Here is a 56,464-nt window from a genome sequence, read left to right as displayed (position 1 = left end):
CCGCCGGCGAGCGCGGCGTAGTCATCCGCATTCGCGAGTTCGTTCGCGCAACTGTCACCAAGACATAGACTGCGCGCCACGCGGTGGCGCACATCAATGCGCGATCGTTTCAATCTCCGTTGCCCGGATGGAGCGAGGCGCAATCCGGGGAAATCTCGCAACTGGCGCGAATCCCGGATTTCGCTGCGCTTCATCCGGGCTACGAAGCTCCATCCGTACGGGTCCGTCTTCTCCTTCCCCCTGAAAGGGGGAAGGTCGGGATGGGGGTCAGCCGCAGGCGACGCTGTATGTGGAGAGTGCGAATCCCCACCCGCTTTGCTCTGGCGAGCAAAGCGACCTCCCCTTTTCAAGGGGAGGTTGGAGCCGAATCGTTCGCGATTCTCTCAGCAGATCGTCGGCAGCAGACGGCGGACTTCGTCGAGCAGATCGGGCACGGCCTTCTCGTCATCGGCGAGATGCCGGAGCAGCGCGCTCTGGAACAGGCCGTCGAACAGCGCATAAAGCGCCGCCGGCGACGATGCCGGCCGCTTGTTGCCGAGCTCGGCGTAGCGCGTGGCGATGCGCCAGATCATCGCTTCCAGGCTCTTGTCGATCTCGAGGACGTCCTTGCGGAACGCTGGCTCGAACATCGCCTGCGAGCGCAGATCGTACCAGAGCCGATGCATGCGCGCTTCGTTCTCGAGCGTGGCCGCGAGCTTGGCGAGGAAACCTTCGGTCAATTCGTCGCGGCTGCGTGCTGTCGTCACCACCTCGTCATAGCGCGTCACGCATTTCGCCTTGTAGTGACGGACGCAGCAGCAGATCAGGTCGAGCTTGTCGCTGAAGTAGTAGTGAAACACGCCGTGCGTGAATGCGGAGTTCTGCGCGATCTCGCGCAGGCTGGTGCGCGCGAAGCCGAGTTCGCCAAGCGTTTCCAGTGCGGCCTCTGCGAGCTCGACGCGCCGCGCGTTGAACTTCTCGTCGCGCAGCGCCTCGGCCGCCACAGCCACGCGTTGGGCCGCCCCTGTCGCTTGCCGCGCCATTCCGTGCCTTCCCTCTGCTTCTTCCCTCGAGCAACTATACCGCGGCGACCGCGGCGCGCTCCATCTCTTCACAATCATCCTCTTTGACACTTGTCAAATTCAGACTTGACAAGTGTCAAGTTTCTGGACGAGGGTTGGCGCAATAATTTGGACAACCGTCAAGACGGCTGACCAATCGAGACATAGGAGGAGATGCACCGCCGGGCGCGCCAACGCTGCGCCCCGCTGACGCCGGCCGCCACCACCAGTGCACCCAGAATGCGCAGACCGCCGTCCCATGCTGCCGCGGCCAACGGCACGCCGACCAAATCACCAAGCAAAGGGAGGACTAAGTGATGAGTGGGAAGAGCCTTGAAGGCAGGAAAGCCCTGGTCACCGGCGGCGCCCGGGGGATTGGCGCGGCGATCGCGCAGGCATTGGCGCGGTCCGGCGCCGCGGTCATGATCGGCGATATTCTCGACGACACCGGCAAGGCCAGCGCCGCCGAGATCGCCAAGGCCGGGGTGAAGACCGGCTTCGTCAAGCTCGACGTCACTGACGATGGGCAATGGGAACGGGCCGCCGCAGCGACGGTCGAAACCCTCGGCGGCTTCGACATCCTGATCAACAATGCCGGCATCGAGATCACCTCGCTGGTCGCCGACATCAAGGCCGAGGACGCGCGCCGCATGTGCGACGTCAACATCGTCGGCACCGTGCTCGGCATGAAGCACGCCTTCCGCGCGATGCGGCCGGGCGGCGCCGCGGGCAAGGGCGGCGCGGTCGTCAACATCGCTTCGGTGGCGGCGACGATCGCGTTTCCGAGCATCGCGGTCTATTCCGGCACCAAATCCGCGGTCGACCGCATGACGCGCGTCGGCGCGATGGAAGCCGGCAAGCTCGGCTACGGCGTGCGCGTCAACTGCATCTATCCCGGCCTGATCCCGACCGACATGGGTCTGCAGCTCGCCAATGACATCGTGAAGATCGGTCTCGCGCCCGACGTCAACGCCGCGGTCGGTTCGGTGGTGGAGCAGACGCCGCTCGGCAAGCTCGCGGAGGTCTCCGACATCGCCGACGCCGCTGTGTTCCTGTGCTCGAACGATGCGCGCTTCATCACCGGCATCGGCCTGCCGGTCGATGGCGGCATGGGCATGTAGCAACAACGCCGACAACAAGCATTTCGGAGGATCGCAATGAGCGAGAAGAAGCCCGTCATCGTCTATGGCGCTTCCGGCTATACCGGCCGGCTGGTCTGCGAATATCTGCGCGAGTACAACATCCCCTTCATCGCCGCCGGCCGCAGCGCCGAGAAGCTCAACGCCGCGATGAAGTCGAACGTGGCCGGCATCGAGACCGCCGACTACGAGGTCGTGTCGGTGCCGCACACCGTGGCCGCGCTGACTGAATTGTTCAAGGGCGCCTCGGTGGTGCTCAACACCGTGGGCCCCTTCGCCAAGTTCGGCGGCGAGGTGGTGCAGGCCTGCCTGGCTTCCAGGTGCCACTACACCGACACGACCGGCGAGCAGGACTGGCTGATCACGCTCGAGCAGGAGTTTGGTACGAGGTTCGCCAATGCCGGCCTGTTGCTGGCGCCGGGCATCGCGCAGATGTACACCACCGGCGAGATTGCCGCGCAGCTGTGCCTTGAGACGCCCGGCCTCGACACGCTCGATATCGCCGTGTTCTGGGGCGGGAGCCCGACCATCGCCTCGACGCAGACCATCCTGGTCAACGCCGCGATGGCCAAGGCGTACTACCTGGAGCAGAACAAGTACGTCGAGCATCAGCCCGATGCCGGCCTCTACAACCTCGCCATCCCCGGCCAGCACGAGCTGGCGCTGGCGCTGCCGTGGGGCGGCACCTCGCACCCGGTGTGGTTCAAGCAAGATCCGCGCGTCGCCAATGTGAAGGTGCTGGGCGGCGTGTTCAATCGTGCGCTCATGCTGGGCGTGCCGCAGATCGTCGCCGCCGCGCTGGAGGCGACCAAGGACATGAAGCCCGACGAGCGCTACGCCGCGCTGGCGCAGACCGCTGCCGGCGTGATGAACACCATGCCGCCGCGCGAGAATCCGCGCGTCAACAAGTCGCTGGATTCGGTGTATGCTTCCGGCCCGCTGGGGCGCGCGCACTGCGTCATCTACGGCAACAGCAACTACAAGCAGACCGGCATGCTGCAGGCCTATGCTGCCGCGCACCTGCTGCAGCAGCCGCCCAAGCGCGTGGGTTTCGCCTCCGGCTGTCAGGCGTTCGGCCATCGCGAGCTGCTCGGGCAATTGCGCAGCTTCGGGCTGGTCGGCAAGCCGGTCCTGACCGTGCATGATTGAGCGCCGCGGCTGCGATCGGGATCGCCTTCACCTCTCCCCATTGGGGAGAGGTCGATTTGCGCAGCAAATCGGGTGGGGGCCGCGGCTCCGATGATAGGCCGTAACCCCTCACCCGGCGCTACGCGCCGACCTCTCCCAAGGGAGAGGTGGACCTCCGCCGCGGTTCGAGTCCAACCCAACCTCATGATGCTTGAGGGGCGACCATGCGCTTCATCGATTATCTCGACAAGGGTGCCTCGCTCGGCGCCGACGCGCCGTGTCTCACCATGGACGGGCGGGACCTCAGTTACGGCGACGTGCAGCGGCTGAGCTACCGGATCGCGCGCGGCCTCGAGCGGTCGGGCATCGCTCCCGGCGAGAAAGTCGCGATCCTGTCCGGCAACGATCCGCTCGCTTTCGCCTGCGTGTTCGGCATCTCGCGCGCGGCCGCCGTGTGGTGCCCGATCAATCCGCGCAACGAGGCGGCCGAGAACAAGTTCATTCTCGACCAGTTCGATTGCAGCCTGCTGCTGTTCCATTCGAGCTTTGCGCCGATGGTCGAGGCGGTCCGGCAGGACCTGCCCAAGCTGCGCGCACTGGTCTGTCTCGACGCCGAGTTGCCGTTCGCGCCGTCGTTCGACCGCTGGCTCGGCGGGCTCGCCGATGAAGTCTATCAGCGCGCCACGATCGACGATCTCGCGATGATCCCGGGCACCGGCGGCACCACCGGCAAGCCGAAGGGCGTGATGCTGTCGGGACGCAACATCGAGGCGATGACCGCGCTGACCCTGATGGGTTACCCGTTCAAGGGCCGCCCGATTTATCTCGCGCTGGCGCCGCTGACGCATGCCGCCGGCGTGCTTTGTTTTCCGATCATGACGCTGGGTGGTCGCGTCGTGATCATGCACCACCCTGACATCGGCGAGTTCCTGGCGCTGATCGAACGCTATCGCGTCACCCACACCTTCCTGCCGCCGACCGTGATCTACATGCTGCTCGATCATCCCGGGCTCGACGCGGTCGATCGCAGCTCGCTGCAATGTTTCTGGTACGGCGCGGCACCGATCTCGGCGACGCGGCTCGCCGAAGCCCTGAAGCGGATCGGGCCGATGGCGCAGCTGTTCGGCCAGACCGAGGCGCCGATGATGATCTCGATGATGCCGCCCGCCGATCACTACAATCCGGACGGCGCGATCGCGATGGAGCGACTCTCGTCGGCGGGGCGGATCGGCCCGCTGGTGCAGGCCGGCATCATGGATGGCGACGGCAAGCTGTTGCCGGCGGGATCGCGCGGCGAGATCGTGGTGCGCGGCTCGCTGGTCATGGAAGGCTACTACAAGAACCCCGAGGCCACGCGCGAGGCTTCGGCGCATGGTTGGCACCACACCGGCGATATCGGCTACATCGACGGCGACGGCTACCTGTACATCGTCGATCGCGCCAAGGACATGATCATCACCGGCGGCTTCAACGTGTACTCGATCGAGGTCGAGAACGCGTTGCGTGCCCATGAGGCGGTGCAGGATTGCGCCGTCATCGGATTGCCCGACGACAAATGGGGCGAGCGGATCGTCGCTGTAGTGCAGCCGCGCGCTGGCCACACCGTCGATGCGTCAGCGCTCGCCGCCTTCGTCAAGCAGCAGATCGGCAGCATCAAGACGCCGAAGCAGATCGAGGTCTGGGACGATCTTCCGCGTTCCAAGGTCGGCAAGGTGCTGAAGCCGGACATCCGCGCGCGGCTGGTGCAACGGTTCTGATCCACTTCGCTCGAAAGTGCTTTGTCCCGAACGTGTATTGACAACCAGCCGATGACGCCGGAAGACGGACGCGCGCAACATTGCGTGCGCGAACCAAGGGATGACTGATGTCCCGCGATTTTCGCCTTGATCGCGTTCCCGTCGACGTTCTCGCTTACGAGCTCGCCGAGGAGAGGGCGAGTGCGCTCGGCCGCATGGGCCGCGCGCTGGAACAGGCGCTCGCCAGGCTGCGCGAGTTCGATGCCGCCCATCCGCGCGATGAAGTATCGACGTCCACACAACAAGCACGGCGCCTCCTGGTGCGGGAGGCCGGCCATGCGCTCTGGATGTTCGTGGTGCAGCGGGAGGCCTGCGGGCTGCGCAACAACCGCATGCTGATGCGCGACTACAACGTGCCCGGCGAGGTGCAGCTCAGCATGGGCCCGCTGCTCGCCACGTCGACCACATCGCCATAAAAAATGCGCGGGCCGCCTCGGTGACGAGGCAGGCCCGCGCATTGAATTCGCGGATGCTGAATTCAGCCGTAGATTTGCGTCAGTGGACGCTGACGGCCTGCAACTCGTTGCTCCATGCGTTCGCGACTGCGGCTTCGCGGCTGTCGGTCAGCATGATCGGCGTGCCGTCGGCGGCGTGCAGTGCGAACAGTTTGAGGCCCGGCGCGATCTTCGGCGCCTGCGGAAAGAGATCTGGCACGTCCTCGGAGCGGACCTGCTTCACATAGGCGATATGACCTTCACCCAGATGGGCCAGCGCTTCCGGCGTGACGCTCTCGGATTCGATGGTGGTGGTACTCAGTTCACTCATGGTCTCGACTCCTCAGTCAGATAAGCGGTCGAGTCCGCTCGTTGTTTCTATTATTCGTGCTCACTGATAGCGATTGTCTTAATGACCCGTTCAAGTTCCGGCCTGGCCAGGTCAATCGACAACAACCCGTTCTTCAGATCCGCGCCCAGCACCTGCATCCCCTCCGCCAGCACGAAGGTGCGCTGGAAGTGGCGCGCGGCGATGCCGCGATGGATGTATTGCCGAGCCTTGTCGTCCTGCTGGCGGCCGCGGATGACGAGCTGATTTTCCTCAATAGTTACATCGAGTTGGTCACGGGTGAAGCCCGCCACCGCTAGCGTGATGCGCAGCCGTTCAGGCTGCCCGTTGGTACGGTCGCACCGCTCGATGTTGTACGGAGGATAGCCGTCGGCGCCCTTCACGACGCGATCGAGCGCACGCTCGATCTCGTCGAATCCCAGAAGGAACGGACTGGACAACGATGGAACACGAGACATTACAAAGTCCTCTCGAAGCGACTTTGAGGGGCCCTTGCGGCGCCCCATGCAACCGGTGGGCCGTCTGGCCTCCGGTCAGTGAGGGATATGGGGGCGATCTGGATAGCGTTCAAGCAGCCCCGAAACCAGCCTAAACGCCCGCAACATGGGGGTAAATTCTTCCCGATCGGTTACTCCCCGACGCGCTTGCGGCCGTCGGCGGTAAAAAGATGCAGCTTGTCGCGGGGGGCGACGGCCCGGATCCGCTCGCCGATGGCGGGACCCGAGACGCCGGGAACCCGGACGATCACCTCGCCCGGCGGCAGCTCGCCCGGATTGGCGGCAACGCCCTGCTCCTCGCGCTGGCGGCTGCCATAGACGAAGGTCTCGGCGCCGACATGCTCGATCGCCTCGACGGTGAGGCCAAGCGCGACGCCGCCGGATCCGGTCTCGCTCGAGATCACGAAATCCTCCGGCCGGATCCCGACAATGCCGGCGCCGTCGGCGCCCGTGATCTGGGACTTCAGCTCGTCCGCGCGCAGCGGCATCAGGTTCATCGGCGGGGCGCCGATGAAGGAGGCGACGAAGGTGGTCGCCGGCTTCTGGTAGATGTCCAGCGGATTACCGACCTGCTCGACCTGGCCGCCGTTCATGACGACGAGAATGTCGGCGAGCGTCATCGCCTCGAGCTGGTCGTGGGTGACGTAGATCGACGTGGTGTTGAGCCGGCGCTGCAGTTTGCGGATCTCGACCCGCATCGCGATGCGCAACTTGGCGTCGAGGTTCGACAGCGGTTCGTCGAACAGGAACACTTTCGGCTGGCGCACGATGGCGCGGCCCATCGCGACGCGTTGGCGCTGGCCGCCGGAAAGCTGGCGCGGCTTGCGCTCCAGCATCGGCGAGAGCTCGAGGACGCGCGCGGCTTCCTCGACGCGGGTCTTGATCTCGGCCTCGGCCATGCCGCGGTTGCGCAGGCCGTAGGCCATGTTGTTGTAGACGCTCATATGCGGATAGAGCGCGTAGTTCTGGAACACCATCGCGATGTCGCGATCGGCGGGCTCGACCTGGTTGACGACGCGGCCGCCGATGTCGATCTCGCCGCCGGTGATGGTCTCGAGCCCCGCGACCATGCGCAGCAGCGTGGACTTGCCGCAGCCGGATGGGCCGACCAGCACGCAGAACTGGCCGTCGCCGACATCGACATCGACGCCCTTGATGGCCTCGAAGCCGCCGGGATAGGTCTTGCGGACGCTGCGCAGCGTGACGTTAGCCATGGATTATTTTTCCGTCTCCACCAATCCGCGCACGAACAGTTTCTGCATCACGACGACGACGAACACCGGCGGCAGCATCGCGAGCAGCGCGGTCGCCATCACGATCGGCCATTCGGTCAGCGCATCGGTCGTCGTGATCATCTTGCGGATTCCGACCTGGATGGTCTGCATGTCGTCGCGCGTCGTGATCAGAAGCGGCCAAAGATACTGATTCCAGCCGAGGATGAAGAGGATCACGAACAGCGCGGCCATGTTGGTGCGCGACAGCGGCAACAGCGTATCCCAGAAGAAGCGGAACGGGCCCGCGCCATCGATCCGCGAAGCCTCCAGCAATTCATCCGGCACTGTCATGAAGAACTGGCGGAACAGCAGCGTCGCGGTGGCTGACGCAATCAGCGGCAGCGAGAGGCCGGCATAGCTGTCGAGCAGATGCAGATCGGCGACGATCTTGTAGGTCGGATAGATGCGCACCTCGACCGGCAGCATCAAGGTGATGAAGATGATCCAGAAGATCGCCATCCGGAACGGAAAGCGGAAATACACGATCGCATAGGCCGAGATGATCGAGATCGCGATTTTGCCGACCGCGATCAGCAGCGCCATGATCAGCGAGTTCAGCATCATGTTGAGCACCGGCTCGCGGGTCGAGCCGCTCGTGCCGACAAACAGCGTCTGGTAGTAGGTCTCGAGGAAATGGCCGCCGGGCAGCAGCGACATCTGGCCGTTGGCGATGACGGCGTTGTCCTGGGTCGAGGCGACCAGCGCGAGATAGACCGGGAAGGCGACGATCGCGATCCCGATCCACAGGATGGCGTGAGCCAGATAGCGCTGGAAGCCCTCCTCCTCGACCATCAGTAGGTCACCTTGCGTTCGACGAAGCGGAACTGGATCGCCGTCAGCATGACGACGATGACCATCAGGATGACCGACTGCGCCGCCGACGAGCCGAGATTGCCGCCGAGCAGACCGTCCGTATAGACCTTGTAGACCAGCGTCTCGGTCGCCTTGCCGGGACCGCCGCGGGTCATGGTGTCGATGATGCCGAAAGTGTCGAAGAAGGCGTAGACGATGTTGATGACCAAGAGGAAGAAGATAGTCGGCGACAGCAGCGGGAAGATCACGGTCCAGAACCGCCGCATCGGACGGGCGCCGTCGATCGCGGCGGCCTCGATCACGCTTTTCGGGATGCTCTGCAGCCCGGCGAGGAAGAACAGGAAATTGTAGGAGATCTGCTTCCAGGCCGCGGCGAGGATGATCAGGGCTGCCGCCTGGTTGCCGTCGAGCAGCGGATTCCAGTCGATGCCCATGGCGCGCAGATAGCGCGACAGCACGCCGAGCGAGGGGTGCAGCATGAACACCCAGAGCACGCCGACCACCGGCGGGGCCACCGCATAGGGCCAGATCAGCAGCGTGCGATACAGCGTCGAGCCGCGTAGCGGCCTGTCGGCCATGACCGCGAGCAGCAGCGCGAAGGACAGCGAGGAGACCGCGATCGCGAACGAGAACACGAAGGTTCGGACGATCGCCGCGAAATAGGCCGGCTCCTTGAACAGATCGAGATAGTTCTCGAACCAGACGAAGCTGGTGGAGAGACCGAAAGCGTCCTGCAGCAGAAAGGATTGGATCACCGCCTGAACGGCCGGCCAGTAGAAAAAGATCAGGACGATCGCGAGCTGCGGGGCAACCAGCGCGTAAGGCAACAGCTTTGACTGGAAAATCGCTTGCTTTTGCATGGGCTCGGAGGAAGGGCAGGCCGCGGATGCGGCCTGCCGGTTGATGGCCCTAAAGCGCGATGAGATGAGGTTGGATCGTCATCGCGCTTTAGCTTGTCGTCTGGGCATGATCTTTTCGGAAAGCCGCTTCGCGCTTTTCCCGATCATGCCCGAAGGCATCATGTCAGCGGACGGCGGTCTTTTCAAACTGCCGCAGCATCTGGTTGCCGCGTTCGACGGCGGCGTCCAGCGCTTGCTTGGCGGTCTTCTTGCCGGCCAGCGCCTGCTCGATCTCCTCCGACCACATGTCGCGCAGCTGCACCATGTTGCCGAGGCGCAGGCCGCGGGAATTCGCGGTCGGCTCCTTGTTGGTGAGCTCGAGCAGCGGGGTCTCGAGATAGGGCTGGTCCTTGTAGAAGCCCTCTTCCTTGGCCTTGGCGTAGGCTGCCTTGGTGATCGGCAGATAGCCCGAGGCCTTGTGGATCCAGATTTGGCGGTCGGTGTCCGAGAGGAAGGTCAGGAACTTGGCCACGCCCTTGTATTCCTCGGCCGACTTGCCGCCCATCACCCAGAGCGAGGCGCCGCCGATGATCGAGTTCTGCGGCGCGCCCTTGGCGTCGGGATAATACGGCATCGGCGCCGCGGTGAAGTTGAACTTGGCCTGCGCCTTGACGTTGCCGAAGAAGGCCGACGAGGTCAGGTAGATCGGGCATTCGCCCGAGGTGAAGCGGCCTTCGCCGGTATTGGTGCGGCCGGCATAGTCGTAGGTCTTGTCCTTCTGCAGCTCGACGAGGTTCTCGAGATGCTTGACCTGCAGCGGGCCGTTGAACTCGAGCACGGTGTCGAAGCCGTCGAGGCCGTTGGCCTTGCTGGCGAGCGGCACATTGTGCCACGCCGAGAGCTGTTCGAGATTGACCCAGGTGACCCACGAGCCGGAGAAGCCGCAGGTGGCGTAGCCGGCCGCCTTCAGCTTCTTGGCGTCGTCGAACACTTGCGGCCAGGTCTTCGGAATCTCTGCGATGTTGGCCTTTTTCAGCGCATCGAGATTGATCCACATCACCGTCGACGACGAGTTGAAGGGGAACGACAGCATCTCGCCCTTGGAGGTCGAGTAGTAGCCGGTGATCGCGGGCAGATAGACGCTCGGATCGAACTTCTCGCCGGCGTCGGCCATCAGCTTATAGACCGGTTTGACGGCGCCGGTGGCGGCCATCATCGTCGCGGTGCCGACCTCGAACACCTGCATGATATGCGGCGCGTTGCCGGCGCGGAACGCGGCGATGCCGGCGTTCATGGTGTCGGCGTAGCCGCCCTTGTAGGTCGGGATCACTTTGTAGTCGGATTGCGAGGCGTTGAAGTCGTTGGCCAGCTTGACGATGACGTCGTTGTTGGCGCCGGTCATCGCGTGCCACCATTGGATCTCGGTCACCGCAAACGCGGGCGACGCGAATGCAAGCGCGGCAGCGGCTGCCGCGGCAGCGCCTAGTCGTCGAAAGAACATCAAAACCCCTCCCAATTGGAACGTCATCTTTCGTTGCGCGCGTTATCAGCGCCGGATGACGTTCAAATGACCGTATAAACGAAAGTCATGGTAGGGGGGAAGCCGAAGCGAAGGGAAGCGGTAAAAAAGGCGAAGACCGCAGCCGGCGTGCGGTGCAGCGCCAAACGCGACGTTGCACCGCAGGGTCCGATAGTTTCTCGGCGCAACGGACTGCGCATCACCTCGCCCCGTAAGAACGGGGCGAGGGAGCTGACCACCGTTGTGGTCGCTATTCGACTGCTCTCATGACGCCTTCAGCGCTTGCGCTGGGGGCCGCAGACCACGCCCTTTTCAACCAGGCCGTTGATCTCGTCCTTCGAGTAGCCGAACTCGCCGAGCACTTCCGCGGCGTGCTGGCTGAACTTCGGCGGCGTGCGGCGCAGGTTCGGCTTGGTGCGTTCGAGGCGGATCGGCGAGGCGACGCCCTTGTACCAATCCTTCTCGATGACGTCGCCGCGATGAATGGTGTGCGGGTTGGTCAGCGCCTGGTCGATCTTCTGCACCGGGCCGGCCGGCAGGCCGGCGGCGAGCAGCCGGTTGCACAGCGGCTCGGCCTCGTGCTGGCTGAACACCGCGGCCAGCTCGACGCGGAGCGCATCGCGGTTGGCGATACGGTCCTTGTTGCGGGCAAAGCGCGGGTCGGTGCCGAGCTCCGGCTTGCCGATCTCCTTGGCGAGCTTGCGGAAGGTTCCGTCATTGCCGACGCCGATGAAGATGTTGTCGGTCTTGGTCGGGAAGATCGCGTAAGGAACGAGGTTGGGATGCTCGTTGCCGGTGAGCGATGGCGGCTTGCCATGCATGAAGTAGTTCGCGGTGTGCGGATGCATGATCGCGAGCCCGGTCTCGTACAGCGTGGTCTCGATGAACTGGCCGAGCCCCGAGCGCTGCCGCTCCGACAGCGCCATCAGGATGCCGATCGTGGCGTAGAGCCCGGTGGTGATGTCGACCAGCGGCACGCCGATCCGCATCGGGCCGCTCTCCGGCGAGCCGGTCGCCGCGATCATGCCGGTCATCGCCTGGATGATCGCGTCATAGCCGGGATTGCCGCCGCGCGGGCCGTCGGCGCCGAAGCCGGAGATCCGGCAATGCACGAGGCGCGGAAATCTCGCGCGCAGCACGTCGTTGCCGATGCCCCATTTGTCGAGCGTGCCCGGCTTGAAATTCTCGATCAGCACGTCGGCGGTCTCGAGCATCTTCATCAGCACCGCGCGTCCGCCCTCGGAAGCGAGGTCGAGGCCGATCGAGCGCTTGTTGCGGTTGATGCCGACGAAATAGGCCGCATCCTCGTCATGGAAGGGAGGACCCCAGTCGCGCACCTCGTCGCCGGCGGGCGGCTCGACCTTGATCACGTCGGCGCCGTGGTCGGCGAGAATCTGGGTGCAATACGGACCGCCGAGCACGCGCGTCAGATCGATCACGCGCAGGCCGGTCATCGCGCCCGTAGCCGCTGGGGTATTCATGGAAACAACCTTCGCTCAGTTGGGATTAAACGAGGGTCCCAGAGCTAACGGTCTTCAGCCGGGGCAGCAATGCTTCCGTCGGCGCAGGCCCATGCAGCAGGCGGCGCATGCGTTCGCCAAGCGAACTGGCATCTAAAAGAGCGATGGTCCGCCACGTGTCGCGGCGGACCATTGCGTGATGTGGAATTAGACGACGCTCAGCTTGACGTCGACATTGCCGCGGGTCGCGTTGGAATAGGGGCACACATGGTGGGCCTTCTCAACCAGCGCTTCGGCGTCGGTGCGGGAAAGGCCGGGCAGCGACACCGCGAGCTCGACGGCGAGGCCGAAGCCGCCTTCCGAGCGCGGGCCGATACCGACCGTCGAGGTCACCGAGGCGTCGGCGGGAACCTTGGGGCCACCCTGCGAGGCCACGAACTTCATCGCGCCGATGAAGCAGGCGGCATAGCCGGCCGCGAACAGCTGCTCCGGATTGTTGCCGGCACCGCCGCCGCCACCGAGCTCCTTCGGGGTCGTAAGCTTGACGTCGAGCGCGCCGTCGAGCGTTGCCGCATGGCCGTCGCGGCCGCCGGTTGCCTTGGCGCTGGTCTTGTAGAGCACGTTCACAGACATCGTGGTCTCCCTTGGTGGGTGTGGACTTGAATTCGACGACGCATGTGTTGCACGCAAATAGATTGTGCACAATATAAAATATGCGGCCTCACATTTAATTGTTCGCAATTGAATCCGCGGTCCCGACAGCCCAGAATGACCCGGAAACGAGATGGATTCGATGGGAATCATGGCCAGGAAACCGACGGCGGCGGATCAGGCGCTGCGGCTCGATAACCAGATCTGCTTTGCGGTCTATTCGACGGCGCACGCCTTCAACCGCGTCTACAAGCCGCTGCTCGACCGGCTCGGGCTGACCTATCCGCAGTATCTCGTGATGCTGGCGCTGTGGGAGCGCGACGACGTGGCGGTGAAGGACCTCGGCGAGCGCCTGTTCCTGGATTCCGGCACGCTGACGCCGCTCTTGAAGCGGCTGGAGGCGGCGGAGTTGATCAAGCGGACCCGCAGCACCGCGGACGAGCGGGTGGTGCTGATCGCGCTGACGCCGCAGGGCCACGCGCTGCGCGAAAAGGCCAAGGCCGTGCCGCAGTCGATCCTCGCGGCCTCGGACTGCACCGTCGGCGAACTGATGGCGATGAAGGACGAGATCGTCGCGCTGCGCGACCGGCTGAATGCGGTGCTGGGGGAGTAGGGGCGGGCAGCGGCTTCGCCCTTCGGTCTACGCCGCGGCGGCCTTCGCTCACTTCGCTACGAGGGACTATCCGGGCTTGCCCAGCCGAAGCTCGCGAAGCGAGCGAAGGCTGGTGGAGCCAGGCGGGATCGAACCGCCGACCTCTTGCATGCCATGCAAGCGCTCTCCCAGCTGAGCTATGGCCCCTTATCCAGTAGGGATGATCCTGGGGGATCAATCCCGGCCCGCGCGGCCTACACGACTCGCGCGGCAGCACCGTTGATCATAGATCGGCGCCGATCTCAAGTCTCTTCGTCGCCGCCGACGTCACCAATAATGTCGGTGACGTCCTCATCACCCTCTTCCTCGTCGGCGATGAAGGTCGAATCGTCGTCGTCATCGTCGTCGATGGTCTCATCGACTTCGATATCGTCCTCGGATTCGGGAACCTGGGCCTTGACTTTCCCGGTGTTCTCCTCGGCATCGGCCTCCTCGAGCGAGACCATCTCTTCGGCCTCGGCGGGCTCCGGCATGTCGGCTGCGGTCGCGGGCGAAGTGACGGTCGCGCCACGGCCCCGCGGCGGGGCGACCGGCGCGATCGGCACGACTTCGCCGGTATAGGGCGAGATCACCGGATTCTTGTTGAGGTCGTAGAACTTCTTGCCCGTGGTCGGGCAAATGCGCTTGGTTCCGAGCTCGGACTTGGCCACGTGGTAATCCCAGAATTTTCCTGAAAAACGGAGCTTCACTTGGCTAGTTGAGAGGCTGCTGTCAATAGCGGTTTGCGCGCAAGTGACGGGCGCGTGACGTGGTGTTGCCTATGTGATACCTGCCGCGGCGCGAGAGGACACAATCTTGGCCCAATCTGACACCCCGACCCCGCTGGAATCGCGCGCGTGCGGCCCCCTGGCCGGCACGGTCCGCGTTCCCGGCGACAAATCGATTTCCCACCGTGCGCTGATCCTGGGGGCGCTTTCGGTCGGCGAAACCCGCATTTCCGGCCTTCTGGAGGGCGAGGACGTCCTCAATACCGCCAAATCCATGCGCGCGCTGGGCGCGAAAGTGGAGCGGACGGCGCCGTTTACCTGGTCGGTCGCGGGCGTCGGCGTCGGCGGCTTCGCCCAGCCTGCCGCGCCGCTCGATTTCGGCAATTCCGGCACCGGCTGCCGGCTGGTGATGGGCGCGGTGGCCGGCTGCCCGATCGCCGCCATTTTCGACGGCGACGCCTCGCTCCGCTCGCGGCCGATGCGCCGCATCCTCGACCCGCTCGAGCTGATGGGCGCCCGAACCAGCGACATAAGGGAGGGCGGCCGGCTGCCGCTCACCCTGCACGGCGCCCGCTATCCGGTGCCGATCGTCTACAAGACGCCGGTCGCCTCGGCCCAGATCAAGTCCGCGGTGCTGCTGGCGGGGCTCTCCGCGCCCGGCATCACCACAGTGATCGAGCAGGAGGCGAGCCGCGACCACACCGAGCTGATGCTGAAGCATTTCGGTGCCGAGATCTCCTCCGAGAAGGAAGGCAGCCACGGCAGGCGAATCTCGCTGAACGGCGAGCCCGAGCTGCACGGCGCCAACGTCGTGGTGCCCGCCGATCCGTCCTCCGCGTCGTTCCCGATCGTGGCCGCACTGATCGTCGATGGGTCCGATGTCGTGTTCTCCGACGTGATGACCAATCCGCTGCGCACCGGCCTGTTCACCACGCTGCGCGAGATGGGCGCCTCGATCGAGGAGAGCGATGTGCGCGGCGATGCCGGCGAGCCGATGGCGCAGCTGCGGGTGCGGGCCTCGAAGCTGAAGGGCGTCGAGGTGCCGCCGGAGCGCGCGCCGTCGATGATCGACGAATATCTGGTGCTGGCGGTTGCAGCCGCCTTCGCCGAGGGCACCACGATCATGCGCGGCCTGCAGGAGCTGCGCGTCAAGGAATCCGACCGCCTTGAAGCCACCGCCGACATGCTGCGGGTCAACGGCGTCAAGGTGGAGGTGTCCGGCGACGATCTGATCGTCGAGGGCCGCGGCCATGTTCCCGGCGGCGGTCTTGTTGCCACCCATATGGATCACCGCATCGCGATGTCGGCGCTGGTGATGGGCTGCGCCTCCGATCGGCCGGTGAAGATCGACGACACCGGCTTCATCGCCACCAGTTTTCCGGATTTCATCCCGATGATGCGCGCGCTCGGAGCTGATTTCGCATGATCATCGCCATCGACGGACCCGCCGCCTCAGGCAAGGGCACGCTCGGCAAGCGGCTCGCCCACCACTACGGCTACCGCCATCTCGACACCGGCGTGATCTACCGCGCGGTGGCCTATGCGATGATGCAAGCCGGTGCCGAGCTCAACAACGAGGTGCTGGCGGTGGCCGCGGCGCTCGAGCTCGACCCCGAAAAGTTCGGCAATCCGATCCTGAAGACCCAGAAGGTCGGCGATGCCGCCTCGGTGGTGTCGGCCATTCCGCAGGTTCGCGAGGTGCTGGTGAACTTTCAGCGCCAGTTCGCCGCCGATCCGCCCGGTGCGGTGCTGGATGGACGCGACATCGGCACTGTGATCTGCCCCGATGCCGACGTGAAGATCTTCGTGGTCGCCGACCCCCGCGTGCGGGCACGGCGGCGCACGCTGGAGGCGCGCGCCCGCGGCGAGGACGCCGACGAACAGGCTGTGCTCGCCGACATCCTCAAACGCGACGAGCGGGACAAGAACCGGGCGATCGCACCCTTGCGGCCGGCTCCGGACGCCCACACGCTGGACAATTCCAATCTCGACATCGAGGCCGGCGTCCGCGCCGCCATCGCCATCGTCGAGGCGGCGCGCGCCAGGCGCTAGCACAGAAGGCATGGCGGGCGGTTTTGGCCCGAAAACCCAGCAAAATTGGGCATTTCCTGCTTGCCGAAAGCAGCCTGCGGGGCTATATCAGCGCCGTTCGGAGCAGCATCGACCATGTCGAGGCCGTGTCTGAGCGGGCCGGCGATGGGTTTGAGCCAATCTCAAACGAAACCAACGCCGCATCTGGAGGAACGCCCGCTCCCAGGTCTTGCAGTCGATATTTTCGTTTCAGGCTCCGGATCTATCAAACGTACCGAACGTGCAGTCTTGCTGCCGGCCCGCTGTTGCACCTCCTGCAATGAGCGGTCGTCAGGGTTTGCGGAGCCCTGACACTTCACGCACGGTGCGCCCATCAACCCGAACGGCCGGCGAGATCCCGCGTCTGGAGAACAAATGGTTTCGAATTCTGCGTCTTCCTATACTCCCACCCGCGACGACTTCGCGGCGATGCTTGATGAGTCCTTTGCCGGCGGCAATTTGCAGGAAAGCTCGGTCATCAAGGGCAAGGTGGTTGCAATTGAGAAGGACATGGCCGTCATCGACGTCGGCCTGAAGACCGAAGGTCGCGTTGCGCTGCGCGAATTCGCCGGCCCCGGCCGTGAAAGCGATCTGAAGGTCGGTGACGAAGTCGAGGTGTTCCTCGACCGTATCGAGAATGCGCTCGGCGAAGCCGTGCTGTCGCGCGACAAGGCGCGCCGCGAGGAAAGCTGGGGCAAGCTCGAGAAGGCGTTCCAGAACAACGAAAAGGTCAACGGCGTCATCTTCAACCAGGTCAAGGGCGGCTTCACGGTCGACCTCGACGGTGCGGTGGCCTTCCTGCCGCGCTCGCAGGTCGACATTCGTCCGATCCGCGACGTTGCGCCGCTGATGAACAATTCGCAGCCGTTCCAGATCCTCAAGATGGACCGCCGCCGCGGCAACATCGTGGTGTCGCGCCGCACGGTTCTCGAAGAGACCCGCGCCGAGCAGCGCCAGGAGCTGGTGCAGAACCTCGAAGAGGGTCAGGTGATCGACGGCGTGGTCAAGAACATCACCGATTACGGTGCGTTCGTTGATCTCGGCGGCATCGACGGCCTGCTGCACGTGACCGATATCGCCTGGCGCCGCGTCAACCACCCGACGGAGGTGCTGACCATCGGCCAGACGGTGAAGGTCAAGATCATCAAGATCAACCACGAGACGCACCGCATCTCGCTCGGCATGAAGCAGCTGTTGGATGATCCGTGGCAGGGCATCGAAGCCAAGTACCCGCTGGGTGCCCGCTTCACCGGCCGCGTCACCAACATCACCGACTACGGCGCGTTCGTCGAACTCGAGCCGGGCATCGAAGGCCTGATCCACGTCTCCGAGATGTCGTGGACCAAGAAGAACATGCACCCCGGCAAGATCGTTTCGACCTCGCAGGAAGTCGAAGTGCAGGTGCTGGAAGTGGATTCGGTCAAGCGCCGCATCTCGCTCGGCCTCAAGCAGACCATGCGCAATCCCTGGGAAGTCTTCGTCGAGAAGTTCCCGGTCGGTTCGGTGGTCGAGGGCGAGGTCAAGAACAAGACCGAGTTCGGTCTGTTCCTCGGTCTCGAGGGCGATGTCGACGGCATGGTCCACCTCTCCGACCTCGACTGGAAGCTTCCGGGCGAGCAGGTCATCGACAACTTCAAGAAGGGCGACATGGTCAAGGCCGTGGTGCTCGATGTCGATGTCGAGAAGGAGCGGATCTCGCTCGGCGTCAAGCAGCTCGAAGGCGACCCCTTCGCCGAGCCGGGCGACGTCAAGAAGGGCGCGGTCGTGACCTGCGAAGTGCTCGAAGTGAAGGAGAGCGGCATCGAGGTCCGGATTTCGGGCACCGAGTTCACCACCTTCATCAAGCGGTCCGAGCTGGCCCGCGACCGCAACGACCAGCGCGCCGAGCGCTTCGCCGTCGGCGAGAAGGTCGATGCCCGCGTCATCCAGTTCGACAAGAAGGCCCGCAAGGTGCAGGTCTCGATCAAGGCGCTCGAAGTCGCCGAAGAGAAGGAAGCCATCGCGCAGTACGGCTCCTCCGACTCGGGTGCGACGCTTGGCGACATCCTCGGCACCGCGCTGAAGAACCGCGGCACCGACAAGTAAGCGTTCGCACGATTTGAGCGAACAATCGGGGCCCCGGCGCAAGCCGGGGCCCTTTTTGTTTGGAGGTATCCGTAGCCCGGATGGAGCGAAGCGAAATCCGGGACTTTCTATCCGTGCTGCTGAAGCCTCCCGCATTACGCTTCGCTCCATCCGGGCTACGGATTTATCTTCTCCTTCCCCCTGAAAGGGGGAAGGTCGGGATGGGGGTCAGCCGCAGGCGATGCTGCTCATGGAGAGAGCAGATCCCCACCCGCTTTGCTCTCGCGAGCAAAGCGACCTCCCCTTTTCAAGGGGAGGTTAGGGCGCAGCCGGGACGAAGCGCACGTGCATCCGGGCTACAGGTACCTCCAAAGACCGGGCCTTTGTTTTCTTCATATTGCGTCGCAATTGATGTATTTGGCTAAGCTGATAGTGACGCTGCGACTGCAAAACGCGCAGATTGCGCGCTGACCATTTCTGGAGAGATCGGATGTCGCTGGATTCAGACGTGATCGTCGATCGCCGCCGCATCAGGCGCAAACTGACGTTCTGGCGCGTCGCCGCCGCGGTCATTGCGATCGCGGCCATCGTCGGCGTGGGCGTGGTCGCCGCCGGCGGGCGCGGCACCTTTTCGACATCGAACACCATCGCGCGGGTCAATATCGACGGACTGATCCGCAGCGACCAGGATCGCGTCGAGGCGCTGGAGCGGCTCGGCAAGTCGAGCTATGCGGCTGTTGTCGTGCACATCAATTCGCCCGGCGGCACCACCGCCGGCTCCGAGCAGCTCTACGACTCGCTGATGCAGCTGAAGGCGAAGAAGCCGCTTGTCGTCGTGGTCGAGGGATTGGCCGCCTCGGGCGGCTACATCACGGCGATCGCCTCCGATCATATCGTCGCCCAGCAGACCTCGCTGGTCGGCTCGATCGGCGTGCTCTTCCAGTATCCGAACGTTTCGGAATTGCTCAAGACTGTCGGCGTGAAAATGGAGGAGATCAAATCTTCCCCGCTGAAGGCGGCGCCCAACGGCTTCGAGCCGACCAGCCCGGAGGCCCGCGCCGCGATCGACGGTCTCGTCAAGGACTCCTATGCATGGTTCCGTGGATTGGTGAAGCAACGGCGCGGCATGGACGACGCCCTGCTGGAAAAGGTCGCAGACGGTCGCGTCTTCACCGGCCGGCAGGCGGTCGATCTCAAGCTGGTCGATCAGCTGGGAGACGAGAAGACCGCGATCGCCTGGCTGGTTGCGGAGAAGAAGGTCAAAAGCGACCTGCCGGTGCGCAATTACAAGCTCAATCCGCGGTTCGGCGACCTGACCTTCCTGCGCACGGCGGCGTCCGTGACGCTCGATGCGTTCGGTCTTGGCGCGATCGCGCGGCGGATCGAGCAGGGTGGCGTGGCCGAGGCAGTCGACCGGTTCGGGCTTGACGGCATGCTGGCGCTGTGGAGCCCGGCTGGAACCAACTGATCGGCTGCCAAAGGCGTGCTCGTCAGGCTATTCCCGCTTTGCGGGAATCGCCGCATGCCCCAATTGGGCTATTTGTCACGTGATTTCACGACGCTCTAAATCGATTTAGCGTCTTGACAGTGCACGGCATTTTCACGGAAATGGGTTTCCGCAAGAGCCCGGATCCCACTTTCGATGATCAAATCCGAACTTGTTCAGCGTATCGCCGAGCACAACCCGCACCTCTACCAGCGGGATGTCGAGAACATTGTGAATGCGATTCTCGATGAAATCGTCGCGGCGCTGGCTCGTGGCGACCGTGTCGAGCTGCGCGGTTTTGGCGCATTCTCGGTGAAGCACCGTCCGGCGCGCGCCGGCCGCAATCCACGCACCGGCGAGCATGTGCCGGTCGACCAGAAGAGCGTGCCGTTCTTCAAGACCGGCAAGGAAATGCGCGAGCGCCTCAACCGCGACGTGACCGAGGCGGGCGCCGCCAAGGTCGATGCGCCCAAGGCTGATGCTTAAGGTCGACGCCTAAGGCGCGACGTCAGGCGTTGCCGTGTTGCGGGCGATGCGCCCGCATTTGCTCCATCGCTGCGAGAGATGGTCATGCGAAAGTTTTTCACGGCAGTGGTCGTCATTCCGCTCGGACTGATCTTCATCATTTTTGCAGTCGCCAACCGTCACTGGGTGACGGTGTCGTTCGATCCCTTCAATTCGGTGACCCCCACGGTTGCGGTCACACTGCCGCTGTTCGTCGTCATTATCGCCTCCGCGATCCTGGGCGTGATCGCGGGCGGCATCGGAACCTGGTTCAAGCAAGGGCGCTGGCGCCGCGCGGCCCGGCAGCACGAGGCTGACGCCCGCCATGTCCGCGCCGAGCTCGCCGACCTCAGGGCCGCCGCCTCCCGGGACGACGCGCAGCGCCGTCCGGCCCCGGCCCTATCAGGCTTTTACGGGGCCGCCGGGCGAGACAAGCAGGGCGCGACGTTGTAGAACCCGCCCCGTCGGACCGGGGTCCACCCCGGTTCCGGCCGCCCGAAAACCCGTTTTGAGACCCGTTTCGAGACCATGCCCCTGCTCGTCAAAATCTGCGGCCTGTCCACGCGCGAGACGCTCGACGTCGCGCTTGAGGGCGGTGCCGACATGGTGGGGTTCGTGTTCTTTCCGCCGTCGCCGCGTCACATCAGCCTTGAGACCGCGCGCGAGCTCGGCAGCCGCGCCAAGGGCCGCGCCGTCAAGGTCGCGCTGACCGTCGATGCCGACGATGCGACGCTTGAGAACATCGTCGAGACGCTGCGGCCGGATATCCTGCAATTGCACGGCAAGGAGACCACGGCGCGGCTGCGCGACATCAAGGCGAAGTTCGGCCTGCCGCTGATGAAGGCGCTGCCGGTCGAGACCGCAGCCGATCTCGCCCCGCTGCCGGGTTATGCCGGCGTCGCCGATCGTATCCTGTTCGATGCCCGCGCGCCGAAGGATGCCACGCGGCCGGGTGGCCTCGGCGCGCCGTTCGATTGGCACGTGCTGGAAAATCTCGATCTCGCGCTGCCCTACATGGTCTCCGGCGGGCTCAATGCCGACAACGTCGCTGAAGCTGTCCGCGTCACGCGCGCCGGCGGCGTCGATGTCTCGTCGGGCGTCGAGGGCACGCCCGGCGTCAAGGATCCCGAATTGATCCGCGCCTTCATCCGCGCCGCGCGCGCAACCCAAGAACTGATGGTTCGATGAATCCAAACCTGCCCAATTCATTCCGCAGCGGCCCCGACGAGCGCGGGCATTTCGGCATTTTCGGCGGACGCTTCGTCGCGGAAACGCTGATGCCGCTGATCCTCGATCTCGAAAAAGCCTATGCCGACGCCAAGGCCGATCCGGCGTTCCAGGCCGAGATGAACGTCTATCTGAAGGACTATGTCGGCCGGCCCTCGCCGCTCTATTTCGCCGAGCGGCTCACCGAGCATCTCGGCGGCGCCAAGATCTATCTGAAGCGCGAGGAGCTCAACCACACCGGCTCGCACAAGGTCAACAATGTGCTCGGCCAGATCATGGTCGCGCGCCGCATGGGCAAGAAGCGCATCATCGCCGAGACCGGCGCCGGCCAGCATGGCGTGGCGACGGCAACGCTGTGCGCGCGGTTCGGGCTCGAATGCGTGGTCTATATGGGCGCGGTCGACGTCGAGCGGCAGCAGCCGAACGTGATCCGCATGGAGATGCTGGGCGCCAAGGTCGTCCCGGTGCAGTCGGGCGCGCGCACGCTGAAGGATGCGATGAACGACGCGCTGCGCGATTGGGTCACCAACGTGCACGACACCTTCTATTGCATCGGCACGGTGGCGGGACCGCACCCCTATCCGATGATGGTGCGCGACTTCCAGTCGATCATCGGCCACGAGACCCGCAAGCAGATGCAGGAGGCCGAGGGCCGCCTGCCGGATTCGCTGATCGCCTGCATCGGCGGCGGCTCCAATGCGATGGGCCTGTTCCATCCGTTCCTCGACGATCCCTTGATCGAGATATTCGGCGTCGAGGCGGCCGGTCACGGACTGACGCAGCTGCATGCCGCTTCGCTCGCCGGCGGGCGTCCGGGCGTGCTGCACGGCAACCGCACCTATCTCTTGATGGATGCCGATGGCCAGATCGAGGAAGCGCATTCGATCTCGGCCGGCCTCGACTATCCCGGCATCGGCCCGGAGCACGCCTGGCTGCACGAGACCGGCCGCGTGAAGTATCTCTCGGCGACCGACGAGGAGGCGCTGGCTGCCTTCCAGCTGCTGTCGCGGCTCGAGGGCATCATCCCCGCGCTGGAATCGGCGCACGCCATCGCGAAACTGTCCGAGCTCGCACCGCAGCGGCCCAGGGATCACCTGATGGTGGTCAACCTCTCGGGCCGCGGCGACAAGGACGTGCCGCAGGTTGGCGACATCTTGAAGGGCAGGAAGAAGTGAAAGGCCGGGGACGTTTCTCTTACCTCTCCCCATTGGGGAGAGGTCGGCTGCGCAGCAGCCGGGTGAGGGGTCTTTCCGCTCACTCGAACCGGAGCGATGTTTCTATCATCTCAAGTACGCCTTCGAGATTCTCGTACACGTCGGTGTTGGAGACCCGAACGAGGAGAAAGCCGCAAGCTTCAAGGACTTCCGTCCTCGCTTGGTCGCGTTTCACCTCTGATGACGTTGAATGCGTCACACCATCGACTTCAACAATCAGCTTGCCGTCAAGCGTAACGAAATCAACAATGTACCGGTCAATCGGGTGCTGGCGACGAAATTTCCATCGCGCCAATCTTCGGTTGCGCAGTGCCTGCCAAAGTTTCGCTTCGGCGCTCGTCTGTGACGCCCGGAGGCTTCGCGCTCTCGCCTTGAACCGCTCCATCCCCCTCACCCGGCTGCTGCGCAGCCGACCTCTCCCCGGAGGGGAGAGGTATAGCACAGCGACTGTCACACCATGACCACCCGTATCGACGCACGTTTCGCCGAGCTGAAGCAGCAGGGCCGCTCCGCTTTCGTCACCTTCGTGATGGCCGGCGATCCCGACGCCAAGACCTCGCTCGACATCCTCAAGGCGCTGCCGAAGGCCGGCGCCGACGTCATCGAGATCGGCATGCCCTTTACCGATCCGATGGCCGACGGCCCGTCGATCCAGGCCGCGGGCCTGCGCGCGCTCAAGGGCGGCATGACGCTGCGCAAGACGCTGGCGATGGTCCGCGACTTCCGCAAGGAGGACAACGTCACGCCGATCGTGCTGATGGGCTACTACAATCCGATCTACATCTACGGCGTCGACAGCTTCCTGGCCGATGCCAAGACCGCCGGCGTCGACGGCCTGATCATCGTCGACCTGCCGCCGGAAGAAGATACCGAGCTCTGCATCCCCGCGATGAAGGCCGGGCTGAACTTCATCCGGCTGGCGACGCCGACCACGGACGACAAGCGCCTGCCGGCGGTGCTCGCGAACACTTCGGGCTTTGTCTATTACGTCTCGATTACCGGCATCACCGGCGCTGCGACGGCCGATTCGAAGGTGGTCGCGGAAGCTGTGGCCCGGATCAAGCGGCACACCAAGCTGCCGGTCTGCGTCGGCTTCGGCATCCGCACTCCGGAGACGGCGCGCGCGATCGCCGAGAACGCCAACGGCGCCGTGGTCGGCACCGCAATCGTCGATGTGGTGCGTGCCAACCTCGATGCCGAGGGCCGCGCGACGCCGAAGACCGTGAGCGCGGTGGCGGACCTGGTGTCGGCGCTGGCGCAGGGGGTCCGGGGCGCCAAACAGGCCGCTGAATAAGCCACATTTTGCGGCAACAAGGCCGCCGATGGCGGCTTGCCGGGCTCGCCCGGCCCGCCATATATCCAGCTGGTGCGGAACCGATCCGCATTTCGGAGCGAACCATGAATTGGCTCACCAACGTCGTCCGGCCGAAGATCCGCAACATCCTGCGGCGCGAGACGCCGGAAAACCTCTGGATCAAGTGTCCGGATTCCGGACAGCTCGTGTTCTACAAGGACGTCGAGGCCAACCAGTTCGTGATCCCCGGCTCGAACTACCATATGCGCATGGGCGCGGTGGCCCGGCTGAAGTCGATCTTCGACAACGAGACTTGGTTCGATGTCGCGCTGCCCGAGGTGACGGCCGATCCGCTGAAATTCCGCGACGAGCGCAAATATGTCGACCGCATCAAGGACGCCCGCACCAAGACCGGGCTGAACGACGCGATCAAGGTCGGCTACGGAAAGTTAGAGGGCGCCGGCGTCGTGGTCGCGGTGCAGGATTTCGATTTCATGGGCGGCTCGCTCGGCATGGCCGCCGGTGAAGCGATGGTGCGCGGGCTCGAGCTCGCGGTCGAGAAGAAGTCGCCGTTCATCGTGTTCGCCGCATCCGGCGGCGCGCGGATGCAGGAAGGCATTCTGTCGCTGATGCAGATGCCGCGCACCACCGTCGGCGTGCAGATGCTGCGCGAGGCGCGTCAGCCCTACATCGTGGTGCTGACCAATCCGACCACCGGCGGTGTCACCGCGTCCTATGCGATGCTCGGCGACATCCAGATCGCCGAGCCCGGCGCGCTGATCGGCTTTGCCGGCGCGCGCGTGATCGAGCAGACCATCCGCGAAAAGCTGCCGGACGGCTTTCAGCGCGCCGAATATCTGCGCGAGCACGGTATGGTCGACATGGTGGTGCATCGCCATGAGATGAAGGCCACGCTGGCGCGGCTGTGCCGCCTGCTGACGAAGGCGCCGGCGCTCGAATCCGCATCGAAGCCCAAGGCCCCGGTCACCGAGCCGGCCCAGATCGTCACGGCGCCGGAGACGGTGCCGGCCGCGCCGCACGCGTGACCGCAAGCGCCGCCCCATCGCAGGCCTCGTTCGAGGCGTTGATCGCGCGGATATCGGCGCTGCATCCCAAGCGCATCGATCTCAGCCTCGATCGCATGCGCGGCCTGATGGAGCGGCTCGATCATCCCGAGCGCAAGCTGCCGCCGGTGATCCATGTCGCCGGCACCAACGGCAAGGGCTCGACCATCGCCTATCTGCGCGCGATCCTGGAGGCGTCGGGCCTGCGCGTGCACGTCTTCACCTCGCCCTATCTGGTGCGGATCAACGAATGCTACCGGCTGGGCGCCAAAGGCGGCGGCAAGCTCGTCGGTGACGATGAGCTGCGCGAGACGTTCGAGCACTGTGAGCGCGTCAACGGCGGCAATCCCATCACCATCTTCGAGATGGAAACGGCGGTGGCATTCTGCCTGTTCGCCAGGCATCCTGCCGATGTCGCGCTGCTCGAGGTCGGGCTCGGCGGCCGGCTCGATTCGACCAATGTGGTCGAGACGCCGCTCGCCTCGGTGATCGCGCCGGTCAGCATGGACCACATGGAATTCCTCGGCGACAATCTGACGGCGATCGCCGGTGAAAAGGCCGCGATCATCAAGCGCAAGGTGCCGGTGATCTCGGCCGAGCAGGCGCCGGATGCGATGGCCGTGATCGAGGCGCAGGCGAACCGCATGCGCGCGCCGCTACATGCGGCCGGCCAGCAATGGCATGTCGGCGTCGAGCGCGGCCGGCTGGTGTATCAAGACGAGCGCGGCCTGCTGGATCTCGCCGCGCCGAAACTGTTCGGCCGGCACCAGTTCGACAATGCGGGCCTCGCGATTGCGACGCTGCGCGCGATCGACAAGTTCAAACTCAACATCGCGGCCTTTGAAGCCGGCATCGTCAATGCGGAATGGCCGGCGCGAATGCAGCGGCTGGTTTCCGGCGCGCTCGTCGGCCAGGGGCCGCAGGGCTCCGAGGTCTGGCTCGACGGCGGACACAATGCCGAGGGCGGCCGCGTTGCGGCCGCGGCGCTCGGCGATCTCGAGGAGCGCGTGTCGCGGCCGCTGGTCGTGATCGCAGGGATGATGGCCAACAAGGACGCCAACGCTTTCCTCGCTAATTTCGCCGGGCTGACCCGCCACATCATCGCGGTCCCGGTGCCCGGCCGCGACAACGGCATGGCGCCGGACAGACTAGCTGACGCCGCGCGGGCGCTCGGCATGCGGGTCGAGATCGCTGATGGCGTCGCCGCCGCGCTGCAACGGCTTGCGATGCTGGCCTATGAGGTGCCGCCGCGCATCCTGATCACCGGCTCGCTGTACCTTGCCGGCCCGGTGCTTGCGGCCAACGGCACGCCTCCTGCATAAATGGTCGCGCGTCCCGAATGCGGTGCGCATGAGGGAGGATAAGACACCATGCGTTTTGCTGCGATCGCCGACATCCACGGCAATCATCTCGCGCTCGAAGCCGTGCTGTCGGACATCCGCGCGCAGGGCATTTCCGACATCGTCGATCTCGGCGACATGGTGAGCGGGCCGCTCGACGCCCGGCCCACGATCGATATGCTGATGGCGCTCGATGCGGTCCATCTGCTCGGCAATCACGACCGCTATCTGATCGACCGCCCGCACGAGAAAATGGGCTCCTGGGAGCGGCTGACCTATACCCAGCTCGAGCCGCGGCATCTCGACTGGCTGCGCACGCTGCCGGCGAATGCGGTCTATCGCGAGGAGGTTTTCCTCTGTCACGCAACGCCCCAGGATGACGAGACCTACTGGCTCGAGACGGTATTGCCGGGCGGCGAAGTCTGCATGTCCTCGCTGGAAGCGATCGAGGCGAGAGCAGCCGGCGTGGGGCAGCCGCTGATCCTCTGCGCACACACGCATACTGCGCGCGCCGTGCGGCTTCGCGACGGCCGGCTGATCGTCAATCCCGGCAGCGTCGGCTCGCCCGGCTATCGCGTCGGCAAGCCGCATCCGCATGTCGTGGAGGCCGGTTCGCCCGATGCGCGCTACGCGATCCTCGAGCAGGTCGATGGTGGCTGGGACGTAACCTTCCGCCACATCCCCTACGACCACGCGGCAATGGCGGCGCTGGCGCGCCAGCACGGCCAGGCCGAACTCGCCTCGGCGTTGGCAACGGGATGGATTCGGTAATCCGTAGCCCGGATGGAGCGAAGCGAAATCCGGGACCGCGACATCCGCGGACGCGGCATTCCCGGATTGCGCTGCGCTCCATCCGGGCTACGAAGCGCGCAAACAAAACGGCCGGCTTATCGCCGGCCGCTTCGCAAATCAGCTAATTCGAAACGGATCAGACCGCAGCGGTGATCCACTGCTGCAGCTTGGCCTTCGGAGCGGCGCCGACCTGACGGGACGCCATCTCGCCGCCCTTGAAGATCATCAGGGTCGGGATCGACATCACGCCATACTTCGAAGCGGTCTTCGGGCTCTCGTCAACGTTGAGCTTCACGATCTTGACCTTGTCGCCCATCGCGCCGGAAATCTCATCGAGAGCGGGCGCGATCATGCGGCAGGGGCCGCACCACTCGGCCCAGAAGTCGACGACCACCGGCCCGGTCGCCTTGAGCACTTCGGCTTCGAAATCGGCGTCAGAAACCTTGCCAACGGCCATGTGAGTACCTCGTTCGGTTGAGACAAAAGGGCGGTTGAGAATCGCGCCCGGGAGCATGGGTCAAACCTATGAACGCCCCCTTGCCGGGTCAAGGTTGCTCACGCCGACATGAACTTATGCCAGGGCGGCGTCCAGCGCGGAGGCGGAAATCTCCATGATTTCAGTCGTTTCGGTCCAGAGCAGGGCGGCCCGCACGGGCAGCTGGGGATAAAGCTTCGCCAGCACCGCGCGGTACAGCGCGAGCTGCCGGACATAGCCCCGCGGCGCCCCGGCGGCGGTCCTGGGCGGGGCATGATTGGTCTTGAAATCGACGATCAGGACATGGCTAGGGGTCACCACCAGGCGGTCGATCTGGCCCGAGACCAGCGCCTTCGGCTGGCCCGAGCGCTCCAGCCGCCCGACGATCGAGACTTCCGCGCGGCTGCCGGGCGCGAACACGGCGGCAAAGCGCGGATCGCCGATCAGGGCGAGCACCTGATCCGCGAGCGCGGCCTGCTCCTGTTCGCTCCAGCCGTCGGCATTGCGCGCGAGGAAGCCGAGCGCGGCGGCGCGCCGCCGCTCGAGGGCCACGTCGGGCAGCGATTGCAGCAGGCGATGCACCAGCGTGCCGCGTTGCAGGGCGCGGGCGCGCAGCAGCACCGATTCGCCGGTTCGGATCGGATGGCTGTCGTCATCAGCCGGATCGGACGGACGCAGCATGCCCGCCGCTGATGCTTCCGGTGCGGCCGGCGCACGCAGCCAGGACGGCAACGCGATCGGCGCCACGGCCGTTGACGCAGCCGCGCCGGTGAGATCGGCGGCGTCGTCCGGCCGCGAATAGCGCATCACCTTGCCGCTCGGCGTCTCCAGCTCCTCGAGCTTGAGCCCGGAATTGGCGAGCCCCTTGGTGATCAGATCGTACCAGGACGATTTCCGCACTGTGTTCATGTTGCCCGGCATGCAGCCGCCGACGATCAGCCGGTCGGCGGCACGGGTCATCGCGACATAGAGCAGGCGGCGATACTCGTCCTCGGTGTCGCCGAGCATCGCCTTGCGGGCATCGGCGACGTTGGGCGGATCTTCGGCCTTCTTGCCGGCCCACACCACGACGCCGGGCGCGTTCGGCGCGGCATTGCCTTGCGGTAGATGGATCAGCCGCAGCCGCTGCGTGTCCGACGGCGAGGTCGTGGTGTCGACCAGGAACACCACCGATGCCTCGAGGCCCTTGGCGCCGTGCACGGTCATGACGCGGACCTCGTCGCGCGAAATCTCCATGTCGCGCTTCACCTCGGTGTCGGCGGCGCGCAGCCAGGCGACGAAGCCTTGCAGCGAGGCCGGCGCCTTGCGCTCATAGCTCAGCGCAAGCTCGAGGAACTCGTCGAGCGCGTCATTGGCCTCATGACCGAGCCGGCGCAGGATGCGTGCCCGCCCGCCATCGCCGCCGAGCAGCCAGGCGTAGAACGCGAACGGCGTCTCCTGGGTGAAGCGGCGCTCGCATTGTTCGAAACGGCGCAGCGCGGCCGAGAATCGCTCATCGGTCGGTGCCTGCGCGGCCAGTGCCTCGCGCAGCGAGCCGCGACGCTGGTACGCCAGCTTGAACAAATCGTCGTCGTCGAGGCCGAACAGCGGGCTCTTCAGCGCCACCGCCAGCGCGAGATCGTCCTGCGGCAGCAGCAGCGCATCGGCGAGGTTCATCAGGTCGATGATCGCGATGTGCTCGGTCAGCTTCAACCGGTCGGCGCCGGCGACCGGGATGCCTGCGTGCTTCAGCGCCTGGATCACCGCGTCGAAGGCGTTGCCGCGCCGCCGCACCAGGATCAGCATGTCGCCGTAGCTGAGCGGCCGCCGTCCGCCGGCGCTGCCCGTCATGGTGCCGCTGGCAACGAGGCGCTTGATCTCGGCCTGGATGCGCCTTGCCAGCTTCACCTCGGGGCTGGTCACCGAGACACCGTCGAACGGCGCGCGCCAGCCCTCGATGTCCTGGCGATCGTCGGCGACCGCGAGATCCCAGAGCTCGATCAGGCTGGGGCCGGCGTCAGTCATCGCATTGTGGATCGGGTAGCCGTTCTCGACCGCATGGATGCTGCGGAAGATCTCCTGTTCGCGGAACACATGGTCGACCGAGTGCAGGATCACCGGCCCCGAGCGGAACGAATAGGTGAACGACACCGGGTCGAATTTCAGCCCGGCTTCCTCGAACCGCCGCTTCAACTCGCGCCGGCGCAGGTCGAATTCGCGCGGCGCCGCGCCCTGGAACGAGAAGATCGACTGCTTCTCGTCGCCGACCGCGAACACGGTGCGCACCAGGCCGTCGCGCGCGCCGGCGCCGGAGGTGAATTCCGAGATGATGTGCGCGACAATGTCCCATTGCCGCGGGCTCGTATCCTGCGCCTCGTCGATCAGCACGTGATCGACGCCGCGGTCGAGCTTGTAATGCACCCAGCCCGAAGAGACGCGGTCGAGCATCGCCAGCGTCTTGTCGATCAAATCGTCATAGTCGAGCAGGCCACGCTCCAGCTTCTCGCGCCGGTAATGCGCTGCGGCCGCGGTCGCGATGTGGATCAGCGCCTCGGTGCGGTCGCGCGCGACCACGGCGCGGCGGCGTTCGATCAGGGGACCGAGACGGTCGATCTCCGCCTCGAACCGATGGCCTGCGACCGGATTCTTCTTGATGAAATTGTTGGTGACGACAGACGCGCGCGGCGCGCGGTCGTCGGTCAGGAAGACGCCGAGATATTCCTCGACCTGGGCTGCACCGGTGAAGGTCAGCGCGGCCCGCAGTCGCTCGGCCTGCTTCTGATCCGCCTTGCTGCTGGTGTCGAGCAGCGTCGCCATTTCTTTCCAGCTCGACCGCGGCAGATTCGGCCCGTCGACGATCTCGCGCTCGACATCCTCGATGCGAATGTCGGCGGAGACGCCGAGCGCGGCCGACATCTGAGCGGCGGCGGCCGCGGCGTTGCCGGCGGCATCGGTCCAGGCCATGAAATGGTCGCGGCTGAGGCAGGCCTCGCGGACCACCTCCTTGAAAGTGACGTCGGCGGCATTTGCCATCGCCGTCCGCAGCGCGCGGCCGATGGGACTGTCGGGAATCCGCGACGCCTCGAGGAACACCGCGAGATTGGCGCGCTCCATCATCTCGTTCTGGTCGCGGTCATCGAGCACGGCAAAGCGCGCCGGCACATTGGCCTCGAACGGAAACTGTTGCAGCAGGCGGGTGCACAGCGCGTGGATGGTCTGCACCTTCAAGCCGCCCGGCGTCTCCAGCGCGCAGGCAAACAGCTTGCGCGCCTCGCGTCGCAATGTGGCGGAAGGGTGAGCGATACCGGCCTCGCGGATCGCGGCGTCGAGCCCGGTGTCGTCGAGCGTCACCCAATGGCCGAGCGTCGTGAACACGCGCTCGGCCATGTTCGCCGCGGCCGCCTTGGTGAAGGTGATGCAAAGGATCTTTTCCGGCGGCACGCCTGACAGCAGCAGGCGGATCACGCGCTGCACCAGCACATGCGTCTTGCCCGAGCCGGCATTGGCCGACACGAAGGTCGACGCTTTCGGATCGGACGCGCGCGCCTGCGCGTCGCGCACGGCGGGCGGGATGGGCCTGATAGCTTTCACCATTCCTCGATCCCCAGGCCGCCGGCGGCGGACCATTCCTTGATGCGTGCGAGGTCGTCATAGGCGCCGTAGCGGTTCGCCCACATCGAGAGGTTCAGCGAGGTGTAGGCCTGCTGCTCGTCGTCGAAGGCGCGGATCAGGGCTTCGAGCTTGCGCCGCGCGCTGTCGGCGGCCTCGTCGGGCGGCTGCGGCGTGTCGCTGGTCTTGATCTTCAGCTCCAGCGAACGCTGCTCGCCCGGCGGGTTGTTGCCGCTCAGCCTGACATAGACGAGGTCGCCGACCGAGGAGTCCGCTGGAATCTCGGCGAAGCCGCCCTCGCGCAGGATCGCGGCTTCCAGCGTCAGCTGCGGCGACAGGCCCATGCGCACCTGCTTGCCGGTCGGCGGCTGGCCGGTCTTGTAGTCGAGGATCGCAAAGCTGCCGTCGTCGCGCCGTTCGATCCGGTCGGCACGCGCCGAGAGGGTGAAGGCCCTGGCGTCGTCGAGCGGAATGCCGATCTCGCCGCGGATTTCGGCCTTGATCGCAGCAATATTGCCGCGCCGGGCCTGCTCCCATTCGGCAAACCATCCGGCGATGCGCTGGAAGCGCGGCCACCACAGCGCCCGCGCCTCGGGCCGCTCCATCAGCGGCGCAAAATATTTGGCCCCGATCTCGCGCAGCGTGCGCAGGGTGTCGGCGGGCAGCGCATCGGAATAGACTTGGGTGAACTCGCCGAGCGCCTCGTGAATCGCCGAGCCGCGATCGGCCGCCGACAGCGGCATGTCGACGGGGTCGAGCGGATCGAGCTTGAGGATGTAGCGCGCGTAGATCGTGTAGGGATCGCGCAGCCAGTCCTCGATCGCGGTGACGGACATTTTCAGCGGCCGTGCTTCGCGCGGCGGCCGCGGCTCCGGCTGCGGGATCGGCTCGACCTTGTCGGGCCGGTCGAGCTCGGCGGCATATTGCACGTAAGTTTCGCCGGCCGATGTCGCGGCCTTCCAGCGCGCCTCGCCGGCAACCGCTTCGAGCCGGTGCAGGAACCGCGAGGCGACCGCCGGCGCGCCGCCGACCTTTGCGGCGTGGGTGAGGATCACCTCGTCATGGCCGAGCAGCTGCGCAAAGTCGTGCGCGGACAGGCCGATGCGCCGCTCGGGAAGATCGAGCCCGAGCTCGTGCCGCATCGGCCGGCTCAGCCAGGGATCGATCCGCGGCGCCGGCGGCCAGACGCCCTCGACCAGGCCGCCGAGGATGACGCGATCGGATTCGGTGAGACGGGCTTCGAGCTGGCCGAAGATGTTGAGTTGCGCGCGCGCCGATTCCGGCCGCCGCACCATGCGGTCGGCGAACGCGGTCTGGAACACCTCGGGATAATCGGCGAGCGGCGTCATCAGCCCACTCGGCTGCTGCTTGGCGAGCAGCTCGTCGAACGCGGACGCCAGCGCCGCACCGGCGCGCTCCTCGAACACGACAGCAACGCTGTTCCGGTCGCCGGACAGTGCGATCAGCGCCTCGCGGTGGCGCGCCGCCAACTCCGCGAAGTCGTAGGGCTTTGACGACGCCATGCCTTCGAGCGGCGCCAGCGCCGCCTGTAATTTGGCGATCAGGCCCTCGGCCTGGTTGAGCTCGTTGTCGCGCAGCCGGGCGCGCGGCTCCATGGCGTGCAGCGACGAGGTCTCGCCGCCGTGCAGCTTGACCAGCTCGGCGCGGAAACGGGCGAAGTCGCGCGCGAGACCGCCGGTCCCGGCTTGCGGCCGCGTGCCACGGAGCAGCGCGATCTCCAGCACCTCGATCGTACGCCGGAGCGCGCCATGCGAACCGCCGAACCGGAACAGTGGATGCTTGAGCAGCGCGAGCAATGTCGGCGGCTCCAGCCCCTTGGCCGCAGCCTCCGCGGTGAGGCGGGCGAACAGGCCGGCCGGCGTTTCCATCAGCGCGTCGCCGCCGGAATCGTCGAACTCGAGCTTCCAGCGCGTCAGCGACGCCATCACGCGGCGCGCCAGCGCGCGATCCGGCGTCACCAGCGCGGCCGACTTGCCGAGATGCCGCGCCTCGCGCATCGCGACCGCGATCGCCAGCGCCTCCATTTCCGGATTGGGCGCTTCGACCACGGTGAGGTTGGTCATCCCTGCGGAAATCCGCGCCACGATCTCCGGCCGCTCCAGCCGATCATGCCACTGCGCGGTCGCGGTCGAGGGACGCATCGTCTCAGACACCAGCACCTCGCGGCCGAGCGGCGCGGGCTCGGCAAGGCTCTCGACATCGCGGCGCTTGATGCCGAAGCGGTCGAGCAACGCGTGCATCGCGAATTGCGGATGGTTCGACGAGGGCGGCGTGGTGAACCTGCCGTCGTCGCCGCGCTCGCCGCCGATCGTGTTCCAGGAGTCCTCGTCGAGATCGGTGTCGAGCCCGGGCAGCACCACGGCGCCGTTCGGCAGCTTCGCCACGGCGTGCAGGAATTTCGCCGTCGCCGGCATCGAGCCGGTCGAACCGGCGGCGATCACCGGGCCCGTGGGATGCGCGGTGAGCCGCGCCGCTTCCGCCTCGATCAGGAGATCGCGGCGCGCCGCGGGCTCGATCCGGCCGATCTCCTTGAGGTAGTTCGGCCAGGCGTCGCGCGCGATGCGCAGGAAGTCGAGCGAGTGCTGCCAATATTTGTCGAGCTGATCCGGCACCAGGCGGTCGAGCGCGCGCCAGTCGACGCCGCGCGTCACCATGTCGTCCATCAGCCGCGCCAGATCGCCGGCGAGTTGCAGCGTCGAAGCCGGGCCGCCGACCACCAGCGGCGCCGATACCGGCGTCTTCGCCCAGGCCGCGACCAGATGCGCCAGGGTCAGCCGGCGCTCGAGCTCGCCGAGCCTTGGCGGAATCTCCAACGGCGCGGCGCCGCCGACGTCCTCGCTTTGGTCGGCGAAGGCGAGTTCGTCCTCATCGATGTCGCCAAGCGCGACGATGCGCGGCAGCACGGCGGCGTCAGACTCGAGCACATCGAGGAAGATTTCCCGCGCCAGCCGTCCGGCACGGCGGGTCGGCAGATACAGCGTGGCGTTGGCGAGCCTTGCCGGATCGCTCTGCGCCTCGAATCCCGCGACCAGCCGGCCATCGACCAGCGCCGAGATGACGGTGCGCAGGAACGGCGCAGAAACGGGAACACTGAAGACGCGCATGGGCTGCCTGATTCGAATCCGGCGCCAATATAGGGAGCGGCGGCCGTCGTTAGCCACCCCTGTCGAAGAACCGTCACCGCTCAATATCGCAATCGACCGGCGCAGCGATCGACGGCATCCAGGAACCAGCGCAGCGCCGGATCCCGGGCGGCGCGGCTTGGGTGGATCAGGTCGATCGCGAAGGCGGGGATGTCGATCGGCGGCGCGACGACGGCAATGTCGGCAAGGTGCGTGAAGCGCCGGGCGACGCGCTCGGCCATCGTGGCGATGAGATCGGTGCCGGCCACGGCGAACGGAACGGCCACCACATGCGCGAGCGTCACCGCCACCCGTCGCTTCAGTCCATGGCGCGCCAGCAGCGCGTCGATCACGCTCGGCAGGCCATCGCCGCCGGCCGCCGAGAACAGCGCGTGCGGCAGGGTCGCGTAATCTTTCAGGCTCAGGCGCTCCGATCGATTCGTGCGTGCATCGCGGACGCAGACAAAGCGTTCCTCGAATAGCCGGTGCCGGACACAGCGCGGCGACTCCGGCAGGTGCCCGCCGATCAGCGCATCGAGTTCACCGCGCTCCAGCTTCGCCAGCGCCACCGTCGCATCGGTGAGCGGGCGCACGGCAAGGTCAATGCCGGGCGCTTCGATGCGCAGTAGTCGGGTCAGTTCCGGCACCACAACGAGATCGCCGTAGTCGGTCGCGGCGATGGTGATGCGCCGTCGCGCGATCGCCGGATCGAAGCCCTGATCGGGCACCAACGCGCTCCGGATTTGCCGCAGCGCTTCGCCGATCGGCCCGGCCAGCGCCAGCGCCTTTTCGGTCGGCTGCATGCCCGCGCCGGCACGCAGGAACAGTTCGTCCGCAAACAGCGCACGCAGCCGCCGCAACGCGCTGCTCATGGACGGCTGGGCGAGCCCGATGCGCTCGGCCGCCCGGGTCACGTGGCGCTCCTCCATCAGCGCCTCGAAGGCGACCAGCAGGTTGAGATCGATGGCGGCTAAATTCATTGTAGCAATAGTGCATATAAGAATAATCGATTTCAACAATGATTTGCCCCGGCCTATGCTCGTTGGTCGGACATGACGACGGGACCCAGGAATTTGGCGAGATTTGCGAGGCTGGTGCCAAGCGGGCCGACACTGCTGATCGTCGGCGTGCTGGCAGGATTGGCTTTCCCTGCCTTGGCGGATGGCGTGCGCCCGCTGATGGCGGCGGCGATCTTCGTTCTGGTGCTCGGCACCTTTCTCCAGGTCGACGGGACAGCGTTCCGGCGCGCATTGCGGCGGCCGCTGGTCTGGCTGCTGTTGCCGGCGCTCGCCATGCTGGCGAGCCCGCTTGCCGTCGGCTTCGCGGCGCGCGGCGCCGGCTTTCGACCCGAGCTGATCGTCGCATTGGTGCTGTCGGTGTGTGCGCCGCCGTCGAGCGGCACGGCGGCCGTCGCGCGTATGCTCGGCTTCGACGCGACCATTCCGCTTGCGGTGACGCTGCTGTCGATGGCGCTGGCGCCGGTTACCGTGCCGCTGATCGCTGCGGGATTTGCCGATCTCGCGCTCGATCCGCTGGCGCTTGCGACGCGGCTGGCGCTGCTGGTCGGCGCCGCCGGCGCGCTGGCGTTGCTGCTGCGCCGTCAGGCCGCTGCACGATTGGTGCAGCATGCGCGGATCATCGACGCGCTCGTGCTCGCCTCGCTGCTGCTGTTCGCGATCGCCACCATGGCGGGGGTGCGCACCCAGATCGAAGCGCAACCGGCCGCCGCGTTCACCTGCGTCGGCCTTGCCTTCGCCTGCAATCTTGCCCTGCAATTGTGTGGCGCGCTGCTCACGCCGGGCAATCTGGCTGCGCGGCTGACCAGCGGCCTCATTCTCGGCAACCGCAATGTCGGACTGGTCTGGTCGGCGATGGGCGCTGCGGTATCGCCGATGACGGCGTTGTTCTTCGCCGCCACGCAGTTTCCGATCTATATGACGCCGCGGCTAATCGAGATGCTTGTTCGCCGCGAGCGCAAGGAGAATGCCTCACCATGAGCGCGACGATCCTGACCGAAGAGCTCGCCGTCCGCTTCGCGCGCATCGCGCTCGGCCATGTCACGCGCGAATATCCGAACAAGCCGGATCACGTGCTGGCGGGGCCGCAGGACGCGCGCACGCCGCGCGAGCTGCATCCGGTGTTCTTCGGCAGCTACGACTGGCACTCCTGCGTCCACAGCTACTGGATGCTTGCCCGGCTGCTGCGCCGCTATCCCTCATCCGGGGCGGCGGGCGATATCCGCGCGCTGTTCGACGCGCAGTTCGTTGCGGAGAAGGTCGCGGCGGAATGCAGCTATCTCGCCGCCCCGACCGCACGCGGCTTCAAGCGGCCTTACGGCTGGGGCTGGCTGTTGAAACTCGCGGCAGAGCTCTCGCTCCTCGAGAACAGCAGCTGGCACGACCGGATCGCTCCGCTTGCCGAGATCTTCGCGCAGCGCTACCGCGATTTCCTGCCGCTCGCCACCTATCCGGTGCGCGCCGGCACCCATTTCAACACCGCGTTCGGGCTGCGCATGGCAGCCGACTACGCGGCGGCGACACAGGACGATGCGTTCGGCGCGCTGTTGCGCGACACGGCGCTGCGCTGGTACGGCGCCGATCAGGATTGCCCTGCCTGGGGTGAGCCGAGCGGCGACGACTTCCAGTCGTCCGCGCTGATCGAAGCGGAGTGCATGCGCCGGCTGCTGGCGCCGGGTGACTTCCTGCCCTGGTTCGACCGCTTCCTGCCGCGGCTCGAACTGCGCGAACCGGCAACCCTGTTCCGACCTGCCACGGTCACCGATCGCACGGACGGCAAGCTGGCACATCTCGACGGGCTCAATCTCAGCCGCGCATGGTGCTGGCGGGCGCTGGCCGGTGCGTTGCCGGCGGCCGATACGCGCCGTCCGATCCTGCAGGATGCTGCGCGACGCCATCTCGATGCCGGCCTGCCGCATATCGCCAGCGACTATATGGGTGAACACTGGCTTGCGAGCTTCGCGGTGCTCGCGATCGACGCCGATGGCTGACGACGGGCGCCGCCTAAGCGACGCTTTCCAGGTAGGCTTCTTCCGCAGCCTGGATCGCGTCGGGAGTCCCGACATGCATCCAGACGCCGTCGAGGCGCAGGCCGAACAGCCGCTCCTGCTCGTTGGCGCGGTCGAAGATCTTGGTCAGCGAGAACTCGCCGGCCGGCGCGTCGGCGAACAGCGCAGGCGACATGATCGCGGCGCCGGCATAGACGAACGGCACCACCTGGTGCTCGCGCCGCTTGCGCAAGGCGCCATCCGGCAACATCGAATAGTCGCCGCGCCCGCCATAGCCGATGCTCGTAGCGGTCGGCGCCATCAGCAGCAGGATATCCATCCGCGCGGGATCGAAGGTTTCCGCGAGCCGCGCCAGATTGGAGCGCACGCCGTCGATCCACATCGTGTCGGCATTGAGATGGAAGAACGGCGCGTCGCCGAGCAGCGGCAGCGCCTTCACCACCGCGCCGCCGGTGCCGAGCACCTGGTCGCGCTCGTCGGAGATGATTACGCGCGGACGGCTGCGGGTCTTGACGTGCTCGATGATCTGATCGGGCAAATAGTGCACGTTCACGACGGCTTCGCTGACGCCGGCGCCGGCGAGCTTGTCGAGCACATGGTCGAGCAGCGGCTGGCCGGCGACGCTGACCAGCGGCTTCGGCATCGTGTTGGTCAGGGGGCGCATGCGGACGCCGAGGCCCGCAGCGAGCACCATGGCCTTATGGGGTGTGACGGGCATCTTCCGGATATTCTCGGTCATCATCTCTCATGCGCCGATCATATCACGGCGATTCGGCAAGCACATCAATCAGACGCCATAGTCATCGGACATGACGGCCGTAAGACGGCAATGACGACCCTGGCCTAGACGTCGGCAGCTTGCGTGCCGCGTTTGGCAGTTTTCTTCTTCTTGTCGCCTTGTTTGAGAAAGTTGACGCCGATCTGGTCGCCATTGACCCATGCCAGCTCGCAGCGGCGATAGGCCAATCCTGTGGACGACAGCAGCAGAAAGAACTCCTTCAGGTTCAGGCCCTCGACCGAGCCGTCGACGGAGAGCTTGGCGCCCGTCTCCGACACGTCTTCCATGGTGCAGTCGCGCCGCCAGGTGCCGTCGATGCCCATCATGTGCGCCGCTATGCCGCGCTCAAACGTGACACGATCGCCCCTGCGTCGCTCCGTCCCCATCGTGTGGTCCCGCTCCAGATCCGGCCGCGCCATGGATCAGGTGCGGGCTCGGCAACCTTAGGGGGCCTGAGGCTAATAACCCGTAAACTACGGTACTGGAGGAGGGACGTTGGCTGTGTACCAGATGCGGAAGCTGGTCAGCGCCGGATGCGCCAGCGACCGCTCGAGATAGGTCCAGATCCGCGGCTGGTGCTTGAGATATTGCGGCTTGCCGTCGCGGCGGTTGAGCCGCGCAAAGGTGCCGAGCAGGCGGGTGTTGCGCTGCGCCGACATGATCGCATAGAGCTCGGCGAAGCCGGCCGGATCGAAGCTCTCATCGGTCGCGCGCCGCGCCTTGATGTAGCGGGTCAAGAGCGACAGCTCGAGCTGCTCCGGCACATCGAGCCGCGCGTCCTGCAGCAGCGACACCACGTCATAGGCCGCGGGGCCCAGCAGCGCGTCCTGGAAATCGATGACGCCGACGCGCAGGATACCGGTGCGTTCGGCAAGCCAGATGATGTTCGGCGAATGGAAGTCGCGGATCACCCAGGTCCGCGGCGCCGCCGCGGGCTTCTCAAGCAGGCCGCGCCACATCCCGAGAAATTCGGCGCGAAGCTCCTCGCTCGGCTGCACGCCGCGGTCGGGCAGATACCATTCCAGCATCAGCCCGATCTCGATCAACCAGGCGTCGATGTCGAACACCGGGATGTCGTAGCTCTCGTCCGATGTCAGCGGCAATTGCTCCGGCAGCACCTCGCGATGCAGCGCCGCCAGCATGTCGACGGCGGCCTCGTAACGCTCGGCGATCGGGTGCGGTGGATCGCCATCGATGATGCCTTCGGCGCCGAAATCCTCCGTGATGAGGAAGCCGGATCCGAGGTCGATGTGACGGATCGCAGGCGCGGAGAAACCATGCTTGCGCAGACCGTTTCCGATCGCGACGAACGGCCTGACGTCTTCGGCGAGATGCACTGCTGCGCTGTAGGACTGGCCGCTGTAGATCGCCGGGCCGTCGGGACGGCGCGGCGAATTCATCAGGATGACGGTGCCGTCGTCGTTGCGCAGCCGCGCATAGGAGCGCGTCGAGGCATCGCCCGGCATGCGTTCGCGCCGGGCATTGAGAAAGCCCGCGCGATCGAGAAACTGGCGCAGCTCGTTGAGCCGCGCGACCTTCGCCGCGCCCTTTCCGTGGCCGGTGATCTCGGCCGCGCGCGCCGCCGATCCGAGCGCCGGACGATGGCTGAACGCGATATCGATGCGGTCGGCGGGCATCGCGTCGGGCGCGCGTTCCGGCCACTCGATCAGCGCCACGATGTCGTCGGGCAGCGGCGACAGCCCGATCTCCTCGAGCTCACTGGCGTCGTTGATGCGGTAGAGGTCGGCATGAACCAGCGGATACGACGGCAGCTCGTAGCTCTGCGCCAGCGTGAAGGTCGGGCTCGGCACCTCCAGCGCATCGTCGGCGGCGAGGTAACGGATCAGCGCGCGCGCGGCGGTGGTTTTGCCGGCGCCGAGGTCGCCGGACAGTGTGATGACGTCGCCGGCGCCGATCAGGAGCGCGAGGTCGGCCATCAGCTCCGCTGTCGCGGTCTCGTTCGCGAGCGCCACCGAGAATGTCGAGGTCGCCGTCATTCAGCAGCGTTGCGATGTGCGGTCTGGTCGATCGGGAAGTCGCAGGTCACGGTCGTGCCGCGGCCTACGGTCGAATCGACCCGCACCCGTCCGCCATGCAGTTCGACGAAGGAGCGGACCAGCGACAGGCCAAGCCCCGCGCCGCGGTGCCGCGAGCCGTGCGAATGGCTCTCGAACCAGTTGAACACCTTGTCGCGCATCTCGGCCGGAATGCCGGGACCGGCGTCGGTCACCGCAAACACCACGCTGTGCTCGGTGCGGTGCGCGCTGATCGTGACGGTGGCGTCATGCGGCGAGAAGCCGACCGCGTTGGCGAGCAGATTATACAACACCTGCACCACGCGCCGCTCGTCGCCGACGAAGGCGCCGATGTCCGGCTCGATATCGACCTTCAGCGTGATGCGGTCGGTCGCGAGGCGATCCTGGATGCCTTCGGCGGCGGCTTCGATCGCCTGGCCGATATTGACCGGACCGAGCTCGAGCTTCATGGCACCGGCGTCGATGGTGGCGAGATCGAGAATGTTGTTGGTCAGCGCCAGCAGCGCGTTGGTCGATTTGGTGACGTAATCGAGATATTCGGCCTGCTTCGGCGTCAGCGGTCCGGTCGAGGGATCGCTGAGGAAATGCGCGAAGCCGATGATGGTGGTGAGCGGTGCGCGCAGCTCGTAGGAGACGTGGTGGACGAAATCCACCTTCATCTGGTCGGCGGCTTCCAGCGCCTCGTTGCGTTCGCGCAGCGCCCGCTCGACATTTTCGGTGTCGGTGATGTCCTGGAAGGCGAGCAGGGTCTTGCCGTCGGGCAGCGGGATGGTCATGCAATTCAGCACGCTGCCGTCCTTGCGCTCGAGCTTGAGCGCGACCTGGGCGCGGTTCTCGATCGCGGTGATCTGCTCGCGCAGCGTGCGCCAGGTCAGGGCGTCGTCGAACAACGGCCGGCACAGCGCTTCAACTGCCTCGATATGCGGTTCGCCCTGCAGCGCGTCGGCCGGCAGCTTCCACATCTTGGCGAAGGGCGGGTTGAACAGTTCCGCGCGGCCGTTGCTGCCGAACACCGCGACCGCTTCGCCGAGATTGTCGAGCGTCTCGCGCTGCACCCGCGTCAGGCGGTCGTAGCGGCGTGCGAGGTCGAGGCTCTCGGTGACGTTGTCGAACAGATAGGTGACGCCGCCCTCGAGGTTCGGCGTGGTGACCACGCTGATGGCGCGGCCGTCGGGCAGGAACCAGGTGTAGGTCTCGGATTCGACCGCGCGATAGGCCTCGTGCAGCTTGGCCTTCCAGGCACGGAAGTCCGGCTGCTCCGGCAGCTTGCGGTTGGCGCGCAGCCGGTCGAGCACGCTGGAGTCGTCGGGGTTGCCGTCGAGAAAGGCCTGGTCGAGCCCCCACAGCCGCCGATAGGACTCGTTGTAGAAGGTGAGCCGCCGGTCGGCATCGAACACCGCGACGCCCGAGGACAATTGGTCGAGGGTGCGCCGGTGCGCCTCGACCATCCGCGCGATCGCCGCGCGCAATGCCGCAGCCTCGCTGGCGTCGATCGCGATGCCGGCGCTGCCGCCGGAGAGCTTGAGCGCCTGCACGTCGTAGATCCGCCGCTCGCCGCTGACGACGATCGGCAGCCGCGCGGCATAATTGGCATTGTCGTTCAACGCGCGGGTCAATTCGGTGCGCTGGTCGCTTTCGAGCAGTTCGAGATTGCGCTGCAGCGCGTCCGACACGCTCTTGCCCTCGGTGGCGTGGACATAGGCCGCGTTGGCATAGCGCAGATTGCCCTCGAGGCTCTTGGCCCAGATCGGCCACGGCGCGGCGGCGGCGAAATCGCGCAGCAGCTCGGTTTCCTCCTGCAGCGACTTGTAGCGCAGGTTGGACTCGGCGAGCTCGCGGCGCAGGCCGCCGAGCTCGCGGATCCGCACGATGGCCTGGCCGCCGATCGCGCGGCCCATCGCCTCGATGGCGCGGCCGGCCGAGGTCGAGAGGTTGAGCAGGAATGCCTCGCCCTTCTCGCGCAGCGCGTCGACGGCGTGGTCCATCTGCAGCGCCGGCTCGGGCGGCAGCCAGGTTCCGAAGGCGAGGACGCGTTGCGGCGATCCTTCCTGCGACATCACCAGCGAGATGTCGCCCGAGATCTGTGGCCGGTTGTCGCCCGCGGCCCAGGAGATCAGGACCTGCGGCTCGACGAACAGCAGCGCGCGCAGCCGGTCCGATTGCGCCTGCAGGTCCGTGATCTCGGACTGCAACTGCTCCTCGGCCCTCGTCGCGCGCACGCGGGTGCGCATCAGGAGGATCGCGGCGACGGCCGAGAAGCCGACCAGTGCAAGCGACGTCGCGAGGACCGCGACCTCCTGGTGATTGAAGCCGAAATGATCCGACATCGCCTGGGCGACCGGGCTCTCGGCGGCAAACGCGGCGCGAGCCGGCAGCAATGCGGTAATGGCGAGCCCAATCATGCCGTCGCGCGCCAGTGAGGTGCATGACAGCAGGGTTCGACGCATTGCCGCGACTACGCCCGACATATGTTGCCCCAGAACGCACAAACCCCGGGCATGATCCGGAAAAGAGGAGACCGGTGTTCCCTCACGGCAAACGTACAACGTTTGTCCGCCGATCATGCCCAAGCAGGACCAGTCAGCCCGACGAAGACCCCCCGTCGTGCTCGAATCAAACCAGAATAGTCCCAACGGGACTCGGCGAGTAAGAGTCCAGACCGTGAACGCAGAATCCCCTGTGAAAAAATGCCGCCGGGTGGCGCGGATTTTACGCGAATTGACTCCGTAGTCGTGCGGAGAGCGCACGAAGCGTGATCTCCCGGAGCCCGTCCGCACACTTCTTCGATGCGCTCTAGCGTCCGGTCGAGCCGAAGCCGCCGCTGCCGCGCCCGGTCGCCGACAGCACGTCGACTGGAACCAGCTCGGCACGCGTGACCGGCGCGATCACCATCTGCGCGATGCGCTCGCCGCGCCGGATCGAAAACACCTCATGGCCGTGATTGATCAGCAGCACGTTGATCTCGCCGCGATAGTCGGCGTCGATCGTGCCGGGCGAGTTCAGCACCGTGACGCCGTATTTGGCGGCAAGGCCGGAGCGCGGCCGCACCTGGGCCTCGTAGCCCGGCGGCAGCGCGATCGTCAGTCCGGTCGGAACCATCTCGTAGCGGCCCGGCAGCAGCAGCAGCGGCGCTGACCGCGGCACCGCCGCGAGCAAATCGAGGCCGGCGGCGTCGGCGGTCTGATAGATCGGCAGCAAGAGATCGGCGCCGTGCGGCAATTGGTGGACTTCGACCTTGATGGTGGCGCTCACGATGCGGTTCCTACGGCTCTTGCGATGCGCGACACCAGCGCGGTCGCGACTTCCTCCTTGGTCATGACGGGCCAGGAGTCGACGGTGACGTCCTTGCCCTCGCGCGAGAGCAGGTGAACGGTGTTGCGGTCGCCGCCCATCACGCCGGTCGCCGGCGAGACGTCGTTGGCGACGATCCAGTCGCAGCCCTTGCGCGCGAACTTCGCCTTGGCGTTCTCGATCAGATGCTCGGTCTCGGCGGCAAAGCCGATCACCAGCGGCGGCCGCTGCTCCTTCAGTTTGGAAATTGTCGCGAGGATGTCGGGGTTCTCGACCAGCTGCAGCGGCGGCATGCCGGCCGCGGCCTTCTTCAGCTTCTGGCTGCCTTCGGCGGCGACCCGCCAGTCGGCGACCGCGGCGGCGAAGATCGCGACGTCGACCGGCAGCGCCGCCTCCACCCGGTGCAGCATGTCGCGTGCGGATTCTACGCGCATCACGGAGATGCCCTGGGGATCGCCGAGCTCGACCGGCCCCGTCACCAGCACCACCTCGGCGCCGGCGGCGCGCGCGGCGGCGGCAATGGCAAAGCCCTGCTTGCCGGACGAGCGATTGGCGATGTAGCGGACCGGATCGATCGCCTCGTGGGTCGGGCCCGCGGTGATCAGCACCCGCTTGCCGGCCAGCGGACGCGGCTGCGGCGGCCGCAGCATGCGGTCGGCGGCGGCGGCGATCTCGGTCGGCTCGGCCATCCGGCCGACGCCGGCTTCGCCGGCTTCCGCCATCTCGCCGGCATTGGGGCCGACGGTATGGACGCCATCGCGGCGGAGCTGCAGCACGTTGCGGCGGGTGGCCGGATTGTTCCACATCAGCGGGTTCATCGCCGGCGCCAGCAGGATCGGCCGGTTGGCCGCCAGCAAGGTGGCGGTGGCGAGATCGTCGGCATGGCCCTGCGCCATCTTGGCCATCAGGTCGGCGGTCGCCGGCGCCACCACGATCAGGTCGCAGTCCCGCGCCAGGCGGATATGGCCGGCGTCGAACTCGCTCTCGGCGTCGAACAGGTCGGTGTAGACGCGCTCATGCGACAGCGCGCTGGCGGCGAGCGGGGTGACGAATTGCTGGGCCGCCCTGGTCAGCACGCAGCGGACCTGGATGTGCCGTTCCTTGAGCCGCCGGATCAGATCCAGCGCCTTGTAGGCCGCAATCCCGCCGCCGATGATCAGGGTGATGCGCGGCTCGCCGGCCACGCTGGCGGCCCGCGGAGCAGGGGCTGCCACTGTCGCGGGACCCGGGCCGGGCGCCTCGGCAGGCTCCGGTCCGCCGTCTGCGAGCTCCCGGAGGATCACCCGGACCTCCTCCTCGACCGACCGGCCGTTTTTGGCGGAGCGCAGCCGCAGATAGGCCTTCAGCGTGTCGTCGAGTTTGCGGATGGTCAGGCTGGCCATGGCGTGCTGCCCTCAAAGCATGATCCGGAAAAGTGTGAAGCGGTTTTCCCTCGCGACAAACGCAAGGCGTTTGCGCGGAGATCATGCTCAAACAAGTGTGATAGCGATGCTATCACATAGTGCATGCATTGCAATCAGTGCGCCCGGATGGCGAAGAAGATCGCAATGGAGGCGATCGCAATGACCCAGAGGCCGACGGTCTGCACCCGCGCCTTGCGGGCCTCGGCGCGGGCCATTTCGTCGATCGAGTCCGACGACAGCATGTGGCCCTCCAGCGTCATGGTCTCCAGCTGCTCGAGCACCGTGACGGCGCGGTTGGCGATCGACGGCAGGTTGGCGAGGATGCGGCCGAGCTCGCCCGCGCCCGAGAGCGCGCCCTGGATGCGGCCGGCCGGGCCGAGATTCTGCGTGATCCATTCGCGCACCACGGGGTCGGCGATCTTCCAGATGTCGAGCTTCGGGTCGAAGCCGCGCGCCACGCCCTCGACCACCACCATGGTCTTCTGCAGCAGGATCAGCTCGGGGCGCGTCTGCATGTCGAACAGGCCGGTGACCTCGAGCAGAAGCGTGAGCAGCTTCGCCATCGAGATTTCCTCGGCGGTGCGGTTGTGGATCGGCTCGCCGATCGCGCGGATCGCTTGCGCGAAATTCTCCACCGAATGGTGGCCCGGCACATAACCGGCCTCGAAATGCACCTCGGCGACGCGGCGATAGTCGCGGGTGATGAAGCCGAGCAGGATCTCGGCCAGGAAGCGCCGCTCCTTCAGCCCGAGCCGTCCCATGATGCCGAAATCCACGGCAACGAGCCGGCCGGCCTCGTCGAGGAACAAATTGCCGGGATGCATGTCGGCATGGAAGAAGCCGTCGCGCAGCGCGTGGCGCAGGAAGCTCTGGATCACCTTGCGGCCGAGATCGGGCAAATCGACCTTGGCCTGTGCCAGCCGGACGTGATCGTTCAGCGCGATGCCGTCGATCCACTCCATCGTCAGCACGCTGTGCGCGGTGCGGTCCCAATCCACCGCGGGGACGCGGAAGTCCGGATCGTCGCGGGTGTTCTCGGCCATCTCGGACAGCGCGGCCGCCTCGAGCCGCAGGTCCATCTCCATCGCGACCGAGCGCGACATCGTGTTGATGACCTCGATCAGCCGCAAGCGCCGCGCCTCGGCGGAATGCGCCTCGGCCTTGTGCGCGACAAAGAAGAAGTCGCTGAGGTCGCGGCGGAAGCGCGCGGCGACATTGGGCCGGAGCACCTTGACCGCAACCTGCTGCCGCACGCCGTCGCGCTCGATCTCGCCGCGATGCACCTGCGCGATCGAGGCTGCGGCAACCGCAGGGCCCAGATGCACGAAGGCCTGCGCCAGCGGACGTTCCAGCGATTGCGTGATGACGGTTTCGGCCGCTTCCTGCGCGAATGGCGGCAGCCGGTCCTGCAGGGCTTCGAGATCGCGCGCCATCGCCACGCCGACCACGTCGGGGCGGGTCGCGAGGAATTGCCCGAGCTTGAGATAGGCCGGTCCGAGCCGCGTCAGTGCGCGCGACAACCGCGGACCGGACTTGGCCGAGCGGCGCTCGATCAGCCGCGCCAGCTTCAGCGCGAGCTGCCCGGGCGGCGGCACTAGCGCGGGATCGACGACGCCGAACACGCCCTCGCGCGCAAACACGAAACCGGCGCGGGCGAGGCGCGTGATGTGGGTCAGTGCAGAGATCACAAACGCCAGCCCGAATGCAGCGCCACGATGCCGCCGCGAGAGGCTCTGCCACTTCACGCGGGCAAAGCCGGCGGCGCCGATCATCTCGGCGAACGCGTTCGGCCGCGGGAATTTGCGGATCGACTCGACGAGATATTGATAGGACTCGGCGTCACCGGTGACGGCGCGGCCGAGCGGCGGGATCACCTTGAAGGAAAACAGATCGTAGATCTTGTCGAGGCCGGGCACGTCGACGGTGGAGAATTCCAGGCACAGGAAGCGGCTGCCGGGCTTGAGCACGCGATAAGCCTCGCGCAGCGCAAGGTCGATCTGCGGCACGTTGCGGATGCCGAACGCGATGGTGTAGGCGTCGAACGCGCGGTCGGCGAAGCCCAGCGCCTCGGCGTTGCCCTCGACGAACGACACGCGGTCATCGAGGTGCTGCTTCGCGGCGCGCTCGCGGCCGACGGCGAGCATGTCGGTATTGATGTCGCAGACCGTGGCATGAAAGCCCGCGCCCGCGGTCTTGGCGGCCCGGAACGCGATGTCGCCGGTGCCGCCGGCGACGTCGAGCAGCGCGAACGGCCGGTCGCCCTTCGGCGGATCGAGCGTCGTGATCATGACGTCCTTCCAGGCCCGGTGCAGGCCTGCCGACATCAGATCGTTCATCAGGTCGTAGCGGGACGCCACGCTGTGAAACACGTCGTTCACCAGCGTCTGCTTCTCGCCCAGGGGTACGTCCCTGAAGCCGAAATGGGTGGTTTGATCCGGCCGATCCATCAACTGATACTCTTACCTTTTGGTCGCGTTTTCTTCACGCGAACCGGTGCCCATCCCGTATCAAGTACGGGACAGGCTTCGCTCGAAAACGCTCCAGCCAGACCATAGCGCGGCGGCCGCAATGGCGCTATCACGTCACTTCCAAAAGGTGAATGCCTGCCATGCCGGAATTACCCGAAGTCGAGACCGTCCGCCGCGGCCTGCAACCGGCCATGGAGGGGTCCAAGATCCTCAAGGCCGAGGCCCGCCGCAAGGATTTGCGGTTTCCGTTTCAAAAAGACTTTATCGCCCGGCTGGAGGGCCGGACCATCACCGGGCTCGGCCGCCGTGCCAAATATCTGATGGCGGACCTGAGCTCCGGCGACGTGCTGCTGATGCATCTGGGCATGTCGGGCTCGTTCCGCGTGCTGAAGGGCGAAGGCGCGGCGACGCCGGGGCAATTCCACCATCCGCGCAGCGAGGATCGCGCGCATGATCACGTCGTGTTCCACATGTCGTCGGGCGCGGCCGTCGTCTTCAACGATCCCAGGCGCTTCGGCTACATGAAGGTCATCGCGCGCAACGCGATCGAGGATGAGCCGCTGCTGAAAGGGCTCGGTCCCGAACCGCTCGGCAACGAGTTCGACGCGGCGATGCTGGCGCGCTCCTGCCACAACAAGAAGACCAGCCTGAAGGCGGCGCTGCTCGATCAGCGCGTGGTGGCGGGACTTGGCAACATCTATGTCTGCGAGGCGCTGTTTCGTTCGCATCTGTCGCCGCGGCGATTGGCCGCGACGCTTGCAACGAAGTCCGGACAACGCAAGGGCGTTGCCGGGGGCGAGCCCACCGACCACGCCAGGCGATTGGTCGACGCGATCCATTCGGTGCTCAACCAGGCGATCAAGGCCGGCGGCTCCTCGATCAGCGACCATCGATTGACCAATGGCGATCTCGGCTATTTCCAGCATTCGTTCCAGGTCTACGACCGCGAGGGCGAGACGTGCCGCACGTCGGGCTGCGAGGGCATCGTCAGGCGCTTCACCCAGAACGGCCGTTCGACGTTCTGGTGCCCGAAGTGTCAGAAGTAACATGTTCGAGACCCCGCGCATCGAGACCCAGCGCCTGATCCTGCGGCCGCTTGCGCTGTCGGATGCCGCGGCGATCCAGCGTCACTTCAACAATTGGAATGTGATCAAGACTCTCGCCACGGTGGTGCCGTGGCCCTATCCCGGCGACGGTGCGGAAAGCTTTATCAGGCGGGAGCTGGATAAGATCGCGGCCGGCGCGGAAAGCTATCAATGGGTGCTGGTGTTGCGTGCCGGCGATGGCGAGGCGATCGGCAACATCAATTTCCGGCCGCGCGCCGATGGCCGCAAGGGCAATCGCGGATTCTGGCTCGCCGAGCCGTACTGGAATCAGGGCCTCATGACCGAGGCGATCGCGGCGGTGAATGACTTCGCCTTCCTGACGCTCGGCCTTGCCAGCTTCCATGTCTGCAACGCCCAGTCCAACGTCGCCTCGCGCCGGGTCAAGCAGAAGACCGGGGCCGAATTCGTCGGCTTCGTCGAGCTTCCGCACCACAACGGCGAGTCCAGGGCGGAGAAATGGAAGGTTACGCGCGAGACCTGGCTGCGCGATCGACGCTGACATCGCTTTTGCGAATGCGGCCATGACGAATGCGACAGCTTGACCGCGCATGCGAGGCTGGCGAACATAGCTGCCATCGCTCCATCAAGAACGAGAACACAATGGCGATCAACGGCATGTCGATGAATGGCGCCTGGCGCGACCGCGCCGCGACAAGTTTTCAATGCGAGAAGCAACCGGCCACCAGCAGCCGCGGCATGGTGGTGAGCAATCATCCGCTGGCATCGAGCGCGGGCGCCGAGATGCTAGCTGCCGGCGGCAACGCGATCGATGCGGCGATCGCCACCTTGTTCACGCTGACCGTGGTCGAGCCGATGATGGTCGGCATCATCGGCGGCGGCATGGCGCATATTCGCCTCGCCGACGGCAGCCATCGCTTCATCGATGGCCAGAGCACGGTGCCGCAGGCGGTAAAGCCGGATACCTACACCTCGAAGCCGGGTTCGGCGCACGACGTGTTCGACACGGTCGGCAACGAGAATTTGAACGGGCCGAAGGCGGTCGCGGTGCCGGGCTCGCTGAAGGCCTGGTGCGAAACGCTGCGCCGCTTCGGCACAATGAGCCTCGCCGACGTGATGCAGCCGGCGATCAAGCACGCCGCGCGCGGCTATGCGGCGACGCCTTATTTGCATGAATGCATCACCGACGGCGCCGAGGAGATGCTGAAAGACAAGCCGATCTCGGCGATCTATCTGCCCAATGGCACCCCGCTGAAGCCCGGCGAGCGCGTGGTGCAGGCGGAATATGCCGAGACGCTGAAATACATCGCCGATCATGGCGACAACGCACTCTACCAGGGACCGCTCGGCGACATCCTGGTCGACTACATGAAGAAGCACGGCGGCTTCGTCGCGCAAGAGGATCTTGCGACCTACAAGACCGTCGAGCGGCAGCCGATCCGCTGCGATTACCGCGGCTGGGAAATCCTCGGGCCCCCGCCGCCGGCGGCATCAGGCGTGCACATCACGCAGATGCTCAACATCCTCGAAGGTTATGATATCGCGCAGCTCGGCTTCGGCACGGCCGAGACGATCCATTATCTTGCCGAGGTGTTGAAGATCGCCTTTGCCGACCGCGCGGCCGCGAGCGGCGATCCCGCCTATATCAACGTGCCGGTGGAGCGGCTGACCTCGAAGGCCTATGCCGAGGAGCGCCGCCGCGCGATCGATCCCGCCGCTGCACAAGCCTGGAAAGCCGGCGTCACCCAGCTCGAAAGCGCGCACACCACTCACATGACCGCGGCGGATGCGATGGGCAATGTGGTCGCGACCACCCAGACCATCAACAATCTGTTCGGCGCCAAGATCCTGATCCCCGGCCTCGGCACCGTGCCGAACAACTACATGAACCTGTTCGATCCGCGGCCGGGGCACGCGCTGTCGCTGGCCGCCGGCAAGCGCGTCACCACCTCGATGTCGCCGATGATGGCGCTGCGCGACGGCAAGCTCGCTTACGCGCTCGGCCTGCCCGGCGGCAAGCGCATCTTCCCGAGCGCGATGCAGGCGCTGATCAACCTGATCGACCACGGCATGAGCCTGCAGGAGGCGGTCGAGGCGCCGCGGGTCTGGACCGAGGGCAATGCGCTGGAGGTCGAGCAGGCGGTGCCGGAAGCCGTCCGCGCCGCGCTGTCAGCCAAGGGCCACAAGGTGCAAGTGGTGCCGACGGTGGCCGGCGGCATGAACGCGATCCAGTTTCACGCTGACGGCACGATGTCGGGCGCGGCCTGCTGGCGCGCCGACGGCACCCCGGTCGGCATTTCCGGCGGTCTCGCCCGCGCCGGGGTGCGATTTGCGTTGAGGTGACGCCGACTACGCTGTTTGACAGGTTGAACCGAAAACCATCCTCCATGTCGTCCTGGCGAAAGCCAGGACCCATTACCCCTAATCTCATTGCTGTGCGACGCCGGGGCCGCGATCCGGTTTCATCGCTGAATGCGGTGGTTATGGGTCCTGGCTTTCGCCAGGACGACATGTGGAAGAGCGGTAGCTGAATCACAAATGACTATGGAATGCTGGATCGTCCGCCAGAGCCTGTCCCCATCGTCGTCCCGGCGAAGGCCGGGACCCATAACCACAGCCCGTCATTGTTACGCGCTGCTGAAACGACGAGTCCCGCCTACAACGCCTGCTGCGGCGTATGGGTCCCGGCCTACGCCGGGACGACGAGATGGACAGAACCCGGTCTGCTATGCGGGATCACCCGCAAGCGGGGCGAGGTAACTCTACTTCCTGACGCAGATCACGCGGACCACGGCGGCCTTGGCGTCCGTCGTGTCGCCTGATGTGGTGACGCCATGCACTTTCAGGAAGCTGCGCACTGTGTCGGCCGGCACCAGCGCGGCCTGCGCCGGCGGCGCCGCGTTTGCGGGGCCTGCAACGATGACGGGCTTCAGCGTCGCGATACCGGCAAACCTGCCGCCACTATCGGTCGCCGCCGCGCCGGAGAACCCGAGTGCCGGCGCCGGTGACAGCGCCTGATCGCCGCCGCCGATCTGTGCGACCGAAGCCTTGACGCTGCTCGCGGCCGCGCCGCCGCCCTGGCTCTGCGGATCGGCGATCCCGGTGATCTCGAGCGTGGTTTGCGTCGCCTGGCCTGCGATATTGAGTGGCCTCAGGCCCCGCGCACCATAGATGCGCAGCAGCGCGAGATCGTGATCCCTGTCCTCGGCGACCCGATCGGCATTGCCGTAGCCTGGGATCGTCAGCGCGATGCAGTCGTCGGTCGCCACGCGATCGGTCACGATGGCCCCGTCGTCGCTGACCACGACGCCGCTGGCATATTCGACGGTCTTGCGCGGCGGCGGACCGGCCTGCACCGCCGACGGAAATGCGTTGAAGGCGCTCGACATCGCGATCACCACCGGCTCGATGGCGGTTTGCATCGCCTGGTCATAGAGGATGGTGAGGATGCGGACCTCGTCGCCCTTCAAGGTGCCGCGCAGATAGAACTTCTTCAGCCCCTGCATGCCCGACAGCACGAAGAAATCCGGCTTCACCACGGTGTAGTCGATGGTGCGGCCGGCCGGTTCCTTCTTTTCCTGCTCGGCGAGCTTTGCGGTGGTCGGGCTCGCCTCCTTGCGCCGGGTCAGCAGCACCTGGACGGTGCCGGTCGGCGAGGTCCATCTGGCCCCGGCGGCATCGCTGGCGAGCTGCGGCACCAGCTTGGTCGGAATGCCGAGCCGCGCCCCGGTGGCCGGCTCGGTGACGATCCGCCAGCCGACAGCCTCCTGCTTCCGCCGCGCCGTGTCGGCGAGCACGCCGCGCTCCTGCGGGTTCAGCACGCCGGTCGGCTTGCCGCCGCGCTTCTTCTGGAATTCCTTGATCGCATTGACCATGCGTTCGCTGACGTCGCCGGTAATCGCGCCGTTATATTCGCCGACCCAGGCGAGGTCCGATTGCAGCGCCAGCCGCTCGGCCTGCGCCATCGCGCCCGCGGTATCCTCCGGCTTCTGCAGCGCGGGGCGTATCGGCACCGTCGTCACGGTCTTCGGCTTCGCCCCCGCCGTCGAGGGCGGCGTCATCTGGGCCTGCGCCATGCCCATGGCAGCGGCCATCAATGTTGCCGAAAGCACCGATCTCATGACAAATCTGGGGGGAATGACTGACACCATTGACGTCCAGGCAATTAAGCACATCTGCTTGGTCGGCAACAACCGCGCTCCGGTTCAGGGAGCGCGTCAACCCTCATCCTGAGGAGCGGCGAGAGCCGCGTCTCGAAGGATGAGGCCACGGACCGGGCCTCGTGGTTCGAGACGCGCGTGCCGCGCTCCTCACCATGAGGGTCACGGGTAGGATAGATGAGACAATGCTGAGTGCCGACGAACTTGAACGCTATGCCCGCCACATCGTGCTGCGCGAGGTGGGCGGCCCCGGCCAGAATGCGCTGAAAAAAGCGTCGGTGCTGGTGATCGGCGCCGGCGGCCTCGGCGCGCCGGTGCTGATGTATCTGGCCGCCGCCGGCGTCGGCCGGCTCGGCGTGATCGATGACGATATCGTCTCGCTCTCCAACCTGCAGCGCCAGATCATCCATGCGACGTCTGATATCGGCAAGCGCAAGGTCGACAGCGCGGCGGCGCAGATCCATGCGCTCAATCCGCATGTGACGTTCGAGGCGCATCCGATGCGGCTCACCGCCGACAATGCGATGGCGCTGATCGCGAACTACGACCTCGTGCTCGACGGCTCGGACAATTTCGAGACCCGCTATCTCGTCGCCGATGCCTGCTTCCTCGCGAAGCGGCCGCTGATCACGGCCGCACTGGGCCAGTTCGACGGTTCGCTGACCACGATCCGCGCGCATGAGAAGAATGCGGACGGCGAATTCAACCCGACCTATCGCTGCCTGTTTCCAGAGGCGCCGCCGCCGGGCACGGTGCCGGCTTGCGCTGAGGCCGGCGTGATGGGCGCGCTCGCCGGCGTGCTGGGATCGATGATGGCGCTGGAGGCGATCCGCGAGATCGTCGGCTTCGGCGAGGGCCTGGTCGGCCGCCTCCTGATGGTGGATGCGCGCGCGATGCGGTTCGAAACCCTGCGTTACGCGCGCGATCCGCAGAACCCGCTCAATGGCGATGGGCCTGTCATCACTGACCTCGGCGCCCATCGCACCTGAGTGCTGCCGTTACCTGGTGGCCGGCTTCTCGCTGTCGAGATGCGCCATCTGCTCGGCCGCATAGCGCGTGCCGGCCGCGATATCCGGTGGGAAGGCTTTCGCCAGCGCCGCGAGATGAGCTTGCGTCAGCGTCAGCCTGGTCGCGCCGACCGCTTCGGTGAGACGGTTGCGGGTGCGGGCGCCGACCAGCGGCACGATCTCTTTGCCCTGCGCCGCGACCCAGGCGATCGCGACCTGCGCCGACGTTGCTCCGATCTCGGCGGCAATGGCGCGCAACTGCTCCACCAGCGCGAGATTGGCATCGAGGTTCGCGCCCTGGAAGCGCGGCGTCATCAGCCGATAGTCCCTGCCGATCTTGCCGGACTCCTTCGACCAGTGGCCGCTGATCAGTCCGCGCGCCAGCACGCCGTAGGCCGTGATGCCGATGCCAAGCTCGCGGCAGGTCGCCAGGATGTCGCGCTCGATGCCACGCTCGATCAGCGAGTATTCGATCTGGAGATCGACGATCGGATGTACGGCATGCGCACGGCGGATGGTGTCGGAGCCGACCTCGGACAGGCCGATATGTCTGATGTAGCCGGACTTCACCAGATCGGCGAGGCCGCCGATCGTCTCCTCGATCGGAACATTCGGATCAAGACGTGCCGGGCGGTAGATGTCGATGTAGTCGGTGCCGAGACGTTGCAGCGAATAGGCGAGGAAATTCTTCGTCGCGGCCGGCCGGGTGTCCATTCCGGCGAATTCACCCGCGGGGCCGCGCAGCGCGCCGAACTTGACGCTGATCTGCAGCCGGTCGCGCGCGATGTCCTTCAGGGCTTCCTGCACCAGCATCTCGTTGTGGCCCATGGCGTAGAAGTCGCCGGTATCAAGCAGCGTGATGCCGGCATCGAGCGCCGCATGCACCGTGGCGATGCTCTCGCCGCGATCGGCCGGGCCATAGACCTCGGACATGCCCATGCAGCCGAGGCCGAGGGCCGAGACGGTGGGCCCGGTTGAGCCGAGTTTGCGTGTGTCCATGTGGATGTTCCTCGAACGTTTGCGGCGGAGAATCCGCCGCCAAATGCCGAGGTGATATGGGCCGGTCGGTTTCGGACGATAAGCTGGACAATCGCGAATGGCTTGTTCACTATATCGAACAATGCAAGATTTCGACCTTCGCGACCTCGACGCCTTCGTAGCGGTGGCGCGCACGCGCAATTTCCGGCGTGCCGCGCTCGAGCAGCGCGTCTCGGTCTCCAGCCTCAGCCAGCGCCTGCGCGACATGGAGGAGCGGCTCGGCGTCCGTCTGATGAACCGCACCACCCGCAGCGTCGCGCTGACCGAGGCCGGCGAACTGCTGCTCGCCCGCGTCGCGCCGGCCATGGTCAACGTCGCCGATGCGATCACGGAGGTGCGCGGCCTGCGCGCCGAGCCGTCGGGGCGGTTGCGCATCAACGCGCCGCCGCCCGCGGTCGATCTGGTGCTGGCGCCGATGATCGCGCCGTTCCTCGCCAGATATCCGCGGGTCGACCTCGACGTCGTCGCGGAGAGTGCGTTCGTCGACATCGTCGCGCAGGGCTTTGATGCCGGCGTGCGTTACGGCGAGCACCTGGCACAGGACATGGTCGCGGTCCCGCTCGGTGCGCCGCAACGTTACGCGATCGTGGCGTCCAGTGCGTATGTCGCAAAGCACGGCCGGCCGATGCATCCGAAGGATCTGCTGGCGCACCCCTGCATCCGCAGCCGCTTCAGCAACGGCGTGATGTTCGATTGGGAATTCGAGAAGAACGGCCGCGTGGTGAAGATTTCGCCGCCGGCCAAGTTGACCGCGACCCATCTCGGCCTTGCGCTGCGCGCAGTCCATGACGGCGTCGGCTACTGGGCGACGTTCGAGGGCTATGTCCGCTACGGCGTCAAATCCGGCGCCCTGGTCAGCGTGCTCGACGACTGGTGCCCGCCGTTCGACGGACCGTTCCTCTATTATCCGAGCCGTCGCCAGCCGCCGCCCGCGCTCGCCGCGTTCGTGTCGTTCGTCGCCGACTGGCGCAAGCAGGCGCGGCGGAAGAGATAGGTCGAGCTCTCACCACATCGTCGTCCCGGCCTTGAGCCGGACCCATAACCACAGCTCTCACGATTGCGAAGGCTGGAGCTCCAGCTCAGCGCAACCACGAACTGCGGTGGTTATGGGTCCCTGCGTTCGCAGGGACGACACCGAATGTTGGTCTCAGGGCAATCCCGTAGCCCGACGCGTCAAGTTGCCTGGTCGAGCGCCGGCCGCACCGGCTACTTTGCATGGGGTTGTTTTCGATATTTTGGCAGTCCGTAGCCCGGATGGAGCGAAGCATAATCCGGGGTGGTTTTGACGCAGTGATGCTGTCCCGGATTGCGCTGCGCTCCATCCGGGCTACAGGTCTCTCTTCCCCCTTCCCCCTGAAAGGGGGAAGGTCGGGATGGGGGTCAGCAACACGCACCGTCGCTCGTGGGGAGAGATGATCCCCATCCGCTTTGCTCTGGCGAGCAAAGCGACCTCCCCTTTTCAAGGGGAGGTTGGAGCTGCGTGGCGTAGATGGAGCGCGGCGTAATCCTGGCTACGAGCACTTACAGCATGCTCGGCAGCACGCGATCCGGCGGCTTGTGGGCGTCGAGGAAGGTTCGGATGTTGATGATCACCTTCTCGCCCATCTCGACGCGGCCTTCGATGGTGGCCGAGCC

General features: G+C 66.0%; 50 protein-coding genes, 1 tRNA gene and 1 pseudogene (2 of these 52 running past the window's edge). 25 read left to right on the top strand and 27 right to left on the bottom strand.

Annotated features, from left to right (window positions below; genetic code table 11):
• On the top strand, window positions 1-21 hold the 3' end of the coding sequence (gene ptsN / locus ACVWYP_RS04760; RefSeq protein ID WP_016843543.1) for a PTS IIA-like nitrogen regulatory protein PtsN. It extends 441 nt beyond the left edge of the window; the window shows 21 of its 462 coding nt (coding positions 442-462); the start codon falls outside the window, past its left edge; it ends in the stop codon at window positions 19-21.
• 362 nt (window positions 22-383) lie between these two features.
• On the opposite strand, the gene ACVWYP_RS04755 is transcribed toward ptsN, so the two are convergent.
• On the bottom strand, window positions 384-1,022 hold the full coding sequence (locus ACVWYP_RS04755) for a TetR/AcrR family transcriptional regulator (protein ID WP_304497921.1): 639 nt from the start codon (window positions 1,020-1,022) through the stop codon (window positions 384-386).
• A gap of 335 nt (window positions 1,023-1,357) precedes the next feature.
• Between ACVWYP_RS04755 and ACVWYP_RS04750 the strand changes: the two genes are divergently transcribed.
• The 4 genes from ACVWYP_RS04750 (at window position 1,358) to ACVWYP_RS04735 (ending at window position 5,519) form a co-directional block, all read left to right on the top strand.
• Window positions 1,358-2,161, top strand: coding sequence for an SDR family NAD(P)-dependent oxidoreductase (locus ACVWYP_RS04750; RefSeq protein WP_028341721.1), 804 nt, complete (start codon window positions 1,358-1,360; stop codon window positions 2,159-2,161).
• Window positions 2,162-2,197: 36 nt separating this feature from the next.
• The gene (locus ACVWYP_RS04745; RefSeq protein WP_304497920.1) at window positions 2,198-3,328 is read left to right on the top strand and encodes a DUF5938 domain-containing protein; all 1,131 of its coding nucleotides are present in this window, start codon (window positions 2,198-2,200) and stop codon (window positions 3,326-3,328) included.
• Window positions 3,329-3,531: 203 nt separating this feature from the next.
• On the top strand, window positions 3,532-5,064 hold the full coding sequence (locus ACVWYP_RS04740; protein WP_304497919.1) for an AMP-binding protein: 1,533 nt from the start codon (window positions 3,532-3,534) through the stop codon (window positions 5,062-5,064).
• Between the two features lie 107 nt (window positions 5,065-5,171).
• Window positions 5,172-5,519 carry a DUF6665 family protein gene (locus ACVWYP_RS04735; RefSeq protein ID WP_304497918.1) on the top strand — a complete coding sequence of 116 codons (348 nt, stop codon included), beginning with the start codon at window positions 5,172-5,174 and terminating at the stop codon, window positions 5,517-5,519.
• 79 nt (window positions 5,520-5,598) lie between these two features.
• Here the strand turns inward: ACVWYP_RS04735 and ACVWYP_RS04730 are convergent, their stop codons facing one another.
• From ACVWYP_RS04730 to ACVWYP_RS04695, 8 genes are all read right to left on the bottom strand, one after another.
• Entirely contained in the window at window positions 5,599-5,868 is a 270-nt protein-coding gene (locus ACVWYP_RS04730; RefSeq protein ID WP_016843536.1) for a BQ00720 family protein, read from the bottom strand.
• A gap of 50 nt (window positions 5,869-5,918) precedes the next feature.
• Entirely contained in the window at window positions 5,919-6,344 is a 426-nt protein-coding gene (locus tag ACVWYP_RS04725) for an Hsp20 family protein (protein ID WP_304497917.1), read from the bottom strand.
• 170 nt (window positions 6,345-6,514) lie between these two features.
• Window positions 6,515-7,597: a sn-glycerol-3-phosphate import ATP-binding protein UgpC gene (locus tag ACVWYP_RS04720; protein WP_028341716.1), complete on the bottom strand. Its 1,083-nt coding sequence runs from the start codon at window positions 7,595-7,597 to the stop codon at window positions 6,515-6,517.
• 3 nt (window positions 7,598-7,600) lie between these two features.
• Complete coding sequence (gene ugpE / locus ACVWYP_RS04715; RefSeq protein WP_028341715.1) at window positions 7,601-8,449, bottom strand: sn-glycerol-3-phosphate ABC transporter permease UgpE; 849 nt, start codon at window positions 8,447-8,449, stop codon at window positions 7,601-7,603.
• Window positions 8,449-9,330, bottom strand: coding sequence for a sn-glycerol-3-phosphate ABC transporter permease UgpA (gene ugpA / locus ACVWYP_RS04710; protein ID WP_304497916.1), 882 nt, complete (start codon window positions 9,328-9,330; stop codon window positions 8,449-8,451). The genes ugpE and ugpA overlap by 1 nt, the downstream gene beginning before the upstream one ends.
• A 163-nt stretch (window positions 9,331-9,493) precedes the next feature.
• Window positions 9,494-10,810 carry a sn-glycerol-3-phosphate ABC transporter substrate-binding protein UgpB gene (gene ugpB / locus ACVWYP_RS04705; RefSeq protein WP_028341713.1) on the bottom strand — a complete coding sequence of 439 codons (1,317 nt, stop codon included), beginning with the start codon at window positions 10,808-10,810 and terminating at the stop codon, window positions 9,494-9,496.
• A 293-nt stretch (window positions 10,811-11,103) separates the two neighbouring features.
• Window positions 11,104-12,309 carry a CaiB/BaiF CoA transferase family protein gene (locus tag ACVWYP_RS04700; RefSeq protein WP_304497915.1) on the bottom strand — a complete coding sequence of 402 codons (1,206 nt, stop codon included), beginning with the start codon at window positions 12,307-12,309 and terminating at the stop codon, window positions 11,104-11,106.
• Between the two features lie 186 nt (window positions 12,310-12,495).
• Window positions 12,496-12,921, bottom strand: coding sequence for an organic hydroperoxide resistance protein (locus ACVWYP_RS04695; RefSeq protein ID WP_304497914.1), 426 nt, complete (start codon window positions 12,919-12,921; stop codon window positions 12,496-12,498).
• A gap of 169 nt (window positions 12,922-13,090) precedes the next feature.
• On the opposite strand from ACVWYP_RS04695, the gene ACVWYP_RS04690 reads away from it, so the two are divergent.
• Window positions 13,091-13,552: a MarR family winged helix-turn-helix transcriptional regulator gene (locus tag ACVWYP_RS04690; RefSeq protein ID WP_057020441.1), complete on the top strand. Its 462-nt coding sequence runs from the start codon at window positions 13,091-13,093 to the stop codon at window positions 13,550-13,552.
• A gap of 110 nt (window positions 13,553-13,662) precedes the next feature.
• Here the strand turns inward: ACVWYP_RS04690 and ACVWYP_RS04685 are convergent.
• Together ACVWYP_RS04685 and ACVWYP_RS04680 are read right to left on the bottom strand one after the other, a co-directional pair.
• Window positions 13,663-13,738: transfer RNA gene (locus tag ACVWYP_RS04685), tRNA-Ala, on the bottom strand.
• Between the two features lie 95 nt (window positions 13,739-13,833).
• Window positions 13,834-14,241 (bottom strand): TIGR02300 family protein, encoded by a 408-nt coding sequence (locus ACVWYP_RS04680; protein WP_028341708.1) that lies wholly within the window; start codon window positions 14,239-14,241, stop codon window positions 13,834-13,836.
• Window positions 14,242-14,386: 145 nt separating this feature from the next.
• On the opposite strand from ACVWYP_RS04680, the gene aroA reads away from it, so the two are divergent.
• The 8 genes from aroA (at window position 14,387) to trpB (ending at window position 22,824) form a co-directional block, all read left to right on the top strand.
• Window positions 14,387-15,724, top strand: a complete 1,338-nt coding sequence (gene aroA, locus ACVWYP_RS04675) for a 3-phosphoshikimate 1-carboxyvinyltransferase (RefSeq protein ID WP_304497913.1) — start codon at window positions 14,387-14,389, stop codon at window positions 15,722-15,724.
• Window positions 15,721-16,350 (top strand): (d)CMP kinase, encoded by a 630-nt coding sequence (gene cmk, locus ACVWYP_RS04670; RefSeq protein WP_304497912.1) that lies wholly within the window; start codon window positions 15,721-15,723, stop codon window positions 16,348-16,350. Before aroA ends, cmk begins: the two co-directional genes overlap by 4 nt.
• Window positions 16,351-16,743: 393 nt before the next feature.
• Complete coding sequence (rpsA, locus tag ACVWYP_RS04665; RefSeq protein ID WP_018269280.1) at window positions 16,744-18,453, top strand: 30S ribosomal protein S1; 1,710 nt, start codon at window positions 16,744-16,746, stop codon at window positions 18,451-18,453.
• A gap of 469 nt (window positions 18,454-18,922) precedes the next feature.
• The gene (sppA, locus tag ACVWYP_RS04660) at window positions 18,923-19,900 is read left to right on the top strand and encodes a signal peptide peptidase SppA (protein WP_028341705.1); all 978 of its coding nucleotides are present in this window, start codon (window positions 18,923-18,925) and stop codon (window positions 19,898-19,900) included.
• Between the two features lie 174 nt (window positions 19,901-20,074).
• Window positions 20,075-20,404: an integration host factor subunit beta gene (locus ACVWYP_RS04655; RefSeq protein ID WP_016847379.1), complete on the top strand. Its 330-nt coding sequence runs from the start codon at window positions 20,075-20,077 to the stop codon at window positions 20,402-20,404.
• 84 nt (window positions 20,405-20,488) lie between these two features.
• On the top strand, window positions 20,489-20,875 hold the full coding sequence (locus ACVWYP_RS04650; protein ID WP_028341704.1) for a LapA family protein: 387 nt from the start codon (window positions 20,489-20,491) through the stop codon (window positions 20,873-20,875).
• A 75-nt stretch (window positions 20,876-20,950) separates the two neighbouring features.
• Window positions 20,951-21,610: a phosphoribosylanthranilate isomerase gene (locus ACVWYP_RS04645; protein ID WP_028341703.1), complete on the top strand. Its 660-nt coding sequence runs from the start codon at window positions 20,951-20,953 to the stop codon at window positions 21,608-21,610.
• Window positions 21,607-22,824 carry a tryptophan synthase subunit beta gene (gene trpB, locus ACVWYP_RS04640; RefSeq protein WP_304497911.1) on the top strand — a complete coding sequence of 406 codons (1,218 nt, stop codon included), beginning with the start codon at window positions 21,607-21,609 and terminating at the stop codon, window positions 22,822-22,824. The genes ACVWYP_RS04645 and trpB overlap by 4 nt, the downstream gene beginning before the upstream one ends.
• 79 nt (window positions 22,825-22,903) lie before the next feature.
• On the opposite strand, the gene ACVWYP_RS04635 is transcribed toward trpB, so the two are convergent.
• Entirely contained in the window at window positions 22,904-23,248 is a 345-nt protein-coding gene (locus tag ACVWYP_RS04635; protein ID WP_304497910.1) for an endonuclease domain-containing protein, read from the bottom strand.
• A gap of 72 nt (window positions 23,249-23,320) precedes the next feature.
• Between ACVWYP_RS04635 and trpA the strand changes: the two genes are divergently transcribed.
• The 4 genes from trpA to ACVWYP_RS04615 all read left to right on the top strand — a co-directional run bounded on the left by trpA (window position 23,321) and on the right by ACVWYP_RS04615 (window position 27,332).
• Window positions 23,321-24,157, top strand: a complete 837-nt coding sequence (gene trpA / locus ACVWYP_RS04630; protein WP_304497909.1) for a tryptophan synthase subunit alpha — start codon at window positions 23,321-23,323, stop codon at window positions 24,155-24,157.
• Window positions 24,158-24,261: 104 nt separating this feature from the next.
• A complete protein-coding gene (gene accD / locus ACVWYP_RS04625) occupies window positions 24,262-25,203 on the top strand; it encodes an acetyl-CoA carboxylase, carboxyltransferase subunit beta (RefSeq protein ID WP_304497908.1) in 942 nt (313 codons plus the stop codon).
• Window positions 25,204-25,298: 95 nt separating this feature from the next.
• Window positions 25,299-26,543, top strand: a complete 1,245-nt coding sequence (locus tag ACVWYP_RS04620) for a bifunctional folylpolyglutamate synthase/dihydrofolate synthase (protein WP_245288769.1) — start codon at window positions 25,299-25,301, stop codon at window positions 26,541-26,543.
• A 48-nt stretch (window positions 26,544-26,591) separates the two neighbouring features.
• Window positions 26,592-27,332, top strand: coding sequence for a metallophosphoesterase family protein (locus tag ACVWYP_RS04615; RefSeq protein WP_304497907.1), 741 nt, complete (start codon window positions 26,592-26,594; stop codon window positions 27,330-27,332).
• A gap of 157 nt (window positions 27,333-27,489) precedes the next feature.
• Here ACVWYP_RS04615 and trxA read toward each other — a convergent pair whose 3' ends face one another.
• The 4 genes from trxA to ACVWYP_RS04595 all read right to left on the bottom strand — a co-directional run bounded on the left by trxA (window position 27,490) and on the right by ACVWYP_RS04595 (window position 35,539).
• Entirely contained in the window at window positions 27,490-27,810 is a 321-nt protein-coding gene (gene trxA, locus ACVWYP_RS04610; protein ID WP_016847387.1) for a thioredoxin, read from the bottom strand.
• Window positions 27,811-27,924: 114 nt separating this feature from the next.
• Entirely contained in the window at window positions 27,925-31,401 is a 3,477-nt protein-coding gene (gene addA / locus ACVWYP_RS04605) for a double-strand break repair helicase AddA (protein WP_304497906.1), read from the bottom strand.
• Window positions 31,395-34,541, bottom strand: coding sequence for a double-strand break repair protein AddB (gene addB / locus ACVWYP_RS04600; protein WP_304497905.1), 3,147 nt, complete (start codon window positions 34,539-34,541; stop codon window positions 31,395-31,397). The genes addA and addB overlap by 7 nt, the downstream gene beginning before the upstream one ends.
• Window positions 34,542-34,621: 80 nt before the next feature.
• Window positions 34,622-35,539: a LysR family transcriptional regulator gene (locus tag ACVWYP_RS04595; protein ID WP_304497904.1), complete on the bottom strand. Its 918-nt coding sequence runs from the start codon at window positions 35,537-35,539 to the stop codon at window positions 34,622-34,624.
• A 93-nt stretch (window positions 35,540-35,632) separates the two neighbouring features.
• Between ACVWYP_RS04595 and ACVWYP_RS04590 the strand changes: the two genes are divergently transcribed.
• Together ACVWYP_RS04590 and ACVWYP_RS04585 are read left to right on the top strand one after the other, a co-directional pair.
• A complete protein-coding gene (locus ACVWYP_RS04590) occupies window positions 35,633-36,556 on the top strand; it encodes a hypothetical protein (RefSeq protein ID WP_304497903.1) in 924 nt (307 codons plus the stop codon).
• A complete protein-coding gene (locus ACVWYP_RS04585; protein ID WP_304497902.1) occupies window positions 36,553-37,566 on the top strand; it encodes a DUF2891 domain-containing protein in 1,014 nt (337 codons plus the stop codon). The genes ACVWYP_RS04590 and ACVWYP_RS04585 overlap by 4 nt, the downstream gene beginning before the upstream one ends.
• A gap of 13 nt (window positions 37,567-37,579) precedes the next feature.
• Here the strand turns inward: ACVWYP_RS04585 and ACVWYP_RS04580 are convergent, their stop codons facing one another.
• The 8 genes and pseudogenes from ACVWYP_RS04580 to ubiE form a co-directional block, all read right to left on the bottom strand.
• A complete protein-coding gene (locus ACVWYP_RS04580) occupies window positions 37,580-38,302 on the bottom strand; it encodes a nucleotidyltransferase family protein (protein WP_304497901.1) in 723 nt (240 codons plus the stop codon).
• A 125-nt stretch (window positions 38,303-38,427) separates the two neighbouring features.
• Window positions 38,428-38,748 carry a PilZ domain-containing protein gene (locus ACVWYP_RS04575; RefSeq protein WP_304497900.1) on the bottom strand — a complete coding sequence of 107 codons (321 nt, stop codon included), beginning with the start codon at window positions 38,746-38,748 and terminating at the stop codon, window positions 38,428-38,430.
• 87 nt (window positions 38,749-38,835) lie between these two features.
• Window positions 38,836-40,359, bottom strand: a complete 1,524-nt coding sequence (tsaE, locus tag ACVWYP_RS04570; protein WP_304497899.1) for a tRNA (adenosine(37)-N6)-threonylcarbamoyltransferase complex ATPase subunit type 1 TsaE — start codon at window positions 40,357-40,359, stop codon at window positions 38,836-38,838.
• Window positions 40,356-42,866, bottom strand: a complete 2,511-nt coding sequence (locus tag ACVWYP_RS04565) for a sensor histidine kinase (RefSeq protein ID WP_304497898.1) — start codon at window positions 42,864-42,866, stop codon at window positions 40,356-40,358. Before ACVWYP_RS04565 ends, tsaE begins: the two co-directional genes overlap by 4 nt.
• 325 nt (window positions 42,867-43,191) lie before the next feature.
• Window positions 43,192-43,650 carry a dUTP diphosphatase gene (gene dut, locus ACVWYP_RS04560; protein WP_304497897.1) on the bottom strand — a complete coding sequence of 153 codons (459 nt, stop codon included), beginning with the start codon at window positions 43,648-43,650 and terminating at the stop codon, window positions 43,192-43,194.
• Window positions 43,647-45,071, bottom strand: a complete 1,425-nt coding sequence (coaBC, locus tag ACVWYP_RS04555) for a bifunctional phosphopantothenoylcysteine decarboxylase/phosphopantothenate--cysteine ligase CoaBC (protein WP_304497896.1) — start codon at window positions 45,069-45,071, stop codon at window positions 43,647-43,649. Before coaBC ends, dut begins: the two co-directional genes overlap by 4 nt.
• Before the next feature lie 134 nt (window positions 45,072-45,205).
• Window positions 45,206-46,780 (bottom strand): 2-polyprenylphenol 6-hydroxylase, encoded by a 1,575-nt coding sequence (ubiB, locus tag ACVWYP_RS04550; RefSeq protein WP_283066095.1) that lies wholly within the window; start codon window positions 46,778-46,780, stop codon window positions 45,206-45,208.
• 48 nt (window positions 46,781-46,828) lie between these two features.
• A pseudogene (gene ubiE, locus ACVWYP_RS04545) lies at window positions 46,829-47,539 on the bottom strand (bifunctional demethylmenaquinone methyltransferase/2-methoxy-6-polyprenyl-1,4-benzoquinol methylase UbiE); the annotation flags it as partial.
• A gap of 161 nt (window positions 47,540-47,700) precedes the next feature.
• On the opposite strand from ubiE, the gene mutM reads away from it, so the two are divergent.
• The 3 genes from mutM to ggt all read left to right on the top strand — a co-directional run bounded on the left by mutM (window position 47,701) and on the right by ggt (window position 50,967).
• Window positions 47,701-48,606 (top strand): bifunctional DNA-formamidopyrimidine glycosylase/DNA-(apurinic or apyrimidinic site) lyase, encoded by a 906-nt coding sequence (gene mutM, locus ACVWYP_RS04540; RefSeq protein ID WP_304497895.1) that lies wholly within the window; start codon window positions 47,701-47,703, stop codon window positions 48,604-48,606.
• 1 nt (window position 48,607) lies between these two features.
• Window positions 48,608-49,165 (top strand): GNAT family N-acetyltransferase, encoded by a 558-nt coding sequence (locus tag ACVWYP_RS04535; protein ID WP_304497894.1) that lies wholly within the window; start codon window positions 48,608-48,610, stop codon window positions 49,163-49,165.
• A 122-nt stretch (window positions 49,166-49,287) separates the two neighbouring features.
• Window positions 49,288-50,967: a gamma-glutamyltransferase gene (ggt, locus tag ACVWYP_RS04530; protein ID WP_304500435.1), complete on the top strand. Its 1,680-nt coding sequence runs from the start codon at window positions 49,288-49,290 to the stop codon at window positions 50,965-50,967.
• A gap of 419 nt (window positions 50,968-51,386) precedes the next feature.
• Here ggt and ACVWYP_RS04525 read toward each other — a convergent pair whose 3' ends face one another.
• Window positions 51,387-52,745: a serine protease gene (locus ACVWYP_RS04525; protein WP_304497893.1), complete on the bottom strand. Its 1,359-nt coding sequence runs from the start codon at window positions 52,743-52,745 to the stop codon at window positions 51,387-51,389.
• Between the two features lie 224 nt (window positions 52,746-52,969).
• Here ACVWYP_RS04525 and ACVWYP_RS04520 point away from each other — a divergent pair, with 224 nt between their 5' ends.
• Window positions 52,970-53,773 carry a HesA/MoeB/ThiF family protein gene (locus ACVWYP_RS04520; protein ID WP_304497892.1) on the top strand — a complete coding sequence of 268 codons (804 nt, stop codon included), beginning with the start codon at window positions 52,970-52,972 and terminating at the stop codon, window positions 53,771-53,773.
• Between the two features lie 9 nt (window positions 53,774-53,782).
• Here ACVWYP_RS04520 and ACVWYP_RS04515 read toward each other — a convergent pair whose 3' ends face one another.
• Window positions 53,783-54,790 (bottom strand): aldo/keto reductase, encoded by a 1,008-nt coding sequence (locus ACVWYP_RS04515; protein WP_304497891.1) that lies wholly within the window; start codon window positions 54,788-54,790, stop codon window positions 53,783-53,785.
• Window positions 54,791-54,911: 121 nt separating this feature from the next.
• On the opposite strand from ACVWYP_RS04515, the gene ACVWYP_RS04510 reads away from it, so the two are divergent.
• Window positions 54,912-55,823 carry a LysR family transcriptional regulator gene (locus ACVWYP_RS04510; RefSeq protein ID WP_304497890.1) on the top strand — a complete coding sequence of 304 codons (912 nt, stop codon included), beginning with the start codon at window positions 54,912-54,914 and terminating at the stop codon, window positions 55,821-55,823.
• A gap of 527 nt (window positions 55,824-56,350) precedes the next feature.
• Here ACVWYP_RS04510 and ACVWYP_RS04505 read toward each other — a convergent pair.
• Window positions 56,351-56,464, bottom strand: partial view of a 2-hydroxyacid dehydrogenase gene (locus ACVWYP_RS04505; RefSeq protein WP_304497889.1) — the final stretch only. 891 nt of this gene lie beyond the right edge of the window; only the last 114 of its 1,005 coding nucleotides appear in the window; its start codon lies beyond the right edge, outside the window; the stop codon is at window positions 56,351-56,353.

The sequence above is a fragment of the Bradyrhizobium sp. USDA 3262 genome (assembly GCF_054060035.1).
Note: the sequence above shows the minus strand (reverse complement) of the source record. Positions and strands in the feature narration are given on the sequence as shown.

Excerpts from the sequence above, each read along its gene's own strand:
- ugpA (WP_304497916.1), bottom strand. The coding sequence starts at position 9,330 with ATGCAAAAGCAAGCGATTTTCCAGTCAAAGCTGTTGCCTTACGCGCTG.
- ACVWYP_RS04535 (WP_304497894.1), top strand. The coding sequence starts at position 48,608 with ATGTTCGAGACCCCGCGCATCGAGACCCAGCGCCTGATCCTGCGGCCG.
- rpsA (WP_018269280.1), top strand. The coding sequence starts at position 16,744 with ATGGTTTCGAATTCTGCGTCTTCCTATACTCCCACCCGCGACGACTTC.
- trpA (WP_304497909.1), top strand. The coding sequence starts at position 23,321 with ATGACCACCCGTATCGACGCACGTTTCGCCGAGCTGAAGCAGCAGGGC.
- ACVWYP_RS04615 (WP_304497907.1), top strand. The coding sequence starts at position 26,592 with ATGCGTTTTGCTGCGATCGCCGACATCCACGGCAATCATCTCGCGCTC.
- ACVWYP_RS04520 (WP_304497892.1), top strand. The coding sequence starts at position 52,970 with ATGCTGAGTGCCGACGAACTTGAACGCTATGCCCGCCACATCGTGCTG.
- ACVWYP_RS04755 (WP_304497921.1), bottom strand. The coding sequence starts at position 1,022 with ATGGCGCGGCAAGCGACAGGGGCGGCCCAACGCGTGGCTGTGGCGGCC.
- ACVWYP_RS04730 (WP_016843536.1), bottom strand. The coding sequence starts at position 5,868 with ATGAGTGAACTGAGTACCACCACCATCGAATCCGAGAGCGTCACGCCG.
- ACVWYP_RS04620 (WP_245288769.1), top strand. The coding sequence starts at position 25,299 with ATGCGCGGCCTGATGGAGCGGCTCGATCATCCCGAGCGCAAGCTGCCG.
- ACVWYP_RS04725 (WP_304497917.1), bottom strand. The coding sequence starts at position 6,344 with ATGTCTCGTGTTCCATCGTTGTCCAGTCCGTTCCTTCTGGGATTCGAC.
- ACVWYP_RS04595 (WP_304497904.1), bottom strand. The coding sequence starts at position 35,539 with ATGAATTTAGCCGCCATCGATCTCAACCTGCTGGTCGCCTTCGAGGCG.
- ACVWYP_RS04655 (WP_016847379.1), top strand. The coding sequence starts at position 20,075 with ATGATCAAATCCGAACTTGTTCAGCGTATCGCCGAGCACAACCCGCAC.
- ugpB (WP_028341713.1), bottom strand. The coding sequence starts at position 10,810 with ATGTTCTTTCGACGACTAGGCGCTGCCGCGGCAGCCGCTGCCGCGCTT.
- ACVWYP_RS04690 (WP_057020441.1), top strand. The coding sequence starts at position 13,091 with ATGGCCAGGAAACCGACGGCGGCGGATCAGGCGCTGCGGCTCGATAAC.
- accD (WP_304497908.1), top strand. The coding sequence starts at position 24,262 with ATGAATTGGCTCACCAACGTCGTCCGGCCGAAGATCCGCAACATCCTG.
- trxA (WP_016847387.1), bottom strand. The coding sequence starts at position 27,810 with ATGGCCGTTGGCAAGGTTTCTGACGCCGATTTCGAAGCCGAAGTGCTC.
- ACVWYP_RS04700 (WP_304497915.1), bottom strand. The coding sequence starts at position 12,309 with ATGAATACCCCAGCGGCTACGGGCGCGATGACCGGCCTGCGCGTGATC.
- ACVWYP_RS04645 (WP_028341703.1), top strand. The coding sequence starts at position 20,951 with ATGCCCCTGCTCGTCAAAATCTGCGGCCTGTCCACGCGCGAGACGCTC.
- ACVWYP_RS04580 (WP_304497901.1), bottom strand. The coding sequence starts at position 38,302 with ATGCCCGTCACACCCCATAAGGCCATGGTGCTCGCTGCGGGCCTCGGC.
- mutM (WP_304497895.1), top strand. The coding sequence starts at position 47,701 with ATGCCGGAATTACCCGAAGTCGAGACCGTCCGCCGCGGCCTGCAACCG.
- ACVWYP_RS04575 (WP_304497900.1), bottom strand. The coding sequence starts at position 38,748 with ATGGGGACGGAGCGACGCAGGGGCGATCGTGTCACGTTTGAGCGCGGC.
- ACVWYP_RS04585 (WP_304497902.1), top strand. The coding sequence starts at position 36,553 with ATGAGCGCGACGATCCTGACCGAAGAGCTCGCCGTCCGCTTCGCGCGC.
- coaBC (WP_304497896.1), bottom strand. The coding sequence starts at position 45,071 with ATGGCCAGCCTGACCATCCGCAAACTCGACGACACGCTGAAGGCCTAT.
- ugpE (WP_028341715.1), bottom strand. The coding sequence starts at position 8,449 with ATGGTCGAGGAGGAGGGCTTCCAGCGCTATCTGGCTCACGCCATCCTG.
- ACVWYP_RS04720 (WP_028341716.1), bottom strand. The coding sequence starts at position 7,597 with ATGGCTAACGTCACGCTGCGCAGCGTCCGCAAGACCTATCCCGGCGGC.
- trpB (WP_304497911.1), top strand. The coding sequence starts at position 21,607 with ATGAATCCAAACCTGCCCAATTCATTCCGCAGCGGCCCCGACGAGCGC.
- tsaE (WP_304497899.1), bottom strand. The coding sequence starts at position 40,359 with ATGACGGCGACCTCGACATTCTCGGTGGCGCTCGCGAACGAGACCGCG.
- ACVWYP_RS04525 (WP_304497893.1), bottom strand. The coding sequence starts at position 52,745 with ATGAGATCGGTGCTTTCGGCAACATTGATGGCCGCTGCCATGGGCATG.
- ACVWYP_RS04565 (WP_304497898.1), bottom strand. The coding sequence starts at position 42,866 with ATGTCGGGCGTAGTCGCGGCAATGCGTCGAACCCTGCTGTCATGCACC.
- ACVWYP_RS04510 (WP_304497890.1), top strand. The coding sequence starts at position 54,912 with ATGCAAGATTTCGACCTTCGCGACCTCGACGCCTTCGTAGCGGTGGCG.
- ACVWYP_RS04740 (WP_304497919.1), top strand. The coding sequence starts at position 3,532 with ATGCGCTTCATCGATTATCTCGACAAGGGTGCCTCGCTCGGCGCCGAC.
- ACVWYP_RS04695 (WP_304497914.1), bottom strand. The coding sequence starts at position 12,921 with ATGTCTGTGAACGTGCTCTACAAGACCAGCGCCAAGGCAACCGGCGGC.
- addA (WP_304497906.1), bottom strand. The coding sequence starts at position 31,401 with ATGGTGAAAGCTATCAGGCCCATCCCGCCCGCCGTGCGCGACGCGCAG.
- ACVWYP_RS04735 (WP_304497918.1), top strand. The coding sequence starts at position 5,172 with ATGTCCCGCGATTTTCGCCTTGATCGCGTTCCCGTCGACGTTCTCGCT.
- addB (WP_304497905.1), bottom strand. The coding sequence starts at position 34,541 with ATGCGCGTCTTCAGTGTTCCCGTTTCTGCGCCGTTCCTGCGCACCGTC.
- ACVWYP_RS04750 (WP_028341721.1), top strand. The coding sequence starts at position 1,358 with ATGAGTGGGAAGAGCCTTGAAGGCAGGAAAGCCCTGGTCACCGGCGGC.
- sppA (WP_028341705.1), top strand. The coding sequence starts at position 18,923 with ATGTCGCTGGATTCAGACGTGATCGTCGATCGCCGCCGCATCAGGCGC.
- ACVWYP_RS04635 (WP_304497910.1), bottom strand. The coding sequence starts at position 23,248 with ATGGAGCGGTTCAAGGCGAGAGCGCGAAGCCTCCGGGCGTCACAGACG.
- ACVWYP_RS04650 (WP_028341704.1), top strand. The coding sequence starts at position 20,489 with ATGCGAAAGTTTTTCACGGCAGTGGTCGTCATTCCGCTCGGACTGATC.
- cmk (WP_304497912.1), top strand. The coding sequence starts at position 15,721 with ATGATCATCGCCATCGACGGACCCGCCGCCTCAGGCAAGGGCACGCTC.
- ACVWYP_RS04745 (WP_304497920.1), top strand. The coding sequence starts at position 2,198 with ATGAGCGAGAAGAAGCCCGTCATCGTCTATGGCGCTTCCGGCTATACC.
- ACVWYP_RS04515 (WP_304497891.1), bottom strand. The coding sequence starts at position 54,790 with ATGGACACACGCAAACTCGGCTCAACCGGGCCCACCGTCTCGGCCCTC.
- ggt (WP_304500435.1), top strand. The coding sequence starts at position 49,288 with ATGAATGGCGCCTGGCGCGACCGCGCCGCGACAAGTTTTCAATGCGAG.